The organism is Sphingomonas sp. PvP055 (assembly GCF_040546365.1).
Taxonomy (GTDB): domain Bacteria; phylum Pseudomonadota; class Alphaproteobacteria; order Sphingomonadales; family Sphingomonadaceae; genus Sphingomonas; species Sphingomonas echinoides_A.
This window is the reverse complement of the sequence record NZ_JBEPNS010000001.1, coordinates 114,313-170,899: the sequence shown is the minus strand read 5'-3', so window position 1 is coordinate 170,899 and position 56,587 is coordinate 114,313. Positions and strand designations below refer to the sequence as shown.

Below are 56,587 nucleotides of genomic sequence, written 5' to 3'. Positions count from 1 at the left end.
GGTGACGACCTGCAGCGGCATCGGCCATGTTTCCAGCGGACCGAGCGGGGTGCGGCTCCAGTCATGCGCCGCGATCAACGCCGCCATGCGGTCACCGCTACGAAGGGAACCCGGCAGGCCGTGCATTGAAAAGGGCTCCGCAAGAGGACGACGGGTGGGACGGGCAGACTTAACCAACGAACGTCGGCGAAGATGCACGTCAGCGGCCTCTAACATCTGCTTTTTACAGAAACCACCGCGAACCCTGCGTCGCGATTATGATGCGGGGTTCCGCGCAGCCCACCCAAGATCGATATGCCGTTGGACGGAACGCGCGGAGGACATCTATCCCAGCGCCGCGAACCAGTCCGCATAGGGCGTGGTGCGCGCCATGTGCCGGTTGAGATCGGGGGCGCCGTCGTCCCACCACACCGGGCCACGTTCGCCGAGTGACCGTTTGGCCTGGTCGACCCGCGCGCGTGCCGCGATTTCGGCGTCGCGGTCGTGCGATCGCAAAGCCGATCCGACGTCGCGACGGGCGGTCATCAGCGCGTCGACCAGCGCCTGACGATCGGTCTCCGAAAGCGCGGGATCGCTTTTGCGCCACAGCCGCCCGCGCACCACGAAATAGCGGCCATCGGGAGTCACGGGATAGTCAGCCGCCACCGCGAAGCTCGCTCGCCAGGGTGTTCGCCGCCTCGCGGACGGCAAGCCAGCGCGCGCGTTCGTCGATCGCATCTGAAAGCGCGCGATGGGCGGGGACATGATCGGGCGCGCGAACGTCGGTCAATGTCAGCAGGGTCTCGACCGTGGTGTCGAGCTCGGCTTCGGGCACCAGGCCGGACAGGATGGCGGTCGCGGTTTCGCGGTGTGCGTCGTCGCTGTCGCGCAGGCGCAGGCTGTGCCGGTCGATACCGGCGGCGCGCAACAGCGCGCTGAGCCATTTGCCGTCCCACGAGGGCGCGCTCGCGAGGAGATCGTGCCCCGCCAGATCCGCGACCATCCGCGCAGCGACAACGCCGTGCGGCGTGCCCTCCGCCAGCAAGGTCGCGTGCGGGATATGGTGGATCGCCTCGGCGGCGGGATCCCAGTCGGTCCATTCGGGGGCGGGCTTGATCAGATAGGTTTCCGATCGCCCATCCTCGAACACCCAGGCGACCTCGATCGGATAGCTTTTCTTGGCGAGCGACGAGGCTTCGAAATCGAGGAAGACCAGCATGGCATCCGAACGCAGGAGCGGGCGCAAACGTCGCATCGGCACGGTCCCTGAAAAGCGAAAGGCCGCCCCTTACGGGACGGCCTTTCCATTGTCTTGCCTGGTCGGCGGCTCAGATGAGCGCGGCCCCCGTGGTGGAAGCCAGACCCATGAGACGTGCCGCGAGCGGCATTGGACAATGAGACATTCGACCACCTCCTTTCAGTTGTTGACGATGACCAGCATGTGGGTGTGGCCATCGTAGCAATCAAGACCCGATTACAACATGTTGCGACGACTCGATCCGCTTGGGTCCGGCATCGGACGCGTGCCCCGCCACGTCTGTTCCGGGACGATCGCGCATGAGCCAAGCCAATGCCGCGCTCCCACCCAGCAGCAGTGCACCTTCCCAGCCCCGCCCACGCCGCAACAGCGTCAGACCGAGCGTCGCGGCGACCGATGTCTTCCAGCCGGCGCCCTGCGTCGCGATCCCCCCCGCGCCGATCAGGCCGACGGCCGTCGTGCGCGTGTCGCCGGAAGACGTGTCGCGCACAGCCGGCAGATGTGCGTGGCCATCCCCCGCGACATGGTCCGCGGCCCAGGCGCCGCGTTGCCCGAGCGGGGCAGCGGCGTGCGTCGTGTCCCGCGCGGTCTGGTGCTCGATCTCCGCGTTGAGTTCGGCGCCGAACAGCAGGATGTAGCTCGACAGATACAGCCACGTCAGCGTCACCACCACGGCGCCGAGCGAGCCGTAGGTCGCGTTGTAATTCCCGAATTGCGCGACGTAGAGGCCGAAGCCGATCGTCAGGATCAGCCACATCACCGCGGCGAACAGCGATCCCGGGGTCAGCCACATCCAGCGCGCATGCCGGCGCGACGGGCCGTAGCGGTAGAGGGCGGCCGCGGCGGTCGCGCCGACGATCAGCACGACGACGTAGACCGTGACCTTGCCCGCCACCACCGCGATCTCGGGTGCCCCCGGGAACAGCGCCTGCAGGTAGCCGAGCGCGGTGATTGCCACCATCGCGAGCATCGCGGCGACCACCGCGGCGGCGGTGATCCCGATCGCGAGGAGATTGACGCGGATGAACCCGCGCTTCTCCTCCTCTTCATACGCGACGTTGAGCGCGGTGATGATCGCCCCCGCGCCGTTGCGCGCGCCGAACAGCGCGAGTGCGAGCGCGAGCAGCAGGCCGAACCCCTTCTTGCCGTCCGATGCCTGCACCACCCCCATCAACTGTTCGCCGATCAACCGGGCGACGTCGGCGGGCATGACCGAGGTCAATTGCGTCATGTCGCGCATCACGGTCGCGGGGTCCGCCGCGAGGCCGTAGACCAGCACCGTCGCGCCGAGCAGCGGGACGAGCGCGAGGAAGCCGTAGAACGCGACGCCCGCCGCGATCAGCCCGATATTGTCCGTGCCGGTTTCGGCCCAGGTCCGTTTGAGAATGGCGATCCACGCCGCCCGCGGCATTTGCCACGGGCTTTCCGCCGTATGTCCGTAGTGATCCACTCACGCCCCGCTACTCGCCGCCACCCACCACAAGGCTTGGGATGTGAACCCCCCGATGCGGTCACCGTTCCACGACGCTGTACCGATCCGCCCGCTCGACTCTGGGAACGCCGGTGGCCAAACCCCGCCGTACGCCGTATTCCGCCTGGATCGATCCAAGGGGAACAGGCGCGTCGTGGGACAAAAGGCATCATGGCTCGCGCTGCTGCTCCTCGCCGGATGCGGTCCGCAGCGCACGCCCCCGGCCAAGCTGACGTTCGGTGGATTGCCCGTGCGCGGGAGTCTGGCGGATGCAAGTGCGGCGGGCTTTACCGACTGCGTTCAACCGGACTGGGACACAATGCGCTGCCGCCGGCACAAGGTGATGTTCGCGGGCGCCGGACCGTATGAAGCCGCGGTCGACCTCGTCGGTCACGATGGCAGCGGGGGCTTCGACCAGGTGATCCTGTGGCACACGCAGGATCAATATGCGGTCTACAAGATCACCGACGTGCTCGACCGGACGGGCTGGACCAATTGCAGCACCGGCGATGGCGAGCGCGGCGACCAGATCGTCTATTCGCGCGCCGGTGCGCCCGTGCGGATCTCGATGGACCTGAGCTATTGGGGCAAGCGCCGTGTCAGGCTGCTCCCGATCGGGAACACGCGCGAACGGCGCTGCTGAAACGTGTGCTAGTGATCAGCCGTGGCGTGGACGCCGATCCCCGTCTCCGAGCGCAACCGTTGCTCGGGATAGGCCGCCCGGTCGATCGCCGAGCGCGGTGAGCGGTCGAGCGTCGAGATCAGCCAGATCGCAAGGAATGCGGCCGGGACCGAGAACAAAGCGGGCGAGCTGTACGGGAAGATCGCAGCCTCGAAGTGGAACACCGCGACCCAGATCACCGGCGACAGCACGGTCAGCACGAACGCGCTGAGCAGCCCGATCGCGCCGCCCCAGGCAGCGCCCTTGGTGGTGCAGCCCTTCCACAGCAGCGACATTACCAGCACCGGGAAATTGCCCGAAGCCGCCAACGCGAAGGCGAGGCTGACCATGAACGCGACATTCTGCTTCTGGAACACGATGCCAAGGATGATCGCGGCAATCCCGAGCAGGATCGTCGTGATCCGCGACACGCGCAGTTCCTTGACCGGATCGGCATTCCCCTTGCGGATGACACTCGCGTAGACGTCATGCGAAATCGCGGATGCGGCCGACAAGGTCAGCCCCGCGACCACCGCGAGGATCGTCGCGAAGGCGACCGCCGAGATGAAGCCGAGGAACAGGTTTCCGCCGATCGCGTGCGCGAGATGCATCACCGCCATGTTGTTGCCGCCGCGCAGAGCGCCTGCCGCGTCGACATATTCCGGGTTGAACGAAATCATCACGATCGCGCCGAAGCCGAGGATGAAGGTCAGCGCGTAGAAATAGCCGATCCACACCGTCGCCCACAGGATCGACTTGCGCGCCTCGCGCGCGTCGGGGACGGTGAAGAAGCGCATCAGGATATGCGGCAGCCCCGCCGTGCCGAGCATCAGCGCGAAGCCGAACGACAAGGCCGAGATCGGATCCTTGATGAACCCGCCCGGCCCCATGATCGCGCGGCCCTTGGCGGCAGCGTCGGCAGGAGAAAGCCCGCTTTCGAGCGCCAGCCTAGTCTTGACCGCCACCGCCTTGGCGAACAGCGCCTCGAGCGAGAAGCCGACGCTGGACATCACGCCGAGCACCAGGAAGGTCGCGCCGCAGAGCAACATCACCGCCTTGATGATCTGCACCCAGGAGGTCGCGCGCATGCCGCCGAACAGGACATAGACCATCATCAACCCACCGACGACGATGATCGCGATGAGATAGGGCAGGCCGAACAGCAACTGGATCAACTGCCCCGCGCCGACCATCTGCGCGATCAGGTAGAAGGACACGACGAGCAACGTGCTGACCGCCGAGAAGCTGCGCACCGGCCCCTGCATGAAGCGGTACGACGCGACGTCGGCGAAGGTGAAGCGCCCGAGGTTGCGAAGTTTCTCCGCGACGAGGAACAGCACGATCGGCCAGCCGACGAGGAACCCGATCGCGTAGATCAGCCCGTCATAGCCATCGTTGAAGATCTGCGAGGTGATGCCGAGGAAGGACGCCGCCGAACAATAATCGCCCGCCATCGCGAGGCCGTTCTGGAAACCCGTGATCCCGCCGCCGGTGTAGAAATCCGACACGGTCCGCGTCCGCCGCGCCGCCGCGCCGGTGATCCACAAGGTGATCGCGACGAACCCACCGAACATCAGGATCGCGGTCCAGTTGGTCGGCTGGCGCGCGACCGCGCCCGCGATCGCCGCATTCGCGCCGGTCGCCCAGCCCAGCAGCGCGAGCAATCCGGCGCAGCGGAACAGGCTGGGCGTCATACGCCTGCGTCCGCGAGCAGTTCGGCAAGGCGGGCGTCGTAGCTCCCGTTCGCGCGCCACACATAGACCGCACAGATCGCGACCGTGCCGACCAGCATCGCCGCGCCGAGCACCACCGCGAGGCTGATCGTCCCGCCGCCGACTGGCTGCGCCATCAGCGGCTTATCGAACGCGATCAGCGAAATGAAGCTGCTGTAGACGACCACGGTAATCGCGGTGAGGATCCACGAGAACCGTTGCCGGTCGCGCACCAGCGCGACGTAGCGGGGGTCCGCGGCGATCCGCGCTTCGAGCGCGCTGGCGGTTTGGTTCGGGGCTGGCATGGCGGTATCATCGGGGAGGATGCCGCGGATGGCAACGTCCTGCGCACCGCTTTGATCGGCAGGCCTCTTGATCGTCGCGGCGGGTCATGGTCTGTGATGCCCCAGGCAGGGTTCTCCACCCGAAAGCCTCCGCCGATCCATAACCGTCTTCCGTCTGCACAAGGATGCCCGATGCGTTCAAAATCCTGCCTGTTCGTCTTGCTCGCTTCGGTAGCCACGGTCGCGGCGGTCCCTGCGTCGGCCAAGACGGTCGTCGTCACCGCGGCGCACATGCTCGACGTGCTCGGCGGCAAGCGCGTCGACGATGCGCAGATCACGGTGGTCGACGGGCGGATCACTGCCGTGGGCAAGCGCGGCGATGCGATTCCGGCGGGTGCGGAGCGGATCGACCTCGGCAACCGCACGGTGCTGCCCGGGCTGATCGACATGCACGTCCATCTGACCAGCGATCCCACGCTCAGCGGCTATCGCGGGCTCGAATTCACCGACAGTTACTGGACCGTGCTCGGCGTCGCCAATGCGCGCAAGACGCTCGACGCAGGCTTCACCACGGTGCGTAACGTCGGCTCCAGCGATTATGCCGACGTCGGGCTGAAGCAGGGGATCGAGCGCGGCGAGATCCCCGGGCCGCGGATCGTGCCTGCAACCTATGCGCTCGGCGTGACCGGCGGGCATTGCGATGCGACCGAATTCCCGCCGTCGATCACCACCGCCGCCCCGCAGATCGCCAACTCGCCCGAGGGGTTCCGCGCGGCGGTCCGCACGATCCGCAAATATGGCGCGCAGGTGGTCAAGGTCTGCATGACCGGGGGCGTGCTTTCCAAGGGCGATTCGGTCGGCGCGCAGCAACTGAGCTACGAGGAGATCAAGGCGATCGTCGACGAGGCAAAAATGCTGGGGATGCGCGTTGCGGTCCACGCGCATGGGACCGAGGGGATCAACGTCGCCTTGCGCGCCGGGGTCGACACGATCGAACATGCCAGCCTTGCCGATGCCACCTCGTTCAAGCTCGCCAAGGAACATGGCGCGTGGTTCGACATGGATATCTATGACGACGACTATATCCTCGCCGAAGGGGCGAAGAACGGCGTGTTCCAGGAGAGCCTCGACAAGGAACGCGCGGTCGGCCTCAAGCAGCGCCAGACCTTCCGCGCGGCGCATGCGGCGGGGGTGAAGATGCTGTTCGGGACCGATGCTGGGGTCTATCCCAACGGTAACAACGCGCTGCAATTCGCCAAGATGGTCGAATGGGGCATGACCCCGATGGAAGCGATCCAGTCCGCCACCAGCAGCGCCGCGCAAGCGCTCGACCGCACCGCCGACGTCGGCGCGATCGCGGTGGGGCGCTACGGCGATCTGGTCGCGGTGGATGGCGATCCGCTGGCGGATATCCGGACGCTGGAGCGGGTGGCGTTCGTGATGAAGGGCGGCGTTGTCGTGCGCGGGGGGAGTGTGTCAACGAAGGGCTGATCTTCTTAAGCCCCTCCCCTTCAGGGGAGGGGTTGGGGGTGGGGCAGTGTCTCGTAGAGAGCGCGTTCCTCTGGACTCCCCCACCCCAACCCCTCCCCTAAAGGGGAGGGGCTAAGCCGCGTCTCGCGACACCGCGACGACCTCCCCGCACGCCGGAATAAACCGCACCATCGTTTCCAGCGGCTCCCCCGCCTGCCACGTCCGCAGCGCCGCGATCGGGCCGCCGTGCGCGATCACCAGCGTCGTACCCGACGTCGGCAACCGCCCCCATGCCGCTTGCGCGCGCTCGGACAAGTCTTGCCCGGTCTCCCCGCCACCGGGGCGAAACCCCGTCGGATCGGTGACCATCCGGTCCATAAGATCCCCGGTTTCGCGCCAGATCGCGTGCCACGTCCGCCCCTCCCACGTGCCGAAGTCGCGTTCCAGCCATCCGCTATCCTCGCGAACGGGGATATCGCGACCCCGCGCGATCATCTCAGCCAGCCGCTGCGTGCGCAGCGCGCCCGAATGGATGATCGCCTCGATCGGGTGCCCCGCCAGTTCCCCGACCAGTGCGCGCGCCATCGCGGTGCCCGCGCGGCTCCACCCCATGTCGGACCGTCCATAGCAGCGCTTGCGCCATGCGAGCGTGACGGGCGGATGCCGCAGCAGCAGCACCGATGCGCTCACGCCGCCACCGCAAGCAGGACGACGAGCTGCCCCACACAGGCCGCGAACCCGAGGCAATCCCCGGTACTCCCGCCGATCCGCCGCCGCAGGAACCGCGCGAGCCACCACAGGAATACTTGGCCGACGAACAGGCTCGCCGTGACCGGAACGAGGTGCGACACCGCCAGCGGTACGATCCCCGGCAGCGCCAGCACGATGGCGAGCGCTACCCGACGCGGAGGCACCAGCCCGGCGCGCACCGCCATGCCGTCGCTGCGCACCGGCGCGACGACCCCTGCGAGCAGCACCGCCCACAGCCGTCCCATCGTCGCCGCCGCCACGATCGCCACGACCGCGACCGGCGCGGGCAGCACCACCATCACCGCCAGCCGCAACCCCACCGACAGCCCGAGCCCGAGCGTGCCGTAAGTGCCGATCCGACTGTCCTTCATGATCCTGAGCGCAGTCTCACCCTGCGCGGTGCCGCCGAACGCATCGCAGAAATCGGCGACCGCATCCTCATGGAACGCGCCGGTCAGCAGTCCCTCGACCATCAGTGCGAGGATCGCCGCGACCAGCGGCGGCCACACCGCCCCCGCGCCCACGAACACCCCCGCCGTCACCAGACCGATCAGCGTCCCCACGATCGGCAACCACGCCATCGCGCGCGCGAGCCCATCCGCCGCCTGCTCCGCCGAAATCCGCGCCAGCACCGGCACCGGCAGCCGCGTCAGGAATTGCAGCGCGAGCAACGGCGGGGCCCAAAGAGGTGCGCGCGTCATGTCAGTCCGCCCGGTCCGCGCCGATCGCGTCGAGCCGCGCGACGTCGGTGAGCAGCGCGGCGGCGGCATCGAGCAACGGCAGCGCGACCAGCGCGCCGCTCGCCTCGCCCAGCCGCATTTCCCATTCGAGGATCGGCCCCAGCCCGAGTGCTGCAAGCGCGGCGGCGTGCCCCGGTTCGGCCGAGCGATGCCCCGCGATCATGCTGCGCACCGTGCCCGGCGCAAGCCGCTCGGCGATTAGCGCGGCGGCGGTGGCGACATAGCCATCGAGCAGGAGCGTGCAGCCGAGTGCGCCGCCGCGCGCGTAAAACCCCGCCATCGCGGCGATCTCATAGCCACACACGTCGGCGATCGCGCCGGTCGCGTCGGTGTCGATGCGCGCACGCGCGCGCGCCACTGCGGTGGTCACGACCCGCGCCTTGATCGCGCGCGTCGCATCGTCCGCTCCGGCACCCCGCCCGACCGCGGCAGCGCCGTCGAGCCCGGTCAGCAGCGCCGTCAGACATGCGGCGGTGGTGGTGTTGCCGATCCCCATCTCGCCCGCGATCAGCAGCGCGGCCCCTTCCGCAACCGCGTGGTCCGCTTCGTCCGCACCGACCTGCCACGCGGCATCGAACTGCGCGCGCGTCAGGGCGGGGCCGTGCGCGAGGCTCGCGCTGCCGTCGCCGATCCGGGCATCGCGGAAGAAGGCGGGCGGATCGACCGGGCGCGGCCCCGCGACGCCGACATCGACCAATCGCAGCGGGCAATCGTTCGCAGCGGCCAGCGCGCTGCTCGTCGCCGCGCCCGCGAGGATCGTGCCGACCATCATCCCCGTCACCGCCGAAGGCCAGGCCGACACGCCGTCCGCGACGCAGCCGTGGTCGCCCGCGAACAGCACGACGCGGCGGGGGCGGGTGCGCGGATCGATCCGCCCCTGCGTCAGCGCGAGTGCAACCGCGATCTCCTCCAGCCGCCCGAGGCTGCGGCGCGGCTTGGCGAGCGCGTCGAGATGCGCCCAGACGGTGTGTTCGTCGATCATCCGGCGTCCTTTGCGATGGTGAGCAGCGCGTCGACGTCGACCACGCGTTCGAGCTCCACGGCGATCGCGTCGAGCGCGGCGTCGATCGTCTCGCGCCGGTCGAGCCCGTCCGACACTGCGCCGAGGCTCGCGACGAGCCACGCGCGGGCTTCCGGCTGATCGAACAGGCCGTGGACGTAGCAGCCGCCGATCTGCCCGTCGCGCGCAGTCGTCCCGTCATGTGCCCCGTCGTCGAAGCGCAGCAGCGGCGGTGCCGACGGATCCACGGTCGTGACGCCTGCGTGAATTTCGTACCCGGTGAAGCGCGCATCCGCGTCCGCGAACCGCCCGCTGATCGGGCGGGTGCGCTTGTCGGCATGGATCACCGTGTCGATCGGCAGCAGGCCCAATCCCGCCACCGAACCGGCTTCGCCCTCGATCCCGTCGGGGTCGGCGATCGTGTTCCCCAACATCTGATACCCCCCGCAAATCCCGAGCACCCGACCGCCGCGGCGGACATGCGCGGCGAGATCCATGTCCCACCCCTGCGCGCGTAGGAAGGCGAGGTCGGGAATCGTCGCCTTGGTCCCGGGCAGAATGACCAGCGCTGCGTCGCCGGGCAGCGGTTGCCCCGGCGGGATCATCGCGAGCCGGACGCCGGGTTCGTGCGCGAGCGCGTCGAAATCATCGAAATTGGCGATCCGCGACAGCATCGGCACCACGATCAGCGGACCCGCGCCGTCACCCGTATCGCGCCCGAGCGCGACCGCATCCTCCGCCGGTAGCCGCGCCGCGTCCGCCAGCCACGGCACGACGCCGAGGCTGCGCCAGCCAGTGCGCTCCACGATCGCGGCGAGGCCGTCGTCGAACAGCGACACATCGCCGCGGAACTTGTTGATCAGGAACCCGCGGATCATCGCGGCATCAGCGGGGTCGATCACCGCCTGCGTGCCGACCAGCGCCGCGATCACGCCGCCGCGATCGATATCGCCGACCAGCACGACCGGCACGTTTGCCGCGCGCGCGAACCCCATGTTGGCGATGTCGCCGTGGCGCAGGTTGATCTCGGCGGGAGAGCCCGCGCCCTCGACCACGACGATATCGGCGTCTGCGTTGAGCCGGTGATAGGCGGCAAGCACCTCTGGCAATAGCTCGGGTTTGCGCCGCCAGTAATCGCCTGCGCGCATCGTCCCCTGCGCCTTGCCGCGCACGACCAGTTGCGAGGTCCGATCGCTTTGCGGCTTGAGCAGGACCGGGTTCATGTCGACGCTCGCCGGAATCCGTGCGGCAATCGCCTGCAACGCCTGCGCGCGGCCGATTTCGCCGCCATCGGCGGTGACGGCGGCGTTGTTCGACATGTTCTGCGGCTTGAACGGCGCGACCCGCAGCCCGCGATTGGCGAATACGCGACACAACCCCGCGACCAGCACCGACTTGCCGACGTCCGACCCAGTCCCCTGCAACATCACGCCAGCCATGCGATCCCCCCGACGATCAGCCATAGCAGCACGCACGCGACCCGGTAGATCCGCAACGCGCGCGCCAGATCCTGCGCACCGGGGCGGGAGCCGCGCCCGAGGATCGCGCGCATCGCGGGCTCGCGATCATAGCTGACCGGGCCGCCCAGCGTGCACGATAGCGCGCCCGCCATCGCGGCTTCGGGCCAGCCGCCATTGGGCGAGGCATGGTGCCGCGCATCGCGCAGCATCGTGCGCCAGCCGCCGCGCCCCGCCAGGCAAAGCAGCACACCCGACAGGCGCGCGGGTAACCAGTTCACGCCATCGTCCGCGCGCGCCGCCGCCCAGCCGAACCAGAGGTGACGCGGCGTGCGGTGGCCGATCATCGAATCCGCGGTGTTGATCGCCTTGGCCGCGAACAGGCCGGGCAAGCCCAGGAGCAGGAACCAGAAGGCGGGCGCGACGACGCCGTCGCAGAAACTCTCGGCGAGGCTCTCGATCGCGGCGGTGGCGACGCCCGCTTCGTCGAGCGTATCGGTGTCGCGGCCCACGATCATCGCGACCGCATTCCGCGCCCCCGGCAGATCCCCCGCAGCCAACGGTCGCAGCACAGCACGAACGTGATCGTCGAGACTGCGCTGCGCGAGGCCTGTCGTGCCAACGAGCACGACGACCGCCAGCCCCCAGCCATGGCCCGCGACCCGCTCGGTCCCGCCGCCGAGGATCGCCGACGCCCCGATCAAGACGCCGAGCAACGCGATCCCGCCGAGCCGCTGCCGCATCGCGTCGCCGCGGTTCCAGCGCCGCTCGACCGCGTCGATCAGCGCCCCCACCGCCATCACCGGATGCCACCAGCCGCTCGGATAGCCGAGCGCGGCTTCCGCCATCAGCATCGGGAGCAGCAGCGCGGCATGATTCACCGCGCGATCGGCAGGATGAAGCGGTGGCCCGCGGGCGTACGCCCGATCTCGACGTCGACGCCGTACGCCTCGGCGATCAGCGGCGCGGTCAGCACGGCGTCGGCAGGCCCGGCGGCGACGACCTTGCCGCCCCGCAGCAGCACCGCATCGTCGGCGACGCGCGCCGCCAGATGCAAGTCGTGGAGCACCAGCACGACCCCGCTCCCCGCATCGGCGATGCTGCGCAACCGGGCGAGCACGTCGAGCTGGTGCCCGGGATCGAGGCTCGCGAGCGGTTCGTCGGCGAGCAGCCATTCCGGCTCCCCCGCCAGAACGCGCGCGAGCAACGCACGACCGCGTTCGCCGCCCGAGAGATGCTCGACCCCCTGGTCGGCGAGCCCGGTCATGTCGGTCGCGGCCAGTGCGCGCGCGACCGCGTCGCGGTCCGCCGCGGTCTCTCCCCAGCGCCCGCGATGCGGGAGGCGGCCAAGCCCCACCAGCGTCGCGACGTCGATGTTCCAGTGCACGTCGGCGGCTTGCGGCAGCAGCCCGATCGCGCGCGCGCGTACCCGCCGGTCGATCCGTTGCACGTCCTGCCCGTCGAGCGTTGCAGCACCATCGTCGGGCTTGCGCAACGCCGCGAGGCAATCGAGCAGCGTGCTCTTGCCCGCGCCGTTCGGCCCGAGCAGCGCGGTCACGCGGCCACGGCGGAACATGTGGCTGACCGAATCGAGGATGCGCTTGCCATCCAGCGACAGGCCGATGTTTTCAGCGGCGAGCACGCTCATGCAAGCCTCCGGCGCATGCGGATCAGCAAATACAGGAAGAACGGCCCGCCCAGCATCGACATCGCGATCCCCAGCCGCAACTCGCTCACCGTCGGCGCGAGCCGGACGAGGCTGTCCGCCACCGTCAGCAGCACCGCCCCGCCGAGCGCGGAGGGGAGCAGGATCGCGGACGGCCTGTTCCCCGCGAACGGGCGCACCATATGCGGCACGATCAGCCCGACGAACCCGATGATCCCCGCCGACGCCACCGCCGCGCCGACGCACAAGGCGGTCCCCGCGATCACGACGAGCTGCAGCCGCCCCGGATCGACCCCGACCGACCTTGCCGCCTGTTCACCCAGCGTCAGCGCATCGAGCGACCGCGCGGTGGTCGCGAGCAGCGCCGCGCCCACGACGATCAGCGGCAACGCAACTTTGACGTCGTCCCAGCTGCGATCGGTCAGCGCGCCCATCAGCCACGTCACGATCTGCGACGTGACGAACGGCGTCGGCGCAAGGCTGATCGCGAGCGCGGTGAGCGATCCGGTGATGCTCGTCAGGATCATCCCAGCGAGCGTGAACAGGATCAGGCTCCCCGATCGCCCCGCGATCAGCGCGAGCAGCGCCATCGTGACACCCGCCCCGGCGAGCGCGAACGCGGGGAGCAACCACAATTGCACCGCATAGCCGAAATAGAGCGACACGACCGCGCCGAATGCCGCGCCCGACGACACCCCGAACAGTCCGGGATCGGCGAGCGGATTGCGCAGATACCCCTGCATCACCGCCCCCGACAGCCCGAGCGCACCCCCCACCAGCAAAGCGAGCAAGGTGCGCGGCAGCCGCAGCTCGACGATGATGATCGAACGCGGATCGGCGGCGGTCCACGCATCGAGCGGGACCCAGATCTTGCCCGAGGCGACCGACAGGCCCGCCGCGAGCACGAGGGCTATCAGCAGCCAGAGCGTGAGCCGGGTCATGCCGCGAACCCGCTACGCACTTGCCGCAAGCGTGCCATCGCATCGATGATCGTCGGCCCGCCGCAGTTCATCAGCCGGGTCGGGTAGGGCGCGACCGCGATATGATGCGCCAGCCGCCGCACCGCCGGATGCGACGTCACCCGATCCTCGCCGGTTTCGGCGGCGGCGGTCGACAGCAGCACGCGCGGGGGTTTTGCGATGAGATATTCGAGCGGCAGCACGTCCCATTTCTTGAGGCCATAGGCAGCACTCATGTTGCGGAACCCACCGCGCCGAAGCAATTCGTCGGGGAGCGTGCCGCTGCCGGGGACGAGGCCACCCGACTGCCAGATCAACGCCGATACCGGCGTGGCGCGCGATGGCGTTGCCGCCGCCGCGATCCGCGCGGCCAGCGCCGCGCCACGCTCGGGATGCCGCACGGCGGCGGCGATGTCGCGCACCTGCGTGATGCTCTCCGCCACGCTCTCGGGCACCTTATATTGCACCAGCGTGATGTGCAGCCGCTTGAGCGCGGCGACGGTCGCGGGCTCGGTATGCGGGCCGGTCAGCACCATGTCGGGGCGGAGCGCGACGACCTCTTCCGCGGTCCCCGAGGTCGCATGGAAGCGATTGGCGATGCCGAGCGGGATCGAGGTCGCGCGCGGGTCCTGCGAATAATGGCTGATCCCCGCGATTTGCGCGGGGTCGGCGACGCGCACCAGCACCGCGTCGATACACGGGTTGATCGACACGATCCGCGGCGGGCGCACCGGCGCGGCGGAGGTCAGCAGCGCCGCCGCAATAGGCAGAGCGAGCAGTCGGATCAAAACTCGACGCCCTTCTGCGCCTTGAACCCGGCGTTATACGGGTGCTTCACTTCGGTGAAATCGGTGACGAGGTCGGCGATCTCGAGCAATTCGGGTTTTGCGCCGCGCCCGGTGATGCAGATGTGCTTGGTCAGCGGGCGATCCTTGAGGAAGGCGACGATCTCGGCGATCGGCAGCGTATCGTCGCGCAGCACAATGTTGAGTTCGTCGAGGATCACGAATTCGATTGCGGGATCGAGGATCATCGCTTTCGACCGCTCCCATGCGGCGCGCGCGGCGGCGATGTCGAGTTCGCGGTCCTGCGTGTCCCAGGTGAAGCCTTCGCCCATCACCTCGAACGTCGCGAGATCCGGATAGGCTTCGAAGAAGTTGCGCTCGCCCGTTTCCCACTTGCCTTTCACATATTGCAGGATCGCGACCTTCATCCCCCAGCCGATGCTGCGGATCGCCATGCCGAAGGCGGACGAGGACTTGCCCTTGCCGTTGCCGGTGTGGACGATCAGCAACCCGCGTTCGAGCGTGCGGCGCGCCTGCATCCGCTCGCGCGCCGCCGCGATGCGCTTGCTGCGCGCATTGTGGCGGGCGAAATCTTCGGGGGTTTCGGTCGTCATCGGGGGAACTCCTCGAGCGCGGTGGCGAGACGGACGAGACCTGCCGCACCGCGCGGCAGGCCGATGCGCAGCCGGTCGGGCTGGTCGGCGAAGGGACGGGTCAGGATGGCATGATGCGCGAGCGTTTCGAACAGCTTTGTCGCACCGTCGCATGCAATCAGCCGGAACAGCGGCGCGTGGCCGACGACGTCGAGGCCCGCATCGCGCAGCACTTCGTCGAGCAAGCCGCCCGTCTCGGTGATGCGCGCCTGTTGTGCGCGGTGCCAGTGCTGGTCGCGATACGCCGCGGTGCCGATCGCGACCGCCGCGGACGACACCGGCCAGTCGCCGAGCAATGCGCGCAGTCGCGGCGCAAGATCGGTTCCTGCGATGACGAACCCGAGGCGAAGCCCGGGCAGGCCGTAGAATTTCCCGAACGAGCGCAACACGATCAGCCGATCGCCCGCCTCCGGGCAGAGGCCGGGCGCGGGGTCGGCATAGGCTTCGTCCACCACCACGGTCATCCTTTGCGCGAGGGTGCGAAGCAGCGCGGGATCGGTGACGCGTCCATCCGGGTTGGCCGGGCTGGCGAGGACGAGCAGGTCGGCGCCTCCCATGCCACCGTGCTCCTGCGCAGGCAGGAGCCCAGAGTTACGCGCGTTCGGTGCGGTACCCTGGGCCCCCGCCTGCGCGGGGGAATCGCTCGTTTGTAGGGCCGTGACAGCTTCCGGTGCCACGGCAACCGCGTCAGGCCATGCCGCGAGATGCCCGGCATAGCCCGGCCGCACCACGCACGGTCGCCGCGCAGCGATCACCAGCGCAAGCAGCCGCATTGCGAGGTCGCTCCCCGGCACCGCGATGACCCGCGCCGGATCCGCCACGCCGAACGCCTCCGCCGCGGCGGCCTCGAGCCCTGCGATCGCGCCCGGTTCGGGGAGCTGCTCCCACCCGAGCGGCACGCCTGCGACCGGCCACGCCCAGGGCGCGATCCCGGTCGACAGGTCGATCCAGTCATCCCCGCCGAACATCGCACGCGCGGCGTCCACGCGCCCGCCGTGCGCGTGGAACAGGGCAAGATCGCGTGCGCGCAACGCTCAATACGTCAGGCGGACGCCGCCGAAGGCAGCGCGGCCGGGCTGACCATATTGGTAGATCGTCTGGTATTTCGTATCGAACACGTTCTCGACCCGCCCGAACACTTCGACCATCTTCGTGACCGGGAAGGACGCGCGCACGTCGCCGAGCACATAACCGTCGAGCCGCCGCGCGTTCGACGCATTGTCGAAACTATCCCCTACCGAGGTCAGCGTCGCCCCCGTCGTCAGGCCGAACGCCCAGCGATAATCGGCGTTGACCGTGATGCTGCTGTCGGGCCGCCGCGCGAGCTTGCGCCCGAAATTGCGGCTGCCGGCGGAGCGGTCGGTCGCGTCGAGATAGGTGTAGCTCGCGCTCACCGTCAGCGGCTCGACCGGACGCAGCAGCAGCGTCAGTTCGACCCCCTGTGCCCGCGTCCGTGCGATGTTTTCGTACGTGCCCGACGGACGACCCGCGCAGATCCCCGTGAGCGGTGCTGCGCACGAGACGAAGGTGATCAGATCGGACGAATTGCGATGGAAGTAGGTCGCGCTCGCTTCGACCGCGCCGTTCAGCGCCTTTTGCGTCACCCCCGCATCCCAGCCGTGCGAGCGTTCCGGGTTCAGCCGCGTGTTCCCATACTCGCTCTGCAACTGGTACAGCGTCGGCGCCTTGAAGCCTTCGGAATAGCTCGCGCGCAGCGTGGTCGCGCCATGATTGGGGGAATAGACGCCGCTCCCCGAAAAGGTCGTCGCGCCGCCGAACACATTGTGGTCGTCATGCCGCACGCCGCCGGTCGCGGTCAGCCCGGTGATCGGGGTGACGGCGAGCTGGCCATAGACGCTGAACAGCCGCGCCCGGCCCCGCGTGACCGGCCCGCCATAGCTCGACGAGGAAAAGCGCGATACTTCCCGCTCCGCGCCGAAGGTCGCGAACACCGCCGAGGTGACGTTCGCGGTGCCCTGATATTCCAGCCGGTCGTTGCGCCCGATCCCGCGAAACGTCTCGGTCGGGTCGCCATCGGGGTCGATGTTGCGCCGGTCGGTGTCGGTATGCGCATAACCGAAGCGATTGTGCAGACGCCCGTCGAACAGCGCGGCGTTGAGCCCGGCATAGCCGACCCATTGTTCGACATCGCCATATTCGCGCGTGTCGCCGAAGGTGAAGTTGGGCGGTGGGAAACCGTCGATGTCGGTCCGGCTGTTGGTATAGAAGCCGCGCAGGTCGACCGAGACGTCGCGGGCCAGCGCGATCCCGAGGCTGCCGTTCGCGGCATAGTTGCGGTACCCGTCCCGCTCGGTGCCGGGGGCGTAGGCCGAGATCCCGTCGGTGCCGTAATAGCCGCCGCCGAGGCTCGCGGACACCGGCCCCATCTTGCCCGAGACGTTGGCGAAGCCCTGTGCGGTGCCATAGCCGCCGCCCTCGGCACGCGCGTTGATCGCGATCTGCTCGGTCGGCTGGCGGGTGATGAGATTGACGACGCCGCCGATCGCCTGGCTGCCCCACAGCACCGATTGCGCGCCGCGCAGCACTTCGATCCGCTGGATGTTGCCGATCAGCAGATTGCCGAAGTTGAACCCGCCGCCGGGGGCGGAGGGATCGTTGAGCTTGATCCCGTCGATCAGCGCGACGGTCTGGTCGCTGTCCGCGCCGCGGATGCTGACCGAGGTGGTGGTGCCGATCCCGCCGTTGCGCACCACGGTGACGCCGGGCGTCTGGCGCAGCAGGTCGGACACGACGACCGCCTGGCGCTCGGTAATCGTCGCGGTGTCGAGCACCGTGACCGACTGGCCGACGGTATCCGCCGGGCGCGCCGCGCGGTTGGCGGTGACGACGATATCCTGCGATGCGTTGGCGGCTTGCTCCAGCGTGGCGGTGGATTGCGCGCTCTCGGCGAACGCGGGCGCGGCGGCGGCGATGCACGGCAGCAGGATCAGATAGGCACAGGTCTTCACGGTTATTCCCCTTCGCAACAGCTACGGGGGCACGCACGGCGCTATGTCGGAATTCCGTTTCCCGCCGCGCACGACCCCAACCACGTCGTCTCGCGAGGAAAACCTCGATCGCACGGCACACCCCGGCCGGACGAAGGACAACCGCGACAGGCAGGTCTCCTGGCTCCCGGGTCGTCGTCTGGCTCGGCCTTCCCGGATCCGGAGATCCAGTGGCACGCAGAAGGAGCAAGACTCGCCGGTCACAGTTGCGGGGACAGCCCCGGATGACGCGCTTGAGCACGCTTCCGGGTTCCCTTTTCATCCCATCTCTGGGAACCTGTCGCATCGGCGCGTCTAGAGCGCGCTTTGGGCAAGGGCAAGATGTGACACGGACGACACTATTCCTGGGCGGTGCCCGCTCGGGCAAGAGCCGCCTCGCGCAGCAAACCGCCGAGGCGTGCGCGGGGCCGCTCGCCTATCTCGCCACTGCCGAGGGCCGCGACGGCGAGATGGCGGACCGGATCGCGCGGCATCGCGCGGACCGGGGGGAGCGCTGGCGCACGGTGGAGTGCCCGCTCGCGCTGCCCGCGGCGATCGCTTCGGTCGAGACGGGCGCGGTGCTGGTCGATTGCCTGACGTTGTGGCTGTCCAACCTTATGCTCGGCGAGCATGACATCGCGGGCGCGACGGACGATCTGCTGGCTGCCATCGCGGGGAGTCCGTTGCCGATCGTGATCGTGACCAACGAGGTCGGGATGGGGATCGTCCCCGATCATCCGCTTGGTCGCACCTTCCGCGATGCGGCGGGGCGGCTCAACCAGGCGGTCGCGGGGCAGGTCGACGCGAGCTATTTCGTGGCCGCCGGGCTGGTGCTGCCGTTGCAGCGGTATCGGACCTGACGCCGCGGGGCTGGTCTCCGCGGTCCGCAAATGGCATTCCGGTCAAGGGATTGCACGAGGAACGACGATGACGCGATGGATCGACGCGCACCAACACTTCTGGTCGCTGACGACGCCCGGACATGAATGGCCGACGGCGGCCGAAGCGCCGATCCACCGCGATTTCGGGCCGGCAGACCTGATCGCCGCGTGCGACGGGCTTCCGCTGGCGGGAAGCGTCCTGGTCCAGTCGCAACCGACCGATGCCGATACAGACTGGATGCTCGCGCTGGCGGAGCGCACGCCGCTGGTGCGCGCGGTGGTCGGGTGGGTCGATCTCGCCGACCCCGCCGCGCCCGATCGCATCGCCGCGCTCGCTGGCAACCCGTGGTTGCGCGGGCTGCGCCCGATGCTCCAGTCGATCGACGATACCGACTGGCTGCTGCGCGCGGACCTTGCCCCCGCGATCGCGGCGATGCAGGCGGCGGGGCTGCGGCTGGATGCGCTGGTCCAGCCGCGCCACTTGCCGATGCTCGCGCGGTTCGTGGAGCGCTGGCCCGACCTGCCGATCGTGATCGATCATGCCGCCAAACCGTTCCCTGCCGCAGGGACACTCGATCCGTGGCGCGACGACATCGCCGCGCTCGCTGGGCTTGGGGTGCATTGCAAATTGTCGGGGTTGCGGACCGAACAGGGCTCCGGCCAGCCCGCGAGCGACCTCGCGCCTTATGTCGCGCATCTCGTCAGCGTGTTCGGGCCGCGGTTGATGTGGGGGAGCGACTGGCCGGTCGTCTTGTTGTCGGGGGATGATTGGCGGCGCTGGCACGACGATGCGCTGCGGATGGCGCGCGATGCTGGGGCGGACATCGACCGGCTATTCCACGATGCGGCGGTGGATTTCTACGCGCTGGGGTGAGCCGTCGCCCGACCCCATCCGTTCGCCCTGAGCGCAGTCGAAGCGCCACTCCCAAGCAAGCCTAGGCTCGGGGGAGACGGGGGCTTCGACTTCGCTCAGCCCGAACGGGGGGGTGAAACGAACCCTAGCCCAGCGCCGCCTGTTTCTCCGCCGCCAGCGCATCCAGCTCCGCGCGCGTTTTTTTCTCGCTTGCGGTCTTCAACTGCCCGCACGCCGCGTCGATGTCGCGCCCGCGCGGGGTGCGGACCGGGGCGCTGATGCCGGCATCGAACACGATGTTCGAAAACGCCTTGATCCGCTCCGGCGTCGAGCATTCATACGGCGCGCCCGGCCACGGGTTGAACGGGATCAGATTGACCTTCGCCGGCAGGTCATAGAATTTGAGCAACCGCACCAGCTCGCGCGCATCCGCGTCGCTGTCGTTCTTGTCCTTGAGCATCACATATTCGAACGTGATCCGCCGCGCATTGTTCGCGCCCGGATAGTCCGCGCACGCCTGCAGCACCTGCTCGAGCTTATACTTGCGGTTGATCGGGACGATCTCGTCGCGGATCTCGTTGGTGACGGCATGGAGCGACACCGCCAGATTGACCGAAATCTCCTCGCCCGCGCGTGCCATCAGCGGCACCACGCCCGAGGTCGACAGCGTGATCCGCCGCCGCGACAGGCCGATCCCGTCGCCGTCCATCACGATCTTCAACCCGTCGCGGACATTGTCGAAATTATAGAGTGGCTCGCCCATCCCCATCATCACGATGTTGGTGAGCATGCGCCCCTCGGGCTGGCTCGGCCATTCGCCCAAAGCATCGCGCGCGAGCATCACCTGCCCGACGATCTCGCTCGGGGTCAGGTTGCGCACCAGCCGCATCGTACCGGTATGGCAGAAACGGCAGTTGAGCGTGCAGCCGACCTGGCTCGATACGCACAGCGTGCCGCGGTCCGCATCGGGGATGAACACCATCTCGTAATCATTGCCGTCGTCGGTCCGCAGCAGCCACTTGCGCGTCCCGTCGGTCGACACCTGCGCCTCGACCACTTGCGGGCGGCTGATCGTGAAGCGCTGTTCGAGCCACGGCTGCATCGTCTTTGAGATGTCGGTCATCAGCGAAAAGTCGGTGACGCCGCGATTGTAGATCCAGTGCCACAATTGCTTGGCGCGCAGCTTGGCCTGCTTGGGGTCGAGCTGCGAGGTCTCGAGTGCCATCCGCAGATCGGGCTTGGACAGCCCGAGCAGATCGATCCGCCCGTCGCTGCGCGGCACCAGCGCGCGCGGCACGGGTACGGGGTCGATATGCCCCGGAATGGGCATGGCGTAGGCTGGTGCTGTCTGCATGATGCGCCACATAGGGGAAAATGGCGGGTTTTTCTACTCCCTGTGCGGGTAGGGGGTGTTTCCGGGAGGGCGGGTGCATGCCGGGGCCTCTGGTCCATAGGGGGCGCGATGGGACAGTTAGGGGGAACGCACCGCTTTTTCGGCGTTGCCGCTTGGCTGCGGCGTACGGCTGCGGCGTACGGCTGCGCGGCGGTAAGCTTTCGTTTAGGCGTGTTTGACTAATATGAAGGGGATGAGAAATCGTGCGCTTCCGATCCTGCCAACGCTGTTGGGCGCCGCCGTGCTTGGCGTGGCCGTCGGTCTCGGGTCGACGACGACATCGCCCTCAGGCCCTGCGGCGCTGGGCGATCAGGCACAGCAGCTCGCGGTTTCTACCGGTTTGAAACGCCAGCGGGCACCACAAGCAGGCGACGCCTGGGGCGGCTGTAACGACGCCCGGTCTGCCGGGACCTTCCCGATCTATCGTGGGGAGCCGGGGTATCGCACGGATATGGACGGAGACGGGGACGGGGTTGCGTGCGAGCCGCATGGCTAGCGGCGCATGATTTGCGACCGTGCGGCCATCTTGTATGGTCGTTCACCCACGGCTTGATCCACAACCGCTTCCGCCTTGCCCGGAGATTCGAATGTTATCGCCAACCGCGCTCGCCACCGCGTTCGACCGGGTGACGGATTACTGGTCCCCCAAGGTCATTGGCCAGGTCAACGACCAGCTGCTCAAGGCGGCGAAGCTGAAGGGCGAACTCGTCTGGCATGCGCATGACGGACAGGATGAGCTCTTCTACATCGTCAAGGGATCGCTCCGGATCGAGTTCGAGACCGAAGTCGTCGCGCTCGAACAGGGGGATTTCCTGACTGTCCCGAGTGGGGTTCGCCACAACCCCGTCGCGGAGGAGGAGTGTTGGGTGCTGCTGATCGAGCCCGCTTCGACCTTGCATACCGGCGCGGAAAGGACGTCTCGTACGCGCAGTCTGGAGGAGCAGCTCCGCTAACGGTTCCGGGGCGGCTGGCGATGGCGTCGCTCCGCGCACCAGTCGCCGTTGACCGAACGGCCCCGCTATCCCTTGAGGCACGCCAGCGCCGCCGCATCGATCGCAGTCGCCGCGCCCTTCAGCGCATAGACGTCCGCGAACGGCCCCCCGGCGCGGCTGAGCGTTTCCACGCTCATGCTGCGGCTCGATCGAATCGCGGAGACGATCGCGGCGTCGGCGCGTGCATCGGGTGCCCAGGCGTCGGCGGCGGTCGCGGTCAGGTCGAAGCGGCGTTCGCCGACCGACAGGGTGACGCGCGCCTGCGGGTTGCGGTCGCGGCTGAGGCGGACGTGGAGCTGATGGCGCGTGCCCCCGCCGCCCGCGCGCGGCCAGCTGGCGATGCTCGCGAACGGGCGCCAGCGCGATGCGCCGCCCGCGCTGACCGGCTCGGCGATCGCGAAACAGCGGCGGGGGGCGGAATCGCTGAACGCGCCCCAGCGATCGAACACGCCGATCGTCTCGCGCGCACCCGCGACCGCGGGCAGCGCCGCCAGCGCGAGCACCGCCCATCGCGTCCGGTTCACGCTGGCGCGTGCCCGGCGCCGCGATGGAGCACCGTCTCGACGCCACGCTCGATCTGCACCAGCGACCCCTGCGGCAAACCAGGCAGCGCGGGCGCGCCGTAGCCGGGCAGATCCGCGCCGCCGGTCATCACCCCGCGCAGCACCCGGCTGGAGATGCCGTGCAGGATCACCAGCCGGTCGCCGGCATCGCCATCGGTCTCCGCCAGCCAGCCCGAGACGCGCTCCGCGATCGCGGGATAGTCTTCGCCGTTCGGCGCTGGGTGGAGCAGCCCGGTGGCGCGATCGACCACCGTCAGCCCTTCCGCCGCGAGATCCGTATAATAGCGCCCGCCCCAATCGCCGGTGTCGATTTCGACCAGTCGCGAGTCGGTTCTGGCGGCGTGCCAGTCGAGCTCGAGGTGCTCGGCGATCACCGCGAGCGTCTGCAACGCACGTCCGGTCGGCGAGGCCCATAGCGTCAGCGCGGGTTTTGGCCCCAATTTTTCGCGCAAGGCCCGCCCCATCTCGTCCGCTTGCGCGAAACCGGCGCGGGTGAGGGGGGTGTGGAGATGCTCGCCCTGCAACCGTCCCGCCGCATTGAAGACCGTTTCGCCGTGCCGCGCGATGTAATCGCGGCCACTCCGTGGCGACTTCGCGGCGGTTTGCGACCGCATCTGGGCGTTGGAATCCATCGCCGTGTCTTCAACCCCGTGTGGCCCAAAAGCAACGGATTTCCGTGTTTATCTGAGGTTCATGCAAGCCCGTTTGCGAGCGCCTATCTGAGCCTTCCCCGCCGCCAAGGATGAGACATCGGCGGGCGAACACCATGGAGTACCCCCAATGCGCAAGATCGTCCTCACCGCCGCCACCGCCGTTCTCGGCCTCGGCATGGCAGCCCCCGCACTGGCCCAGGACGGCCCGCCCACGAATTCCCCCGACCGCGCGTTCAACGGCCCGCGCGCCGGCGTTCTGCTCGGCTATGACAAGCTGCAGCCCGGCAGCACCGACGGATCGAGCATCCGCGGTGACCGCGGCGCCGACGGCCTGACGTACGGCGGCGACATCGGCTATGATTTCGATAACGGCAGCCGGATCGTTTACGGTATCGAAGGCGAAGTCACCGGATCGACCAGCAAGGTCACCAACAATCCGGTCGACGCCGCAGCGCTCGGCTATGGCCGCGTCAAGGCGGGTCGCGACCTGTATGTCGGCGCGCGCGTCGGCTACAAGCTGACCCCGGCGACGCTGCTGTACGCCAAGGGCGGCTACACCAACGCGCGGCTCGACCTGACCGCGAACAACGGGACGGTCACCACCGGCGAGCATTTCACGCTGGACGGCTACCGCGTCGGCGCAGGGCTCGAGCAGGCGATCACGCCGCGCACCTATGCCAAGATCGAGTATCGCTATTCGAACTACGGCAATGCGCGTCTTGAGTTCGCGAACGGTGCGAACACCAACAACTTCGGCGTCGACACGGATCGTCACCAGGTCCTCGCCGGAGTCGGCTTCCGCTTCTGATCCGGTCGCTTGCGGCTGGAAACGAGACGGCCCACGCCTGATTTAGCTGTGGGTAAGAGGGGTCGGGGCGCTTGCTCCGGCCCCTTTTATGTTTAAGGAAAGGCACACGGCGAATTGCCCCCGGTTGACACCGGAACGGGCTGAAAATTGGGGCGGCGGCCCGGGGGAACGGCATGAAGGCGACGATCGAACGCGCAACCTTGTTGAAGGGGCTCAGCCACGTCCAGTCGGTGGTCGAGCGGCGCAACACCATTCCAATCCTGTCCAACGTCCTGATCGAGGCGACCGCCGAAGGTGGCCTCAAGCTGATGGCGACCGATCTGGACTTGCAGATCAACGAGACGATCGCGGCCGCGGTCGACCAGCCCGGCTCGACCACCGTATCGGCGCACACGCTGTTCGACATTGCGCGGAAGCTGCCCGAGGGCAGCCAGGTTTCGCTGAGTGCGGCGGATGGCAAGATGACGATCATGGCGGGCCGCGCCAAGTTCCAGCTCGGCACGCTGCCGCGCGACGATTTCCCGGTGATCGCCGAGGGCGAGCTCCCGGTCAGCTTCGAGCTGCCTGCCGAGACGCTCAAGCAGATCATCGACAAGACGCGCTTCGCGATCTCGACCGAGGAAACGCGTTATTATCTGAACGGCATCTTCTGGCACGTCTCGGAGGATCCGCTCCCCGTGCTTAAGGCCGCCGCGACCGACGGGCACCGCCTTGCACGCGTCACGATGCCGCGCCCGGATGGCGCCGAATCGATGCCCGACATCATCATCCCGCGCAAATGCATCGCCGAACTGCGCAAATTGCTCGATGAAATCGACGGTTCGGTCGGCGTTTCGATGTCGCCGACCAAGATTCGCTTCGATCTGGGGCAGGCGCTGCTGACCTCCAAGCTGATCGACGGCACCTTCCCGGACTACAGCCGCGTCATCCCGACCGGCAACGACAAGATCCTCAAGATCGACCCGCGCAGCTTCGAGGAAGGCGTCGACCGCGTCTCGACGATCGCGACCGAGAAGACCCGCGCGGTCAAGATGGCGCTCGATCGCGACAAGATCATCCTGTCGGTGAGCTCGCCCGAAAACGGCACCGCGGCGGAGGAAGTCCCCGGGGATTACACCGCGCTCGGCTTCGAGATCGGGTTCAACAGCCGCTATCTGCTCGACATTCTCGGGCAGCTCGACGGCGACACGATCGAGGTTCACCTCGCCGATGCCGCCGCGCCGACGCTGATTCGCGAGAATGACAAGTCGGCCGCGCTGTACGTGCTGATGCCGATGCGAGTCTGATCGGCTGGCAAGTCTGACGACGATAGCCTTGTCCGGGGGCGCAGGGGTCCTCGGCGGGGCGATGAACGCGCTGGCTGGCGGGGGCACGTTCGCGACGCTGCCGGCGCTGATCGCGCTCGGGCTTCCTGCGAACACCGCCAATGCGACGTCGAACGTCGCGTTGCTGCCGGGGGCGGCGACCAGCAGCTGGGCGTTCCGGCGCGAGCTTGGGCCGGTCGGCGGGGTCAACGTCTGGCTGCTCGGCGGAATCACCTTCGTCGGCGGGCTGGCCGGGAGTGCGTTGCTGGTGGTGACGCCGACGCGCGTGTTCGACCTCCTCATCCCGTGGCTGTTGCTGATGGCGCTCGTAGTGATCGCTTACGGCAAACGCGCCGCCGACGCGCTCCACGCCCGCGTCACGATCGGGCAGCGGACGCTGATCGTCTCGCAGTCTTTGCTGGGCGTGTATGGCGGCTATTTCGGTGGGGGCGTCGGATTGATGACGACCGCGATCTACGGGTTGCTCGCGGGCGTTTCTCCGCGTGCACTGTTCGCACCCCGCACGCTGATGCTGGCGATCGCCAATGCCGCCGCCGCGATCGTGTTCATCACGACCGGGCTGGTCGACTGGGCGGCGGCGGTGCCGATGCTGATCGGCGCGGTGTTCGGCGGATGGATCGGCGCGGTGATCGGCAAGCTGCTGTCCCCCGGGCTGGTGCGGGGCTGGACGCTGTTCGTTACCGCCGCCACGACGATCGTGTTCTTCGTCCGCGCCTATTTCTGATTGGGGAGCGTGAGCAGCGCGGCGAGGATCTTGGGGTCGTCGGTCGGATCGATTGCCGCCTTATACGCCGTGCGCATCTTGCCGATTTCGGCGGTCCAGGTCTTGGCGTCGAGTTTGGGCTGAGTCAGCAGCATCTCGGGCGAATGGCAGGCGGTGCAATTCGTCGTGAGGATTTCCGCGCTGGCCGGCAGCGTCACGGTCTCGTCGGGGAGCGTGATCGATTGCGATGCTAGCGCGATCCCGGCGCCGGCGGGATGTCCCGCAGACGGCGCGCGCTGACACGCGCCGAGCAGCAGCAGCGCGACGAGCCAAATACGCGTCATGCCACCACCACGTGTGCGGTTTCGATGCTGCTTCGCATATAGCCTCCGGGATTCCAGATCGGCGTGGGCTTCTGGCCGGCGCCGCGGGTGTTGGTGGTGCGCACCGCAAGGTCGTGGGCGCCGCGCGGCAGCCCGGTGAGCGGCATCGCCCAGCGGCGGAAGCTGTACGCGCCGTGGTCCGGCCCGAGCTGTGCCGCCTTCCAGCTTTGCCCGCCATCGACCGAGACCTCGACCGTGGCGACTCCTGCGTCGCCGCCCATCGCGATCCCGCGAACTTCCTGCGGGGTCGTGCGGGTGAAGAAGGCGCGCGGCGGCATCCGGCCGATCGGGACGGTTGCGAAGTCCTTCGCGCCGGGCTGAACGCCCGCATCGACGGTCGAGGGGATGCGATACGCCTTTTCCATCCAGAAACCGGTGTCGGGCGTGGTGAGCAGCTCGATCGAATCGAGCGCCTTGATCCAATAGGTCGAGAACCAGCCGGGGACGATCAGCCGCAGCGGGAAACCGTTGAGCAGCGGGAGCGCCGTGCCGTTCATTCCGTAGGCGACGATCACGTCGTCGGTCCGCGCATGGTCGAGCGCGAGCGTCTTGGCGAACTTGGGTGCGTCGCCCGGCGCCTCATCGAGCCCGGAGACCTTCACCTGCACCACGCCCGGCGCGACACCGGCGCGGTCGAGCAGGTCGCGCAGCCGCACGCCGGTCCAGCGCGCATTGCCCATCGCGCCATTACCCCATTGCGCGCCGGGGACGCGCGGCGCGAACAGACCGCGCGAGTTGCCCGAACACTGGTTGACCGCCGCCACCTCGACCTTGGGCATCGCCTGGATATCGGCGAGTGAGAGCGCCGTCGCGCGCTGGACCGCGCCACCGATCTTGAGCCGGAACGCAGCGGCATCGACCGACAGCGGGATGTCGGCATAATGCCAGCGCACGTAAAAACGGTCGTTCGGGGTGAACGGATCGTCGCCGACCGCGCCGTCGAAGGCCGCCATCGGAGTTTCGAGCAGCGGCGCGCGGCTGCGCTGGAGGATCATGCCCTTCTTGCCGGGGAAGGCATCGGTCAGCGCGCGTTCGCCGGTGCCGTTCGAGAGGCCGAGGTCGACCATTCCCTGCGCCCAGAGCGGTGTGCTCGCCAACGCACCGACGCCGAGGCCCCCAAGCGCGAGTGCCGCGCGGCGATCGATCGGGTCACCCATGCTGGATCGCCACGGGCACGAACCGCGCCACCTGCTTGCCGACGAGCGAAAGCTGCTCGATCACCGCGGCGTCGCTGGCGCCGCCGTCGTCGTCGAACTTGGTCAGTTGCGTGTTGACCGCGGCGGCGAACGGCGTCGGCCAGCCGCGCAGCGCGTGGACGATCGAGCGCAGCGCCGCGATCGTGCTGCCCGTCGCCTGCCATCCGTAGGCGGTCGCGATCAGCCCGACCGGCATGTCCGCGAGGTACGGCCGGTGCGGGTCGCGCGCGGTTTCCTCGAGCAAGTCGAGCGCGTTCTTGACCACGCCCGAGATGCTGCCGTGATAGCCGGGCGAGGCGATGATGATTGCGGAGGCCTGGCGGACGGTCTCGACGAATTCGGTTTCGTCCGGGGTGCGCGTGGTCGCCTTGGGGTCGTAGAGCGGGAGCCGGGCCATGTCCGCGCCGCCGAACATCCGCGTGCGGAATCCCTCGCGGCCCGCCGCGTCCAGCGCGATCCGCAGAGCGCGTTCGGTCGAGGAAACACCGCCGATCGTCCCGCCGATACCGACGACTAGGGGCTGATCGAGAAGGGTTTCGGCCATCGGGTTGGGCTTTCGACAGGGCCGCGGGGCGACCGGAGGCGGCTTCAATAGCCCGACGCACGCTTTGCCTCAATGCTTCGCGGGGTTGGACTGCAGAAGCCGTGCAACATGGCTCGCGCGGCACGGCGCGCCCTGCTAAGCGCCCGGAGATGCTTTTCCCATGCTTGCGCGGTCTGTTTTATACAGGTAACACACTGGTTCGTCCGAATTTCGGGATCTGGTGAGCATGCGCCGTTACCCTTTTGACGCATCCGATCGCATGGACCCGCGGACCCCGCTGGAACTGAAGGACGGTGTGCCGCCGCCCGAGCGGTATTTGCGCGAAGCCCCGTATGAACCGGAGGACGACGGCGACGACCGCGAGTCGCGCTGGCGACGGGTCAACTGGATGCGCTGGATCATGCGCGGGCTTGCCGCGCTGATCGTGCTGTTCGTGCTCGCGGTCGCCTGGCTCGCGGTGACCGCGCCCCTATCCAAGTCGCTCCAGCCGCCCACGCCGCCCAGCGTCACGCTGCTCGCGGACGACGGTACGCCGATTGCGCGGCGCGGTGCGATCGTCGGTGCGCCGGTGGATGCCGCCAAGTTGCCGAAGAACGTCACCAACGCCTTCCTCGCGATCGAGGATCGGCGCTTCCGCTCGCATTGGGGGATCGACCCCCAGGGAATCGCGCGCGCGTTCGTCCACAATCTGCGGTCCAGCGGGCGTGACCAGGGCGGCAGCACGATCACGCAGCAGCTCGCGAAGAACGCGTTCCTCGATTCGGATCGCACCGCTGCGCGGAAAATCCGTGAAGTGCTGATCGCCTTCTGGCTCGAGGCGTGGCTGACCAAGGACCAGATCCTGTCGCGCTATCTGTCGACGGTCTATTTCGGCGACAACACCTACGGCCTCAGCGCGGCGGCGAAGCATTATTTCGGGCGGACTCCGCAAAATCTGTCGATCGCACAAGGGGCGATGCTCGCCGGGCTGGTCAAGGCGCCGTCGCGGCTTGCGCCGACGGTCAATTTGTCGGGCGCGCGGGCACGCGGCGCGCTGGTGCTGCGCGCGATGGTCGAGGGCGGGTTCCTCGACAAGGACATCGCAGCCGGCGTCCGCCCCGCGCGCCTCGCGACCGACCGAGTCGCGCCGCTTCCCAACGGGACGTATTTCGCGGACTGGGTGCTCCCCGCCGCGCGCGATCAGGCGGGGGATCTGGCGCGCGAGAGCAAGGTCCGCACGACGCTCGACCGCCGCTTGCAACGTGCCGCCGAACGCGCGGTCCGGCGTGCGGGGTTGCGGCAGGCGCAAGTCGCGCTGGTGGCGATGCGGCCGGACGGTCGCGTGGTCGCGATGGTCGGGGGCAAATCCTATGCCGACAGCCCGTTCAACCGCGCGACCCAGGCGATGCGGCAGCCGGGATCGGCGTTCAAGCTGTTCGTCTATCTCGCGGCGATGCGCCACGGCATGACCCCGGATTCGATCGTCGAGGACAAGCCGATCACGATCGCCAACTGGAGCCCGCGCAATTCGGACGGGCGGTATCTCGGCCCGATCACGTTGCGGCAGGCATTCGCGCGCTCGTCCAACGTGGCGGCGGCGCGGATCACGCAGGAAGTCGGCGTCGCGAACGTCATCAAGGCGGCGCGCGACCTCGGCGTCACCACGCCGATCCCGAACGAGGCGACGATCGCGCTCGGCACCGCGAGCATGTCGTTGCTCGAGCTGACCCAGGCGTATGCGGCGGTGGCGGCGGAGCAATATCCGGTCCGCGCGCGCGGGCTCGAGGATCCGCCCGAGCGCGGGATGCTCGCAAGCCTGACCGATCGCCCGCACGCTTTGTCGGGGACGATCCGCGACGAGATGCTCGACCTGCTGTCGGCATCCGCCGAGACGGGGACGGGCCGCGCGGCGGCGCTGTCGGTCAAGACCTATGGCAAGACCGGGACGACGCAGGACAATCGCGACGCGCTGTTCGTCGGGTTCGCCAACGGGTTGGTGGTTGGCGTGTGGGTCGGCAATGACGACAACACCCCCAATGCGGGTCTGTCCGGCGGCGGCGTGCCCGCGCGGGTGTGGCGCGATTTCATGCAGCAGGCGCTGGGGGTCGGCGCGGCGGTGGTGCCCGAGGCGGTGCCCGAAGTGATCGATCCCGACGCCAATGGCTATGACCAGACGATCGAGAATTTTCTGGATCCGGGCAACATTCCCCCGGTCGAGGGCGAAATCCCTGGCGTCGGGCGAGTCCGGCTGCGCGACGGGCGGCTCGATTTCGAACCCAGCGGGAACGACGAGCGCGACCGCCGCCGCCGCGACGAGGACGAGGATCGCGCGCCGCAGCGCGACGGCTATGAGGACGAACAATAGGCGCTACTGGCGGAACGGTGCCGTTTTCGGTAGAGGCCATGCTCGCTTTACCCATAAGCGCTTCTTCGGCGACGGTCGGGGCCCAGTCGTGATGGCGGATGTGCCGGAGCTCGGTCCGCGGCACTCCCCGGCCCGTGCTCGGGTCCCGGTCTTCGCCGAAGAAGCGCAGCATCTGCCATCAACGATTCCGGTGTCGGTCACGAACACTCGGCGTTCCAAGGATACCCCATGACCGACCAGAAATGCGGACTCGTTGCCGTCCTCGGCGCTCCCAATGCGGGCAAGTCGACGCTTGTCAACGCGCTCGTTGGGCAAAAGGTCGCGATCGTCAGCCCCAAGGCGCAGACCACGCGCGTGCGGCTGATGGGCGTCGCGATCGAGGGCGACACGCAGTTGCTGCTGGTCGATACGCCCCGGCATCTTCGAGCCCAAGCGCCGGTTCGACCGCGCGATGGTGCAGGCGGCGTGGGGCGGCGCGGAAGGCGCGGACGTGCTCGCCCTGGTGGTCGATGCCAAGGGCGGGTTACCGACCAAGGTCACCGACATCGCTACCGCGATCAAGGACCGGCCCGAGCCCAAGTACCTGATCCTCAACAAGGTCGACCTGGCGGACAAGGCCAAGCTGCTGCTCCATGCCGAGCGGCTCAACGGCCTGGTCGCGTTCGACGAGACGTTCTTCGTCAGCGCTTCGACCGGCGATGGCCTGCCCGAGTTGAAGGCGCATCTTGCGGCGCGGATGCCCGCCGAGCCGTGGCATTTCCCCGAGGACCAGGTCTCCGACGCGACCGAGCGCAGCCTCGCGTCCGAAGTCACGCGCGAGCAGATCTTTCTCCAGCTCCACGCCGAACTCCCCTACGCCTCGGCGGTCGAGACCGAGCAATATCTCGAGCGCGAGGACGGTTCGGTCGAAATCCACCAGCAGATCCTGGTCGAACGCCCGACGCAGCGCGCGATCGTGCTCGGCAAGGGCGGCACGCGGATCAAGGAGATCGGCGCGCGCGCGCGGACCGAGCTCAGCAGCATCATGGGCCGCCCGGTGCACCTTTACCTGCACGTCAAGGTCCGCCCGGGCTGGGACGACGAGCGCGACGTGTACCGCGACATGGGGCTCGACTGGGTCGAGTAACCGCGCGCACGCCGGGGATGGCGTGCGCTCAACCGAGCAGCGCGTCGACCCACGCCGGCACGAGCACCCCGGCCGGGCCGAGCTGCGTCTCGTGGAAATAGGCGCTGCCCGCCGACCGCTCGAGATTGAGTTCGACCGTCCTCGCGCCGGCATAGCGCGCACCCTGGACGAACCCTGCGGCGGGATAGACCGCGCCCGACGTTCCGATCGAGACGAACAGGTCGGCTTGCGCCAACGCGCGCTCGATCCGCTCCATTTCATACGGCATCTCGCCGAAGAACACGATGTCGGGCCGGAGCGCGGGCGCGCCGCACGCGGCGCAAGGCGTGCCCGGCGGGAGCGCCTCGGTCCAGGCCACGCGGGCGTCGCACGCCGCGCAGAGGGCCGACCGCAGTTCGCCGTGCATGTGGAGCAACCGTTTCGCCCCGGCGCGTTCGTGGAGATCATCGACGTTCTGCGTCACGATCAGCAACGCGCCGGGCCATGCCGCATCGAGCCGCGCGAGTGCCGTATGCGCTGCGTTCGGCGCAACGTCGGCCAATGCGGCGCGGCGTGCGTCGTAAAATCGATGGACCAGCACCGGATCCGCCGCGAGCGCCTCGGGTGTGCAGACGTCCTCGACGCGGTGTCCTTCCCACAGGCCGCCGGGCCCGCGAAACGTCGCGATTCCGCTTTCGGCGGAGATTCCCGCGCCGGTCAGGACGACGATGTTTCGGATGGAGGTCATGGGGTGAGGATCCGCAAGGGTGTTGTTCGAAAGGGCGTTCGGGGGACGGTTTTCCGGGTTGCGACGATGGACCACCCGCACGCTCTACCGTCTCGCAAATCAGCGGGATGGTCTAGCCGGCATTGGCGCATTCTCGCACCGCAACGGCGCGCTCGTTAAACGCATCGAGCAAGCGTGCGGTGATGCCATCTTCCAGCCATTGTCAGATTTTGGATCGGACTTCGCCGCTTCGAACCGCGATGTTTTGCGATCCCCGCATGGCATCTCGCGGGGCGAGGCTCTAGAGGCCGCGGGGGATGCATTTACGGAGCACAGGCGATGACCGCGATCGGCATTATCGGGAGCGCAGGGCGCATGGGGCAAGCGCTCGCGGCGGCAGTGCCGGATCTCGGTGCGACGCTCGCCGGCGGGATCGATGCGGGGGGCGATCCGGCGACGCTGGCGCATGACGCGGACGTGCTGATCGATTTCTCCGCACCCTCCGCGCTGGAGCGCAATCTCGCCGCCGCGCGGTTGACCGGCACCCCGATCCTGATCGGCACGACCGGGCTCAGCCCGACGCATCATGCGCTCGTCGATGCGGCCGCGAGCGAGATCGCGGTGCTGCAGACCGGCAACGTCTCGCTCGGGGTGACGCTGCTCGCAAAGCTGGTGCGCGAGGCGGCGGCGCGGCTTGGCCCCGACTGGGACATCGAGATCGTCGAGATGCATCACCGCCACAAGGTCGATGCGCCGTCGGGAACCGCCTTGCTGCTGGGCGAGGCCGCGGCGGCGGGGCGGGGGGCGTCCCTCGCTGACCTGCGCGTGTCGGACCGGGCCGGACTGGTCGGCGCGCGGTCCGAAGGGACGATCGGGTTCGCGTCGCTCCGCGGCGGGTCGGTCGCGGGGGATCACCTCGTCGTGTTCGCGGGCGAGGGAGAGCGCATCGAACTCGGCCACCGCGCGGAAAACCGGGCGATCTTCGCGCGCGGGGCAGTGACCGCGGCGCTGTGGCTCGCGGGGAAGCCGGCGGGCCGCTACCAGATGGAAGAGGTGGTCGGCGTGTGAAAAAGGCCGACGTCGTCGACTTCTACGCGCGGCTGGCGGCGGACAATCCGCACCCCGAGACCGAGCTGGAAGCCGGCAATCCGTTCCAGCTCGTCGTCGCGGTCGCCCTCTCGGCACAAGCGACCGACGTGGGCGTCAACAAGGCGACGCGGAGGCTGTTCGCGGAAGTGACGACGCCCGAGCAGATGGTGGCGCTCGGCGAGGACGGGCTGAAGGCGCACATCAAATCGATCGGGCTGTTCAACACCAAGGCGAAGAACGTCATCGCCTTGTCGCAGCAGCTGATCGACGCGCACGGGAGCGTGGTCCCCAACGATCGCGCCGCGCTCGAACAGCTTCCCGGCGTCGGGCGCAAGACCGCCAACGTCGTGCTCAACGTCGCGTTCGGCGCGGAGACCTTCGCGGTCGACACGCATATCTTCCGTGTCGGCAATCGCACCGGCCTCGCGCGCGGCAAGACCCCGCTTGCGGTCGAGCTCAAGCTCGACAAGGCGACTCCGCAGCCGTTTCGGTTGCATGCGCATCACTGGCTGATCCTCCACGGCCGCTACGTCTGCAAGGCGCGGACGCCGGAATGCTGGAGATGCGTCGTTGCGGATCTGTGCGCGTTCAAGCCCAAGACGCCCGCGCCCAAAACGGTTACGGAACGGCGTCCCGCCAAGGAGTGATCCATGCGTCGTGTGCTTTCCGCCATCGTCCTGCTGTTTGCGGCGAGCGTCGCCGGCGCCCGCGAGCGGATTCCGGTGGCAACCCCCGCGGGTCCAGCGGTCCCGTGCATTCCGCTGGTACAGATTCGCGAAACCCGCGTGCGCGACGACCGCACGATCGATTTCGTCCTGAACGGCCGCAAGATCTATCGCAACACCTTGCCCTACGCTTGTCCCAGCCTCGGTTTCGAACAGCGCTTCAGCTACGCGACGAGTCTCGGCCAATTGTGTTCCACCGACATCATCAGCGTACTCTATCAGGCGCCCTATCTCACCCAGGGGGCAAGCTGCGGGCTGGGGCAATTCCAGCCGGTGACATTGAGCGCCCGGTGAATCGTCGATCGGGGCTGGCGTCGCGTCGCGCGCTTTGCTAGGCGATGCCTCAGGCACCCGTAGCTCAGCTGGATAGAGCGCTGCCCTCCGAAGGCAGAGGCCACTGGTTCGAATCCAGTCGGGTGCACCATTTCTTAGATCATCGGCGCTTGATAGCGGTTTTGCGCATGCTCTGTCGCAAGACAGGCGCGCTTCGCGCGCGTGCGTCCGACCTAGGCCGCGCTGGGCAAACACGAAAATTGCGAAACGCGGTGGACAGGGTAGAGCGGACGGAATGCTGACGCGCCTCGTCCTCACCAATTTCCGCAACCATACTGCAAGGGCAATCCCGCTCGGGCCGGGGTTCGTCGTGCTGACGGGCGAGAATGGCGCGGGCAAGACCAACATCCTGGAAGCGGTTTCACTGTTGGCGCCGGGGCGAGGGTTGCGCCGCGCCCCGCTCGGCGAAATGGCGCGGCAGGACGGTCCCGGCGGCTTCGGGATCGCGGCCGACCTTGGTGGCGACGTTGCGATCGCGACGGGTACGCAGGCGAGTGCGCCCGAGCGACGGATCGTGCGGGTGCAGGGCAGCGGGGTTGCCGCCACGCATCTCGCCGAGTGGCTGACGGTCCTCTGGCTCACGCCTGCGATGGACCGGCTGTTCGTCGAACCGGCCGGCGAGCGGCGGCGTTTTCTCGACCGGCTGACGCTGGCGCTCAGCCCTGGGCATGCGGTCCATGCCAATCGCTACGAAGCCGCGATGCGCGCGCGCAACCGGCTGCTGGGGGAGGATGGGCGACCCGATCGCGAGTGGCTGAGCGCGCTGGAGGCGCAGATGGCCGAGCACGGCAGCGCGATCGACTTGGCGCGGCGCGATACCGTGGCGGCGCTCGGGGCACGGTTGGTAGAGCAACCCGACGGCCCGTTCGCCCGCGCCGGGCTGGCGCTGACGGGCTGGACCGGGGGCGGTGAGACGCTGGCCGTCGATCTCGCGCAGAGCCGCGGACGCGATGCCGCCGCCGGGCGTGCGCTGGTCGGCCCGCATCGCAGTGATCTGTCCGTGACGCATCTGGGAAAGGCGCAGGCCGCCGCGTTGTGCTCGACCGGGGAGCAGAAGGCCTTGCTGCTGGGGCTGATCCTGGGGCACGCCGAATTGGTCGCCGAGCGGACCGGAATGGCGCCGATCCTCCTGCTCGACGAGGTTGCGGCGCATCTGGACCCTGTGCGCCGGGCTGCCTTGTTCGAGCGGCTCGACGGGATCGGGCAAGTGTGGATGACCGGAACCGAGGACGCGCTGTTCGCCGACCTTGGTGGCGCAGCAATGCGTCTCACGCTGGGCCAGACGCTTGGCTGAACCGTGCTGTCGGTGGAACGCATCGTCGCCGACGCGCGTGCCTTTCTGTCGTCGGGCATGGCGAGGCCGATCCGGTTGCGCCCGACACCACGCCGCCGGGGGTGCGCCAGAGCCGCCGCGTCGAAGTGACGTTGCTGGGGCAACGCGCGGATCGCCTCATGCGCTACGCCTTGGGTCACCCCGGCGCGGGCCGGGGTGACCGCGTCCCGTTCGTAGCTGGACGGGCGTACCCATTTCGCTTCCGTTTTCGTGCCTGAATCCCTATAGGCTTGGCATGGCTGAAGACCCCAATACCAACGACTACGGCGCTGACTCGATCAAGGTGCTGAAAGGCCTCGACGCAGTCCGCAAGCGCCCCGGCATGTACATCGGCGATACCGACGACGGCTCCGGCCTCCACCATATGGTGTTCGAGGTGTCCGACAATGCGATCGACGAGGCGCTCGCCGGGCATTGCGACCGGATCGACATCACGCTCAACGCCGATGGATCGGTTTCGGTCGAGGATAACGGGCGCGGGATTCCGACCGGCATCCACACCGAGGAAGGCGTCAGCGCCGCCGAAGTGATCATGACCCAGCTTCACGCGGGGGGTAAGTTCGAGAACACCTCGAACGACAATGCTTACAAGGTGTCGGGCGGTCTGCACGGCGTCGGCGTTTCGGTGGTCAACGCGCTGAGCGAATGGCTCGACCTGACGATCTTCCGCGACGAGCAGGAGCATTACATGCGCTTCGCGTTCGGCGATGCGGTGGCGCCGCTCAAGATCGTCGGCCCTGCGCCGGGCAAGAAGGGGACGCGCGTCACCTTCTTCCCGTCGCCCGCCACGTTCAAGATCACCGAATTCGATTTCGAGAAGCTCGAGCATCGCTATCGCGAGCTTGCGTTCCTCAACTCGGGCGTGCGGTTGTTCCTCAACGACGCGCGGCATGAGGACGTGAAGACGGTCGAGCTCTATTACGAGGGCGGGATCGCCGCGTTCGTGAAGTATCTCGATCGCAACAAGGCCGCGCTGATGCCCGAGCCGGTCGCGATCTCGGGCACGCGCGACGACGTCACGATCGACGTCGCGCTCGAATGGAACGACTCCTATTACGAGAACGTCCTCGCCTTCACCAACAACATCCCGCAGCGCGACGGCGGCACGCACATGGCCGCCTTCCGCGCGGCGATGACGCGGACGCTCAACAATTATGCCGAGAAATCGGGCATGTTGAAGAAGGAGAAGGTCAGCCTCACCGGCGACGACATGCGCGAAGGGCTCACCGCGATCGTCTCGGTCAAGCTGCCTGACCCCAAGTTCAGCAGCCAGACCAAGGACAAGCTCGTCTCGTCCGAGGTGCGCCAGCCGCTCGAATCGCTGATGGCGGACAAGCTTGCCGAATGGCTCGAGGAAAACCCGGCGCACGGCAAGGCGATCGTGCTCAAGATCATCGACGCCGCCGCCGCACGTGAAGCCGCCAAGAAGGCGCGCGAGCTGACCCGGCGCAAGGGCGTGATGGATATCGCGTCGCTCCCGGGCAAGCTCGCGGATTGCCAGGAGCGCGATCCGGCGAAGTCCGAACTGTTCCTGGTGGAGGGTGACTCGGCTGGCGGTTCGGCCAAGCAGGGGCGTGACCGCCACTTCCAGGCGATCCTCCCGTTGCGCGGCAAGATCTTGAACGTCGAGCGCGCGCGGTTCGACCGGATGCTGTCGTCGAAGGAAATCGGCACGCTGATCCAGGCGATGGGCACCGGCATCGGGCGCGACGACTTCAACGTCGAGAAGCTGCGCTACCATAAGATCGTCATCATGACCGACGCAGACGTCGACGGCGCGCACATCCGCACGCTGTTGCTGACGTTCTTCTACCGCCAGATGCCGGAAATCATCACCAAGGGGCATCTCTACATCGCGCAGCCGCCGCTCTACAAAGCGACGCGTGGGCGGTCCGAAGTGTATCTGAAGGACGACAGCGCACTCGACGAATATCTGGTCGAGAATGGCGTTGCGAGCGTCGTGCTCGAGGGCGCGCAGGGGTCGCGTTCGGGCGCGGACCTGCGCACGCTGGTCGATCATGCGCGGCGGATGCGGACGCTGATGCGCTTCGTGCCGCGGCGCTATGACCCGACGATCGTCGAGGCGCTCGCGATGGGTGGCGCGCTCGATCCGGCGCTCGATCTCGATGCACGGCGCGAACGCGTGGTGCAGGTCGTGCGCGGGCTCGACGCGGCGGATCAGGATGCGCGCTGGTCGGCGACGCTGGCCGAGGACGGCGGCTTCCACGTCAAGCGCGTGTGGCGCGGTGTGACCGATCACCATGTCATCGAGGCGGCGTTCCTCGGCTCGGCGGAGGCGCGCAAGCTCCATACGCTCGCGGTGGAACAGGCCGAGGCGTTCGTCGATACCGCGCGACTCGTTTCGAACAAGGCAGCCGCGGCGGCACAGGCGGAAGCCGATGCGGCTGCGGACGAAGCCGAGGCGACCGCGCCCGAGGGTGGCCGTGCAGGCGCGCCCGCGACGGTGAGCAAGGGCTCGACGATGGTTGCGCGGCCTTCGCAGCTGCTCGACGCGATCCTCACGGCGGGGCGCAAGGGCTTGGCGATCCAGCGGTACAAGGGGCTGGGCGAGATGAATGCGGAGCAATTGTGGGAAACCACGCTCGATCCGCAGAACCGCTCGATGCTCCGCGTCGAGGTCGACCAGGCGGATGTCGCGGACGAGATCTTTACGCGCCTGATGGGCGACGTGGTCGAACCGCGCCGCGAGTTCATCCAGGAGAATGCGCTGAGCGTCGCCAACCTCGACGTTTAAGCGAATGGGGAACGGGCGGGATGCGTCGAGCAAGACGCATCCCGCGCTTCGTGACTAATCGGTCGGGTGGCGTTCGCCGTCGAGCTCGGTTGCTTCCCGCACGACCGCGATATTGTCGCCAGTGTCGCGCATCTCATACAGCTTGCCGCGCGCGTTCTGGAACGGACGGTGCAGTACCATCATCAGCGTGCCGTCGAAACGCCTGAAGACCATGCCGTGCCCGCTATCGGCGCGCACCAGCGGTGGCAATTGTTCCCATGGTCCTTCGATCGAACCGCTGCGCGAGCGGGCAACGCTCTGGACATAACCGTTGGCGTCGTAGCTCGACCACAGCATCAGCAGTGTGCCGGTGCGCGTGCGGATCAGCTCGGGGCCGTCGGTCACGTAATTCGTCTCGGCCTTGCGCGGGACCCACGGCGCATCGGACGCCTTGAACAGCAGCCGCGGCGGTCCGGCGGCGCGCAGGCTATCGTCGAGCGGAATCGCCTCGATCGTGCCGTCACCGACCTGCACCCATTCGTGCGCGTAGACGAGCCAGGGCTTGCCCGCGGGATCGACATAGAGCGTCCCGTCGAGCGACATCCGGCTCTTGTCGACCAGCGGTTCGCCGTTCCGCACGAGCGTGAACGGGCCGGTCAGCGCATTGCTCACGGCGAGCAACGTGCTCCGTCGGATCGGGCGGCGCTGGTCGGTCGCGGGGATCGGGGCGGAATCGTTGTAGAAGGTCGCGAAGAGATACCAGCGCCCGCGCCAGCGATGCACCTCGGGTGCCCAGGCGCCGTCGTTGGCCCACAGGCCCTTGGGCAGCGTGAACACGACGCGCGGCTTGGTCCAGGCCTTCAGGTCACGGCTGGTGTACGCCATGATTCCGACGTCTGGGCTCCCGGTCATCCGGCGATCGTTCTTGGTGTAGAGATAATAGGTGCCGCTTTTCCGGTCGGCGACAATCCAGGGATCGTGGAGCGGCATGTTGGGCATGCGCAGCGTGGCTGCGGTGGGAGGCGGCGGAGCGGGCGGCGCGGCGACCGCGGGTGCGATCGCGAGCAGGACCGCAAGAGCGGTCAGCGTCCGGTGGCGCATGGCGACTTCCCGATGGTTCGTGTGAGCAGCAGCGTCGCAATCGCGCGAGCCGGGACGGTGGTCCCGGCAACGCAGCCGGCCGTGTGACTCCGGTCGGTCAGCACCATCTGCGCATGCCAGCCGCGCGGGAGGACCAGCGCGCGCGGGTTGATCCCGCCGTTGACATGGACGAGCACGAGCGTCCGTCCATCGGGGGACAGCGCGCCTGCGGTGTCGAGATCGTCGACCGGCACCAGACGGTAGCCGGGCCGGATGTATCGGCTGAACTGCGCCATCGCCCAATATTTGCGCGTCACGTGAATGTCGTGCGGCCCGGCGGCGGGCACGCGCAGATCGGCCTTCACAAGCCCCCAGTTCGAACCCGGCCCGGACAATGCGGTATTCTCGGTGGCCTGCCAGAAGACCCAGGCGGCGGGTTCGAGCCGCTTCAGGTCGAGGACGACATGCTCGGCAAAGGCGAGCGCGGAGGGCATGCCCTCGAAGTCCTGCGGGTCCTTGTCGAGCGGGGTATCGTTCTCGCTCATCCAGAGCTTGATCCCCGAAGCGCGCGCGACGTCGCGCACCCCGGTCTGGTTGACCGTGCCGTAGCTGTGGACGTTGAGCTGCCCGACCCGCGCGCGGGTTGCCTTGGGGTAGGCGGCCCAGTCCTGCAGGAACAGGTGCGAATTGGTCTCGTCGGGTGCTGCGATGACGGTCGCAAGACTGCGCGCCTTCAAGGCCGCGTCCGTCGCGTCGATCATCATCGCCTGGCGCGCGGGCGACCAATGGGCGCCTTCCTGCGTGTTCTTGGCGAACCAATAATCGGTGTTCGGCTCGTTGACGGGGGAGAGCGTGCGGAAGGTGATTCCGTGGCGATGCTGCAGCTCGTCCACGACGCGCGCCATGTAATCGGCGAAGGGGCGTTCGTATCCGGGGCGGAGATTGTCGTCCGTGCCCTTTTCCGCACCCGAGACACGCCCCGATACGGTCATGAACCAGGGGGGCGAATTCGAGAAAGCCTCGAAGATCGGTTCGCGCACGCGGACTCGGATCGCATCCAGCCACCACCGCTGGTTCGCGTCCTGCGACCAGTCCCACATCGCCGCGTCATCCGCGCGCCACCAGTCGCGACCGATGGCACCTGACGGTTGCCGCCAGAAGCCGGGAATCGCGGCGCCCGGTCGCAGATAGGCCGGTGTGTCCGCCGCATTGCCGCCGCCGATATTATAGCGCGCGATCGTCCAGCCGAGCCCGTCCGTACCGTAGAACAGGTCGGCAAGCCGCCCGCGATCGGCTTCGGGCCAGCCGCCGGTGACGTGCGCGAACCAGGCGAGCGCGGTGCCCCATCCTTCGAACACCGTGGACGGACGCTCGACCGCCGGACGGATCGTGACCGATACCGTCCGCTCCTGCGCTACGGCCGAAGTGGCGAGGCATAAGGTAGCAACGCAGGCGGCGAAACGGCTGGAGCGTGGCCGCCTCATTCCACGAAGGGTTCGACGATCGTCGTCCGCCCGCGCAGGAAGATGTCGGCGACCAGCCGGAGCGGGCTGACATCGACATCGGAGACGCCCGCATGGACGATCTCGGCGAAGCGGCGGTAGAGGCCGGGGTACTCGCCGTGCAGATCGACCGCAGCGGTCGGGGCCGCGCCGCCGTCGATCGAAAGCTCACCCCCGCCCTTGGCGAGCGTCAGCGTGCCCGCGTCGGTCTCGACGACAATGTCCCAGCTTTGCGGGCCCTCCTGGCGGAAATCGAGGTCCATCGCGATCGCCGTGCCCGCGGTGTCGCGGAACCCGACGCGCGCCGCGATCGGGGCGGCACGATTGGCGGGAACATCGAGGTCGGCCTGTTCGACAAACATCGGGTTGGGGAGGATGCGCGTCGCGATCGACAGCGCGTTGATGCCCGGATCGAACACACCGAACCCGCCCGGTTCCCAGATCCAGTCCTGTCCGGGATGCCAGACGCGGACGTCCTCGCGCCACGTGATCGTCGCACTGCGAATCGTGCGGTCGGCGAGCCAGGCGCGTGCTGGCTCGACCCCATCGGCGAAGCGCGAATGCCAGCTCGCGAACAGGCTGATGCCGCGTGCATCGGCCGCTTTGCGCAGCGCTTCCACTTCAGACAGCGTCGCGCCGGGGGGCTTTTCGAGGAAGACGTGCCAGCCCTGGTCGATCGCGAATTGCGCGATGCGGCGGCGGACTTGCGGCGGGGTGCACAAGGCGACCGCGTCGATTTCCATGCCGCTGGCGGCCAACGCTTCGATGTCGTGGAAATGCGGTTTACCGTCGATGCTTTCGCCGCTGCGGCTGACGGTGGCGACGAGATCGAAGTCCGGTACTGTGGCGATCGCGGGGAGGTGCTGGTCCTTGGCGATCTTGCCCATGCCGACGACGGCGATGCGGATCCGCGCGCTCATAACGAGCCCTCCGCGATCATGCGGCGCTGAATCCCTCTGGGTGCTTTCATGCGAAATCCTTGACGCTGAAATGAAACTGCGCGGAACCGTGCGCCGCGTCGGCATCACACCCCGCGAGGGTGTATCCGGCTGACTGCACCGCGGCTCCTCTCCTCATATTTGTTTGACATTAAGCCCGACTAATTGTCCGTCAAGCCGGTTTCCCGCTTCCTCCAGCACGGCACTTGCCGCGCCGTATCGGTAACGAGACGGTCGCGTTGCATCGATACCGGCCCGTCTTTGCTAGCGGATCGTGGCGACAGGCCTTTCGATCGCTTTGGTGACCGCGATCGCTTCCCCCTGTTGCGCAATTCGAACGGCCTGATATTGTCTGACAAGACGCGGAAGAATACTGCGGTTTTGGAGGGTGGGCGTGGCATTGGGCCGAGTGGCGATCTTGACGAGCATCCTCGGTGCCGCATTCGCGAGCGCGGTTTCCGCCAGAACGCCTCCGCCGCCGGTTCAAGCCGGAAAGATCGACCCGGTCTGTTCGGGCCAGCAGAGCCCGGCGGTTGTGCGCGGCGAACGGCAATTGGCGATCGTCTCCCGGCTGGCCGCGGCGCACGTCACGCCCGCGAGCAAGCAGTCGGCCTATCTGATGGCCTATTTCAAGGACGATACGCATTCGCTTTACTTCGCGACGTCGCGGGACGGGCATGCGTTCACCGACGTAAACGCGGGGCGGCCGATCCTGTCGGGACGGTCGATCGCGGACCAGAAGGGGATTCGCGATCCGCACATCATGCGTGGCCCCGACGGTGCGTTCTACATGGCGATGACCGATCTGCACGTTTTCGGGCAGCGCGACTGCGTGCGGACGACGCAGTGGGAACGCCCGGAGCAGGACTATGGCTGGGGCAACAATCGCAACATGTTGCTGATGAAGAGCGTCGACCTGCTCCATTGGACGCTGGCCAAGGTCGACGTGTCGCGGCTGTTCCCGACGTACAGCCAGGCGGGCAACGCCTGGGCGCCCGAGACGATCTACAACCCCAAGACCCGCCGGATGATGGTCTATTTCACCACGCGAATCCGCAACGGGCCCAACTTCATGGTTTCGTCGGAGGCGAACGCCGCTTTCACCACGCTGACCACCGTGCCGCGCAAGATCCTCGACTATCCCCGGCCACAGGTGAACACGATCGACGCGGACATCACGTTGATCGGCGGCAAGTACCGGATGTTCTACGTCGCGCATGAAAAGCCCGGCAGCATTCGCCAGGCGGTGTCGAACCAGATCGATCGCGGCTACGTCTACGATGCGCGCAAGATCGACCCGGAGACGGTGGCGGCCGAAGCGCCTAATCTATGGCGCAGGCATGGCACGAACATATGGGTGCTGATGTACGACGTGTTCGGCGTGACGCCCAACAACATGGGGTTTGCCGAGACGACCGATTTCGTCACCTTCCGCAACATCGGCCGGTTCAACGATCCCGGTTCGCCGATGAAGGCGACCAACTTCGTCCAGCCCAAGCATGGCGCCGTAATGGCGGTCACGCCCGAGGAAGCGGCGCGGCTCGAACGCTATTTCGGGGGCGCACGGTGACTCGGCTCGGTCGAGCGGCGGCCTCGACGCTGGGTCTCATCCTCGCGGCCGTTCTGTGCACGGGCGCGGCCCCGCCGTCGCTCAACCAACGGCTGTCGGGCGACATCGTGCCGGCGCACGACCCCGTGCTGATCCGTGAGGGCGACGCCTATTACGCCTATTCGACCGGCCAGCGCGATCGGCTGCCGATCCTTGCGCGGACGTCGCGCGATCTCGTCACCTGGCGGGCGTTGCCGGGTCCGATTCCAGCGATCCCGGCCTGGGCGTTGGCGGCGGTGCCGGGGGCGAAGGATATCTGGGCGCCCGATATCTCCTACGCGAACGGGCGGTACCGGCTGTATTATTCGGTTTCGACCTTCGGCAAGCAGAGGTCGGTGATCGGGCTGCTGACCAGCCCGACGCTCGATCCGGCCAAGCCCGGCTATGGCTGGCGCGACGAGGGGCTGGTGATCGCGTCGAAGCCCGGCGACGATTACAATGCGATCGATCCCAATTTCGTACGCGACCGGGAGGGCGGGGCGTGGCTCGCGCTGGGGAGCTATTGGACCGGTCTCAAGCTCGCGCGGCTCGATCCCGCGACGGGCAAGCTTGCCGACCCGGCCGCGCCGCTGACCCCGATCGCGCGCCGCGCGCTCGGCCCGAATACGGCGATCGAGGCGGCGTTCATCATCGATCATGGCGGCTGGTACTGGTTGATCGCCTCGTTCGATCGATGCTGCCAGGGCGCCAAGAGCGACTACCACCTCGTCATCGGACGATCACGCGCGATCACCGGGCCTTATGTCGACCGTGCCGGAACCCCGATGCGCGATGGCGGCGGGACGGTGCTGTTGCAGGCCGATGCCGCCGGAAAGGACCGCTTCCGCGGCCCCGGCCATGCCGGGTTCCTGCACGACCGCGATGGACGCGATTACCTGATCTACCACGCCTATGACCGCGACCGGCGCGGTGTCCCGACGTTGCGTCTCGCGCGCATGCGCTGGGCGCGGGACGGGTGGCCGGTGCTCGACAACTGAAGGACGATGCCCATGACCATTTTGACACGCCGCAGTTTCGTCGCCGGTGCCGCCACCGTCGGGCTCGCACAGCCGCTGCTGGCGCGGCAGTCGCGCGGCGAGACCATCATCAACCCGCTGGTCCGCCAGCGCGCCGATGCGCAGATCGCGCTGCAGGCCGACGGGTTCTACACCTTCACCGCGTCGGTTCCCGAATATGACCGCGTGATCCTGCGGCGGGCGAAAACGATCGCCGGGCTGGCCACCGCGCCGGAGACGGTGCTGTGGCGTCGGCCCGCATCCGGCAAGATGGCGGGGCATATCTGGGCGCCGGAGATCCACCAGATCGACGGGCGCTGGTATGTCTATGTCGCGGCGGGGAACGGCGGCGACGTGTTTCACATCCGGACCTACGTCCTGCAATGCGACGGCAAGGATCCGGTAACGGGCAAATGGTCGGTGCTGGGGCAGCTCGAGACGCCGTGGGATACGTTCACGCTCGATTCGACGACCTTCGTCCACCGCGGGACGCGCTATCTCTGCTGGGCGCAGCAGGAGCCGGGGATCGAGACCAACTCCAACCTGTATCTTGCACCGCTCGCGACGCCGACGACGCTGGGGGCCAAACCGACCCGGCTGACTGTCCCGATGCTCCCGTGGGAGATCCAGGGGTTCAAGGTCGCCGAGGGCCCCGCACCGCTGATCCGCAACGGCCGCGTGTTCCTGACCTATTCGGCGAGCGCGACCGACTCGCGCTACTGCCTGGGCATGCTGACCGCGCGCGACGACGTCGATCTGATGGACCCGGCGGCGTGGACGAAATCGCCCGAACCGGTGTTCAAGACTGCGCCCGAGCGCCGCATCTACGGCCCCGGCCACAACAGCTTTACCGTGGACGGTCGGGGCCGCGACGTGCTGGTCTATCATGCGCGCGATTACGACAAGATCACCGGCGATCCGCTGTACGACCCCAACCGGCATACGCGCGTCCAGACCTTCCGCTACCGTGCGGACGGCACCCCCGATTTCGGACTGCCGGCCGCCAATGGGGCGCTATCGATCTGATCGCGTTGCTGGTCCGGCGGCAGGCCGGACCGACTGTGCGTCCAGCACGGCAGGGTCGCTGGCCAAGGCGTGGAGGTAGGCGTGACGCTCGGGCGTCCCGACGCGCAAGCGGCCCAGTTTGCGGCTTTGGTCGCGGGTGAGCGTGAACTGGCGATAGCCAAGGCGAGTGAGGCACCGTTCGGTCGCGGTGAGCATTGCGCCTTGAACCTCGGCCAGCCGTTTGGCGGGGCTTAGCCGCCGGGCCATCAGGGATTGTTCTTGCGCGAGTTCGGTGTCGGAAAGCTGCATCGTAAGGTTGCGCTCCGCGAACCGTTCGGCGGCGACGAACGCCTTGGTCGCAGGTTCCCCGGCAATGTCGGCATTCGCTCCAAGCCGACCGCATTCGACCGCGTCGGTGCGATACTGCGCCAGCGAAACGCCGGAGCGTCCCCAACTGGTGGGTGGCGCGGACGCCAAAGCCGACGTGGCTCCTCCGAGCAGCATCAGGACCGCAAGGCTAGTCGGTGTGGAAGGCATGGACGTGATCCCTTCGATAACGGTTGAGGGCCGAGCGCAACTGCAACGCTGACCAAGGCTGATCCAATTTGCCTCACAATTGCCGCCGCGCAAAATCCTGATGTTTCCTACAGAAAGCATTGATCCCAAACCGGAATGGCTTGACCGATTTTAGTAAGTCGGACAAATGCAAAGCTTGGGCGCGTCCTACGGTAACAGCCGGGCCGCTCGTGTAAGGAGAGGGTACCATGATGAAGCGCTTCGCATTGTTCGTCTCGGCAGCGCCGTTTGCCTTGATCGCCGGGTCGGCGTGGGGGCAAACCGCAACGGTCGCACCGCTGCAGCAGGCATCAGCGCCAGAAGCGCAGCCTGCCGACCCAGTTGCCGCCGCGCAGGACCGCACAACGCAGGCAGCAGAGGGCAAGAGCCCCGGAACCGAAGCCACCGAAAACCTTTCAAACGGAGACGTCGCCACGCAGTCAGCGGAGACCGTGCCGTCCGCAGGTCCCGCCGCCGCCCCGCTCCCGGCAGGGGACATCGTCGTGACCGGCTATCGCGCCAGCCTTGGCAGCGCGCAGGCGATCAAGCGGAATTCCGATGCGATCCTTGATGCCGTCGTGGCGCAGGATATCGGGAAACTACCGGACAACACCGCCGCCGAATCGATCGCGCGGATTACCGGTGTCCAGGTGAACCGGTACAGCGACGAGGTCAGCCAAGTGATCGTGCGCGGTCTTCCTGACGTTGCCACCACCTTCAACGGGAGAGATATTTTCACCGCGGAAGGGCGACGATCGCAGCTGCAGGATTTTCCGGCGGGTGCGCTCGCTGGTCTCGAAGTGTACAAGTCGGGCACGGCGGATCTGCTCGAGCCCGGTCTCGCCGGCCTGATCAATGTCCGCTCGCGTCGTCCGTTCGATTTCACCGAAAAGTTCGTCATCGCGGGCGGTATTCGCGGCACCTACAACGACCAGAGCAAGAAATACGACCCGTTGGGCAATATCCTAGTCAGCGCGCGCAGAGATACGGGGATCGGTGAAATTGGCGTCCTCATCAACGCATCCTACACGCAGTCGCAATACCGAAACGCTGTGCGCTTCGCGAGCGGCAACGTTCCGACCACCCTTCCCGACAACGTGACGGTGAGCCCGGCTTCGGTCGGGCGCGCCTTCCGCATTCCGGAACGTGTCGGGGTCTTCAACGATAGCGGCAAGCGCTGGCGCCCGGCGGTCAATGGTAGCCTGCAGTGGAAGCCTGCTGCAAACCTCGAATTTTATTCCGATCTCCTGTACCAGGGGTATCGGGGTCGCGGCGCTAATGACGAGTACGAGTCCTCGCTACTTAACAACAGTGCTGCGCTGTCCAACGTCGTCTTGCGCGAGGGCAAGCCGGACCAGGTCCAATCGCTGACCAAGACGGGCGGCGAGCGCGGGCAGGCGTACCGGAGCACAAACGTTAACAATACCGATACGTATCAAGCGGCTGGCGGCTTCAAATGGAACACCGGGCGCGCGCGGATCTCCAGCGATCTCGCGTACACGACCAGCCATTACGACTCGAACGAATACAGCTTCGACATGGCACAAACCACGGCGCCGACGATGGACGTGAACTTCTTCGTCAACGGTGGATCTGCCTTCAGTCTTCCCGGTTACGTCGCAGACAACCCGGCCAACTACAAATGGCGGGGCTATTACGAGAGTGTCTACCGGGTGAAGGGTTCCGGCTGGCAGTGGCGTGGTGACATCGATCTGGACACTGGGGTGTCGCTGCTCCCGAAGTTGCAGTTCGGGGTGCGCTTCACGGATCGCGATGCGTCGCTTCAACGCGGCAACCGATACGCTTACACGGAGAACCTGAACATCCCGTTGGCCGGCACGCCCGCTGGCGCGCTCGAGCTGACGGCGGATGCGTTTCGCGGAAACACCCAGGGCTGGACAAGTTGGTTGATGCCGAGCCGTTCCGGGATCGAAGGCAATGCGCCGGCACTACGGCAGTTTTCGCTGCAACAGCTCCAGACCCTCGTCGCGGCCAATCCTAACGACGGCGGGTATCGGGACTCGCTTCGCCTGTTCTCCACGCCGAATGTCCAGCTCGATCCATTGCAGGCATTCCTTGCAAAGGAGCAGACGTACGCGTTCTATGGTCAGACTAAATATGAGTTCAACCTCGGTTCTGTCGCGGTCGACGGCTTGATCGGCGCTCGCGTCGTCAACACGGTTGGCCGGTACAGCGGCCAGGGAACGGTGCCGGTCGTGGTCAACGGGGTGGTTCAGCTCGACGCCAGTGGTAACCCCGTCACCGCGGCTCAAGCGATCACGACCAAAGCCAATTATGTCGATATCCTGCCGAATGTGAGCTTGCGGTTCCGACCGAACGACAAGTTGCAGATCCGTTTCGCCTTTACCGAAACCCGCACCAAGCCGGAATTCGGCGCACTCAATCCCGCCGTGACGCTGACCCCGAACGTTGCGCCGAGGGTGAACCCCGATGGGACACCCGTCACGATCCTGAACGATCCGCGCTTCCCCGCCAATTTGCAGGGACGCCCGAATTATTACGGCAGTGGCGGCAACCCGAACCTCGTTCCGCTGACGTCGAAGAACTATGACGCCACGATCGAATATTACTTCTCCAAGAACGCGTCGCTGACCGCCTCGTTCTTCTACCGCGACCTGTTCGGCTTCCTGTCGAGCTACACACAGCGATTCCAGGATCCATTGTACGGCCTGATCGAGGTCAACGCCCAGGCGAATGCCGGTGCGGGCAAGATCAAGGGCATCGAGGTTGGCGGCCAGACGTTCCTCGATTTCCTGCCCGGCATCTTCGGCGGGTTCGGCGTCCAGGGGAACGTCACTTACCTCGATGGAAAGCAGCGCTTCCCAGTGGATCTAAGCCCCGCCAACACGACGCCGCCGCTCGTTGGAATCCCGGGGCTTTCCAAGTGGAGCTACAATGCTGCGCTGTTCTACGAGAAGGACGATATCTCGACTCGCCTGTCATATAACGGGCGGTCGCGGTTCCTGAACGGAAACCAGATCGTCGATGGCGCCTATTTCGGGGAGGGAACGGAGAACGTCACCCGTATCGATTTCTCGTTCAACTATACGGTGGTGAAGGCGCTGACGCTCACGTTCGACGCTTCCAATCTTCTGGCGCGTCCGTTTCGGAATTATGCGCAATATGGCGCGAACCGCTCCTACCCGCGCGATGTGCGCGACGAAGGGCGCTATTATGGCCTGGGCGCGCGGTTCCGCTTCTGAGTATGCTTGATGCGGCGGAGGGTCGACGATCCTTTGCCGCGATTGGCCGGTCGATCCGGATAGGGAGTCCAACGATGCGCTTCGTCATGACGTTTTTGGCTGCCGCCGGTACGCTGGCGATGCCGGCGACCGCGGAAGCGCGCGATCTCTGGACGAAACAGGCCGCGAACACGTGGTATGCGGGCCAGCCCTGGCCGGTCGGGGCGAATTACGTGCCGGCGACCGCGATCAACCAGCTCGAGATGTGGCAGGCCGAAACGTTCGATCCTGCGGTCATCGACAAGGAGCTCGGGTGGGCCGAAGGGCTTGGCATGAACACAATGCGTGTGTTCGTCCACAATCTCTTGTGGGAGGGGGACCCGGAAGGTCTGAAGCGCCGGATGGATGCGTTTCTGAAGATCGCGGCGCGGCATCACATCCGCCCGATCTTTGTCCTGTTCGACAGCTGCTGGGATCCGAACCCGGTCGCCGGACCGCAGCATCCGCCGATCCCGGGCGTCCATAATTCCGGCTGGGTGCAAGGGCCAGGCGCGGCGCGGCTCGCCGATCGGCGGGGGCATCCGAAACTCATCGCCTATGTGAAGGACGTGGTCGGCCGGTTCGCGAAGGACGACCGCGTGCTGGCGTGGGACGTGTGGAACGAGCCCAATAACGAAGGCGGCGGCAATTATGCGGCCACCCCCGACAAGAAGGCGCTGGTCGCCGAACTGATCGCGCAGGTTTTCGTCGCGGCGCGTTCGGCCGATCCGGTGCAGCCGCTGACCAGCGGACTCTGGACCGGCGAGCATTGGGACGAGGCTGGGACGCTCGACCCGGTCGAGCGCATCCAGGTCGCGAATTCGGATGTAATGAGCTTCCACGACTATAGCTGGCCGGAAAAGTTCGCGGCGCGGGCACGGCAGATGGTAAGCTATGGTCGACCCGTGTTCTGCACCGAATATATGGCGCGCGGCGCGGGCTCGACGTTCGACGGTTCGCTGCCGATCGGCAAGCAGGCCAAGATCGCGATGGTCAATTGGGGCTTCGTCGACGGGAAGACTCAGACCCGACTGCCGTGGGACAGCTGGAAGAAGCCTTACACCTTCGACGAGCCGACCGTGTGGTTCCACGAAGTGTTGCGTAGCGACGGGACGCCGTATCGCGCCGCCGAGGCTACGCAGCTTCGCGCGCTGACGGGGCGCGGGCAAAAATAAGCGTTACCGGGCCGCCCATCGGATCGCGTTGCTGAGCAGCCGGCGATAGTTGGGGTCGTCGTAATTCTCGGGCGAATGGCCGAGCGCGGAATAGACGACGCGGCCTTTGGTCGTGGGATTGATCCAGACGACCGGGTGCGCGCCCATCATCAGCTTGGCGCCGGGCCGGTACGACGCTTCGTCGATCCGCGCGAGCACGGTCATGCCGGCGGCTGCGGGATTGGCATTGAACGAATACCATTCGTCGACCGGCGCCCAAGGCAGCTTTACGCCCGCCATGATCGGATGGCGGGGTTGGTCCACGACGATCCGCGCGGGCTGGAACTGGTCTGGGCCGCCTGGATGGCCGATGAATTTGGTGCCGATGATCGTCTTTGTGTACCACGGTCCGGTATGGCTGTTGTCGCCTGCGGCGTGCAACGCGACGATCCCGCCACCACGCGCGACGAAGCGCTCTAAGGCGGCGCTCTGGTCGGGCGTCATGAAGTCGCCGCTCGCGCTGTTGAGCACGACGACCGAAAAATGGCTGAGCTGGTCATCGTTGAAGACCGCTGCGTTCTCGGTGGCGTAGCTCTTGCGACCGAGGTCGCGCGCGATGTCGGCGAGCACGATGTTGGAATGCGGGATATGTTCGAGGTGTCGCCAGCCGTTCGTCTTGGAGACGATCAGGACCGCGCGGTTCAGATCCTTGGGCAGCACCGGCGCCACCGTATCGTATGTCGCGGTCGGCAAATGCGGGTTGGGCGCGGCTTGGCCCATCGTCAGCAGCGCAACCATCGCCAGGATCTTGGACATCGTGCGCCCTCCCTCTCTCTAACCGTCCGCCGCAACCATGCGTGCCGACTCGCACGGGCTTGCCGCATATTTTGGGCAAACACCAGAACATGCTATCCGGCCCCCGTATCGCTTGCGACGCGGGGGCCGGATACTCCGGCTATTCCAGGTCGTTCTCGCTGATCACGATCGTTGCCTGATCACTGTTGCGGGCAAGCGCGACGAGGCCTGCTTCGGCGACGGTATCCTCGAAGCGATTGAACTGCTCGATCGCGTCGCCATCCGGTGCGTCGCCGCTCAGCGCCTCCAGAACGGCATATTGGACCGCAAACTGATATTCGTCGCCATCGACATCGCCGATGAACTCAACCAGTTTCTCGTCCTCATTGTCCAGGACGGACGATTGAGAGATTTCCATCTTGTCGGCAGCCATGCATTCACTCCAGTCTGTGTGAATACGTTCGACCGCGACGGTGTGCGTTCGACCGCGACGGATCAAGCCGTCGGTCGAAAAACTTTGTGACCTTGGGCTTCGCGATCGATGATCTGCGCGTGCATGGCCGCTGGACCTTTTACAGCGTTCGTCCGTGGCGTCCGGCGAGATCGACGATGTAATGCCACGCTACTCGCCCCGACCGCGCGCCGCGCCGCGTCGCCCAGCCGACCGCTTCGGCGGGGTCGAACGGCAGGTCGTGCGCGGTCGCATAGGCGTGTACGATCGCCAGATAGCCGTCCTGATCGACGACGTGGAACCCCAGGCTGAGCCCGAAGCGATCCGCCAGCGCGAGCCCGTCGTCGGCGGCATCGCGCGGATTGACCGCGTTGGGCTGGTCGATCAGGTCGCGCGGCACGAGATGACGGCGATTCGAGGTGACGACCAGTCGTGCATTGGCCGGCCGCGCTTCTGCGCCACCATCCAGCATCGAGCGCAGCGCGCGCCCGTCCGCTGCGGCATCGAACCCGAGATCGTCGAGGAACAGCAGGAATGCGCGCGGGACGTCCGCGATCAGGCGGAACAGCGCGGGCAGGGTATCGAGCTGCGGCGTGACGATTTCGATCAGCGCGAGGTTCCCGCCCGCGGCTTGCACCTCACGCGTTACGCTCTTGACCAGCGCGGACTTGCCCGACCCACGCGCACCCCATAGCAGCACGTCATGCGCCGCGGCGCCGTGTGCCAGACGCTCCGCCGTCGCGAGCAGCGCAGCCTTTTGCGCATCGATGCCGTGGAGCCGGTCGAGCGGCAGCGGCCGAAACGCGCGCACCGGTTCGAGCGCGACGCCGCGCCAGACATAGGCCGGGGAAGCCGAGGCGTCCGCGGAGTCCGGCTGCGGTGGGGAAAGCCGTTCGAGCGCGGCGGCGATACGGGCAAGCGGTTTGGTCATCGCCGGCGTGCTACACGCCGCGGCGGGGGATCGCCAGCCTGAGGACGTGCATGGCTCTGCTGGATCGCCGTCAGCGCGCGCCCTCGGGCCACAACACCACCCGGATCGTCTGAAGCAGGATCAACAGGTCGAGGAAGGGCGAATAGTTCTTGGCGTAATACAGATCGTATTCGAGCTTCTGCCGCGCATCCTCGATCGACGCGCCATACGGGTAATTGATCTGCGCCCAGCCGGTGATCCCGGGCTTCACCATGTGGCGTTCGGCGTAATAAGGTAGCTGCTGTTCGAGATCATCGACGAATTGCGGCCGTTCGGGGCGGGGGCCGACGAAGCTCATTTCGCCTTTCAGCACCGACCAGGTCTGCGGCAGCTCGTCGATCCGCACCTTGCGGATGAGGCGACCGATTCGCGTGATGCGCGGATCATTCTTTTCCGCCCAGACGGCGGTTCCCGCGATCTCGGCGTCCTGCCGCATCGAACGCAGTTTGATGCAGTCGAAGGCGACGTGATACAGCCCGACCCGGCGTTGCCGGTAGAAGGCGGGGCCCTTGCTCTCCAACTTGATCGCAAGCGCGACGATCAGGATCAGCGGCAGCGTGAGCGTCAGCAGGACGAAGCTCGCGACGATGTCGAACAGGCGCTTGAACATCGACGAGAGCATGCGTCCCGAGGAGAATCCGTCGGAGAAGATCAGCCAGCTCGGGTTGACGCTCTGCAGATCGACGCGGCCGGTCTCGCGTTCGAGGAAGGTCGAGATTTCGTTGACATGCACCCCGGTCGTCTTGATTCGCAGCAGGTCCTTCAGCGGCAGCGCGTTGCGCCGTTCCTCCAGCGCGAGCACCACTTCGCTTGCGCTGAGCAGGACGACATGGTCGGCGAGGTTGTAGATCGCGTCGCGCGCGATCGCCTCGGGAATGACGCGCGCGGCTTCGCTCATCGAGACATAGCCGACGACGACGAAGCCCGACCCCGGCAATTGTGACAAGGCCTTGAGCCGTGCCGCGCGCGCGCCGGCGCCCAACACCACGATCCGGCGCTTGAACACCTGTCCGCCCAGCGTCTTGCCGAGGAGAATCCGCAGCGCGATCAGCATCACGGCGGCCAAGACCATCGAGTACAGCAGGTTGGATCGCCAGAAGGTAATGGTCGGCAGCGCGAAATAGATGACGCTCAGGAAGATCGTTCCGAGCGAAACGGCAACGAGCAGGCGCGCGGTGGCGTGGCGGAGCGACTGAAGGGCGCCGGCGCCGTACACTCCGACCGACATCATCGCGAGTACCACGCTTCCCACGAACGTGACGAGTTGCGGGATTCGCTGCGCAATCGGCACGATCGGCAACGCGAGTTGCCCCATCCGGAGGGTATACCCGACTTCGCCTGCGAATAGCAGCAGGCACACGTCGAGCAGCCCGAGCAGCAGCACGGCATTGGGGATATAATGCCTGAAAAGCCTTATCATCGTCCGCGTACCCCGCCCCGCCCCATCGGCATGCCGACAGCACTATCGCCGGCGATGGAAGCTCATCTCGCAGAAAATGACAAAGAAAGGTTGAAGGCGGGATCGCGTGGGAACATCGCAGGTTATCAACCGCGCGCGCGCGCGCTACAGCAGACGCGAATTAGGAGCCCTTTGTATGTCACAGTCCACGCCGATCGTCCCCGTTATCCTGTCGGGTGGATCGGGAACGCGACTCTGGCCGATGTCGACTCCGGCAATGCCCAAGCAGATGCTCGCGCTGACGGCGGACGATACGATGCTGCAGCTGACCGCGAAGCGCGCGCAGGGGGAGGCCTTTGCGGCGCCGATCGTCGTTGCCAATGCGCGCCACGTTGAGATGGTGGAGGCACAGTTGCAGGCGGTCTCCGCAGCGCCGCAAGCCTTGATCCTGGAACCGACTGGTCGCAACACCGCGCCAGCGATTGCGCTTGCCGCGCTCGAGGTGGCGGGGGAAACGCCGTTGCTGGTGATGCCGTCGGATCACGTGATTCTCGACGTACCTGCGTTTCACGCGGCGATCCAGGCGGCATTGCCGCTGGTCGAGCAGGGGTGGCTGGTGACGTTCGGGATCGATCCGCATGCGCCCGAGACGGGTTACGGCTGGATCCGCATCGGTGAGGAGATCGCGGGCGGGGTCCACCGCGTTGCCAACTTCGTCGAAAAGCCGCCGCGTGATGCGGCCGAAGCGATGCTCGCGGCGGGTGACCACGCCTGGAACGGGGGGATCTTCCTGTTCCGCGCGGACGCATATCTCGCCGCCTTGGCGACGCATGCCCCTGAGATGCTGACGGCGTGCGAGCAGGCCATCGGGAATGCACGCAGGGAAGGAACGCGGGTATTCCCGGATGCGACGTCCTTTGCGGCGGCACCGTCCGATTCGATCGATTATGCGGTTATGGAAAAGGCCGAGCGCGTCGCGGTCGTTGCCGTGAGCATGGGATGGAGCGATCTCGGCAGCTGGGACGCGCTGCACGAGATCAGCGCGCGCGACGCCGAAGGCAATGCGCACGGCGCGCAGGGAGACGGTGAGGTCATTGCGATCGACACGAAGAATTGTCTGGTCCGCAGCGACGGCGCGCGGATCGCTTTGGTCGGGGTCGAGGATCTGATCGTGGTCGCCAGCGGCAACGACATCCTGATCCTGCCGCGCGGGCGGAGCCAGGAGGTCAAGGCACTGATCGAGGCGATGAAGCGCTGATCGGCTGACACGCCCCCGCCGCCCGTGCGGCGGGGGCGTGTACTTCAGAACGCCAGCTGGACGCCGACGCGGAAGCTCTGGCGATAGCGTTCGTTTTCGATCACTTGCGTCTTGACCGCCTGATAGCGGCGCCACGGGGAATCGAGCAGATTGCTCGCCTCGACGAACAGCGTGTACGCCTTGACCGGCGAGAAGCCGATCCGCGCATCCAGCGAGTTGTTCTCCGCCGTATACTGGTCGGTCGCGGGCGAATCCCCCAGCGTGTCGAGGTACGCCGAGCGATAGGTGTAAGCGAGCCGCGCGGTCAGGCCGTATTTCTCGTAGAAGATCTGCGCGGTGCCGATGTATTTCGACTGGAGGAAGTTGGGCACCTTGTCCGCACGATTAGGGACGCCGCGCGCCGACCCGTCGGTATAGGTGACGTTGCCCGACACGCCGAGGCCATCCAGCGGCGAGGGCAGGAAGTGCAGCTGGGTCTGCAGGTTCGCCTCGACCCCGTAGAGCTCGGCGCTCTGCGCGTTGATCGGTTGGGTCACCAGCGCGTTGCTGAAGGTGACGCCGCCGAACGTCCCCGCGCGGTTGAGCCCCGCGGTGAAGATCGGATCGTCGAGATGCTTGTAGAAGGCCGCGACCGACAGGATGCCCTGGCCGGGCAGGTAATATTCCGCCGAGAGATCCCCCGCGACCGCCTTGTACGGCTTGAGCTCGGGGTTGCCGAGCGCGACCACGCCCTTGTTGATCGTCGTGTCCGATACGCTCGTATAGGGCGCTAGGTCGGCATAATTGGGCCGGCCGATCGCAGTGGTCGCCGCCGCGCGCAGCACCAGCTTGTCGGTCGCGTCGAAGCGGACGTTCAGATCCGGGAAGGCGTTGGTGTAGCGCCGCGTGTTGACGACGTTGAAGCCCTGGCTCGCCGTCGAGGCGGTGGTAAAGGACTTGCCCTTGTACGTGCCGTCGGTGTGCTCGACCCGGACGCCCGGGATGATGGTGAGCGCGTCGAGCTTGAACGTGCCCATGACGTAACCGGCGAAGACCTTTTCGCTGAGGTCGTAATCGTTGACCAGCGAGTTGGCGAGGCTGCCCGCCGCGTCGAGCGTCCGCGCGCCGGGGTTGGTGAC

54 protein-coding genes, 1 tRNA gene, 1 pseudogene and 1 riboswitch (2 of these 57 running past the window's edge) are annotated in these 56,587 nt (G+C 67.1%); of the genes and pseudogenes, 23 read left to right on the top strand and 33 right to left on the bottom strand.

Annotation, left to right across the window (positions count from 1 at the left end; genetic code table 11):
• The 4 genes from ABIC16_RS00805 to ABIC16_RS00790 all read right to left on the bottom strand — a co-directional run.
• Positions 1–87, bottom strand: the 5' portion of a protein-coding gene (locus tag ABIC16_RS00805; protein WP_354289699.1) for an ATP-binding protein. Its footprint begins 2,136 nt before the window's first position; the window shows 87 of its 2,223 coding nt (coding positions 1–87); the start codon lies at positions 85–87; its stop codon lies off the left edge, out of view.
• Between the two features lie 237 nt (positions 88–324).
• Positions 325–645, bottom strand: coding sequence for a hypothetical protein (locus ABIC16_RS00800; protein WP_431358414.1), 321 nt, complete (start codon positions 643–645; stop codon positions 325–327).
• A complete protein-coding gene (locus ABIC16_RS00795; protein WP_354289698.1) occupies positions 635–1,234 on the bottom strand; it encodes a 3'-5' exonuclease in 600 nt (199 codons plus the stop codon). Before ABIC16_RS00795 ends, ABIC16_RS00800 begins: the two co-directional genes overlap by 11 nt.
• 208 nt (positions 1,235–1,442) lie before the next feature.
• Positions 1,443–2,687: a YihY/virulence factor BrkB family protein gene (locus ABIC16_RS00790; protein ID WP_354289697.1), complete on the bottom strand. Its 1,245-nt coding sequence runs from the start codon at positions 2,685–2,687 to the stop codon at positions 1,443–1,445.
• 175 nt (positions 2,688–2,862) lie between these two features.
• Between ABIC16_RS00790 and ABIC16_RS00785 the strand changes: the two genes are divergently transcribed.
• Positions 2,863–3,351: a hypothetical protein gene (locus ABIC16_RS00785; RefSeq protein ID WP_354289696.1), complete on the top strand. Its 489-nt coding sequence runs from the start codon at positions 2,863–2,865 to the stop codon at positions 3,349–3,351.
• Between the two features lie 8 nt (positions 3,352–3,359).
• Here the strand turns inward: ABIC16_RS00785 and ABIC16_RS00780 are convergent, their stop codons facing one another.
• Positions 3,360–5,063, bottom strand: coding sequence for a cation acetate symporter (locus ABIC16_RS00780; protein WP_354289695.1), 1,704 nt, complete (start codon positions 5,061–5,063; stop codon positions 3,360–3,362).
• Positions 5,060–5,386 carry a DUF485 domain-containing protein gene (locus ABIC16_RS00775; RefSeq protein WP_354289694.1) on the bottom strand — a complete coding sequence of 109 codons (327 nt, stop codon included), beginning with the start codon at positions 5,384–5,386 and terminating at the stop codon, positions 5,060–5,062. Before ABIC16_RS00775 ends, ABIC16_RS00780 begins: the two co-directional genes overlap by 4 nt.
• 171 nt (positions 5,387–5,557) lie before the next feature.
• Between ABIC16_RS00775 and ABIC16_RS00770 the strand changes: the two genes are divergently transcribed.
• Positions 5,558–6,856: a Xaa-Pro dipeptidase gene (locus ABIC16_RS00770; protein WP_354289693.1), complete on the top strand. Its 1,299-nt coding sequence runs from the start codon at positions 5,558–5,560 to the stop codon at positions 6,854–6,856.
• A 111-nt stretch (positions 6,857–6,967) separates the two neighbouring features.
• On the opposite strand, the gene ABIC16_RS00765 is transcribed toward ABIC16_RS00770, so the two are convergent.
• From ABIC16_RS00765 to ABIC16_RS00715, 11 genes are read right to left on the bottom strand one after another with little or no spacing between them, the layout of a single operon-like run.
• Entirely contained in the window at positions 6,968–7,525 is a 558-nt protein-coding gene (locus tag ABIC16_RS00765; protein ID WP_354289692.1) for a histidine phosphatase family protein, read from the bottom strand.
• Positions 7,522–8,286, bottom strand: coding sequence for an adenosylcobinamide-GDP ribazoletransferase (gene cobS, locus ABIC16_RS00760; RefSeq protein WP_354289691.1), 765 nt, complete (start codon positions 8,284–8,286; stop codon positions 7,522–7,524). Before cobS ends, ABIC16_RS00765 begins: the two co-directional genes overlap by 4 nt.
• 1 nt (position 8,287) lies before the next feature.
• Complete coding sequence (gene cobT, locus ABIC16_RS00755; protein ID WP_354289690.1) at positions 8,288–9,307, bottom strand: nicotinate-nucleotide--dimethylbenzimidazole phosphoribosyltransferase; 1,020 nt, start codon at positions 9,305–9,307, stop codon at positions 8,288–8,290.
• Positions 9,304–10,764, bottom strand: a complete 1,461-nt coding sequence (locus ABIC16_RS00750) for a cobyric acid synthase (RefSeq protein ID WP_354292227.1) — start codon at positions 10,762–10,764, stop codon at positions 9,304–9,306. The genes cobT and ABIC16_RS00750 overlap by 4 nt, the downstream gene beginning before the upstream one ends.
• The gene (cbiB, locus tag ABIC16_RS00745; protein WP_354289689.1) at positions 10,752–11,663 is read right to left on the bottom strand and encodes an adenosylcobinamide-phosphate synthase CbiB; all 912 of its coding nucleotides are present in this window, start codon (positions 11,661–11,663) and stop codon (positions 10,752–10,754) included. The genes ABIC16_RS00750 and cbiB overlap by 13 nt, the downstream gene beginning before the upstream one ends.
• Positions 11,660–12,430: an ABC transporter ATP-binding protein gene (locus tag ABIC16_RS00740; RefSeq protein ID WP_354289688.1), complete on the bottom strand. Its 771-nt coding sequence runs from the start codon at positions 12,428–12,430 to the stop codon at positions 11,660–11,662. The genes cbiB and ABIC16_RS00740 overlap by 4 nt, the downstream gene beginning before the upstream one ends.
• Positions 12,427–13,389 (bottom strand): FecCD family ABC transporter permease, encoded by a 963-nt coding sequence (locus tag ABIC16_RS00735; protein ID WP_354289687.1) that lies wholly within the window; start codon positions 13,387–13,389, stop codon positions 12,427–12,429. Before ABIC16_RS00735 ends, ABIC16_RS00740 begins: the two co-directional genes overlap by 4 nt.
• On the bottom strand, positions 13,386–14,195 hold the full coding sequence (locus ABIC16_RS00730) for an ABC transporter substrate-binding protein (protein WP_354289686.1): 810 nt from the start codon (positions 14,193–14,195) through the stop codon (positions 13,386–13,388). Before ABIC16_RS00730 ends, ABIC16_RS00735 begins: the two co-directional genes overlap by 4 nt.
• The gene (cobO, locus tag ABIC16_RS00725) at positions 14,192–14,806 is read right to left on the bottom strand and encodes a cob(I)yrinic acid a,c-diamide adenosyltransferase (RefSeq protein ID WP_131530122.1); all 615 of its coding nucleotides are present in this window, start codon (positions 14,804–14,806) and stop codon (positions 14,192–14,194) included. Before cobO ends, ABIC16_RS00730 begins: the two co-directional genes overlap by 4 nt.
• A complete protein-coding gene (locus tag ABIC16_RS00720) occupies positions 14,803–15,876 on the bottom strand; it encodes an aminotransferase class I/II-fold pyridoxal phosphate-dependent enzyme (RefSeq protein ID WP_354289685.1) in 1,074 nt (357 codons plus the stop codon). Before ABIC16_RS00720 ends, cobO begins: the two co-directional genes overlap by 4 nt.
• A 3-nt stretch (positions 15,877–15,879) precedes the next feature.
• Positions 15,880–17,814, bottom strand: a complete 1,935-nt coding sequence (locus ABIC16_RS00715; protein ID WP_354289684.1) for a TonB-dependent receptor plug domain-containing protein — start codon at positions 17,812–17,814, stop codon at positions 15,880–15,882.
• Between the two features lie 132 nt (positions 17,815–17,946).
• A riboswitch (cobalamin riboswitch) is annotated at positions 17,947–18,149 on the bottom strand.
• A gap of 27 nt (positions 18,150–18,176) precedes the next feature.
• On the opposite strand from ABIC16_RS00715, the gene cobU reads away from it, so the two are divergent.
• The gene (gene cobU / locus ABIC16_RS00710) at positions 18,177–18,692 is read left to right on the top strand and encodes a bifunctional adenosylcobinamide kinase/adenosylcobinamide-phosphate guanylyltransferase (protein WP_354289683.1); all 516 of its coding nucleotides are present in this window, start codon (positions 18,177–18,179) and stop codon (positions 18,690–18,692) included.
• A gap of 67 nt (positions 18,693–18,759) precedes the next feature.
• Positions 18,760–19,587, top strand: coding sequence for an amidohydrolase family protein (locus ABIC16_RS00705; RefSeq protein WP_354289682.1), 828 nt, complete (start codon positions 18,760–18,762; stop codon positions 19,585–19,587).
• Positions 19,588–19,711: 124 nt separating this feature from the next.
• Here ABIC16_RS00705 and rlmN read toward each other — a convergent pair whose 3' ends face one another.
• Positions 19,712–20,920: a dual-specificity RNA methyltransferase RlmN gene (gene rlmN / locus ABIC16_RS00700; RefSeq protein WP_354289681.1), complete on the bottom strand. Its 1,209-nt coding sequence runs from the start codon at positions 20,918–20,920 to the stop codon at positions 19,712–19,714.
• Between the two features lie 223 nt (positions 20,921–21,143).
• Between rlmN and ABIC16_RS00695 the strand changes: the two genes are divergently transcribed.
• A complete protein-coding gene (locus ABIC16_RS00695; protein WP_354289680.1) occupies positions 21,144–21,455 on the top strand; it encodes an excalibur calcium-binding domain-containing protein in 312 nt (103 codons plus the stop codon).
• Between the two features lie 91 nt (positions 21,456–21,546).
• Entirely contained in the window at positions 21,547–21,912 is a 366-nt protein-coding gene (locus ABIC16_RS00690; RefSeq protein ID WP_354289679.1) for a cupin domain-containing protein, read from the top strand.
• Between the two features lie 65 nt (positions 21,913–21,977).
• Here ABIC16_RS00690 and ABIC16_RS00685 read toward each other — a convergent pair whose 3' ends face one another.
• Both ABIC16_RS00685 and ABIC16_RS00680 read right to left on the bottom strand, forming a co-directional pair.
• Positions 21,978–22,475: a hypothetical protein gene (locus ABIC16_RS00685; RefSeq protein WP_354289678.1), complete on the bottom strand. Its 498-nt coding sequence runs from the start codon at positions 22,473–22,475 to the stop codon at positions 21,978–21,980.
• Positions 22,472–23,146: a histidine phosphatase family protein gene (locus ABIC16_RS00680; RefSeq protein WP_354289677.1), complete on the bottom strand. Its 675-nt coding sequence runs from the start codon at positions 23,144–23,146 to the stop codon at positions 22,472–22,474. The genes ABIC16_RS00685 and ABIC16_RS00680 overlap by 4 nt, the downstream gene beginning before the upstream one ends.
• A 148-nt stretch (positions 23,147–23,294) precedes the next feature.
• Here ABIC16_RS00680 and ABIC16_RS00675 point away from each other — a divergent pair, with 148 nt between their 5' ends.
• From ABIC16_RS00675 to ABIC16_RS00665, 3 genes are all read left to right on the top strand, one after another.
• Positions 23,295–23,975, top strand: a complete 681-nt coding sequence (locus ABIC16_RS00675) for an outer membrane protein (protein ID WP_277970472.1) — start codon at positions 23,295–23,297, stop codon at positions 23,973–23,975.
• Between the two features lie 173 nt (positions 23,976–24,148).
• Complete coding sequence (dnaN, locus tag ABIC16_RS00670) at positions 24,149–25,261, top strand: DNA polymerase III subunit beta (protein ID WP_277970471.1); 1,113 nt, start codon at positions 24,149–24,151, stop codon at positions 25,259–25,261.
• A 28-nt stretch (positions 25,262–25,289) separates the two neighbouring features.
• The gene (locus ABIC16_RS00665; RefSeq protein ID WP_354289676.1) at positions 25,290–26,024 is read left to right on the top strand and encodes a sulfite exporter TauE/SafE family protein; all 735 of its coding nucleotides are present in this window, start codon (positions 25,290–25,292) and stop codon (positions 26,022–26,024) included.
• On the opposite strand, the gene ABIC16_RS00660 is transcribed toward ABIC16_RS00665, so the two are convergent.
• The 3 genes from ABIC16_RS00660 to ABIC16_RS00650 are packed head-to-tail and all read right to left on the bottom strand — an operon-like array spanning position 26,015 to position 28,126.
• A complete protein-coding gene (locus ABIC16_RS00660; protein ID WP_277970469.1) occupies positions 26,015–26,347 on the bottom strand; it encodes a PALP domain-containing protein in 333 nt (110 codons plus the stop codon). The two genes, ABIC16_RS00665 and ABIC16_RS00660, sit on opposite strands and share 10 nt — an antisense overlap.
• Positions 26,344–27,543, bottom strand: coding sequence for a molybdopterin-dependent oxidoreductase (locus tag ABIC16_RS00655; protein ID WP_354289675.1), 1,200 nt, complete (start codon positions 27,541–27,543; stop codon positions 26,344–26,346). Before ABIC16_RS00655 ends, ABIC16_RS00660 begins: the two co-directional genes overlap by 4 nt.
• The gene (locus ABIC16_RS00650) at positions 27,536–28,126 is read right to left on the bottom strand and encodes an NADPH-dependent FMN reductase (RefSeq protein ID WP_277970467.1); all 591 of its coding nucleotides are present in this window, start codon (positions 28,124–28,126) and stop codon (positions 27,536–27,538) included. The genes ABIC16_RS00655 and ABIC16_RS00650 overlap by 8 nt, the downstream gene beginning before the upstream one ends.
• A 226-nt stretch (positions 28,127–28,352) precedes the next feature.
• On the opposite strand from ABIC16_RS00650, the gene ABIC16_RS00645 reads away from it, so the two are divergent.
• Together ABIC16_RS00645 and era are read left to right on the top strand one after the other, a co-directional pair.
• A complete protein-coding gene (locus ABIC16_RS00645; RefSeq protein WP_354289674.1) occupies positions 28,353–30,470 on the top strand; it encodes a transglycosylase domain-containing protein in 2,118 nt (705 codons plus the stop codon).
• Between the two features lie 228 nt (positions 30,471–30,698).
• A pseudogene (gene era / locus ABIC16_RS00640) lies at positions 30,699–31,596 on the top strand (GTPase Era).
• Between the two features lie 28 nt (positions 31,597–31,624).
• On the opposite strand, the gene ABIC16_RS00635 reads toward era, so the two are convergent.
• Positions 31,625–32,323, bottom strand: coding sequence for an NAD-dependent deacylase (locus ABIC16_RS00635; RefSeq protein ID WP_277970465.1), 699 nt, complete (start codon positions 32,321–32,323; stop codon positions 31,625–31,627).
• 318 nt (positions 32,324–32,641) lie between these two features.
• On the opposite strand from ABIC16_RS00635, the gene dapB reads away from it, so the two are divergent.
• The 6 genes from dapB (at position 32,642) to gyrB (ending at position 38,537) form a co-directional block, all read left to right on the top strand.
• Positions 32,642–33,370 (top strand): 4-hydroxy-tetrahydrodipicolinate reductase, encoded by a 729-nt coding sequence (gene dapB / locus ABIC16_RS00630; protein ID WP_354289673.1) that lies wholly within the window; start codon positions 32,642–32,644, stop codon positions 33,368–33,370.
• A complete protein-coding gene (gene nth, locus ABIC16_RS00625) occupies positions 33,367–34,038 on the top strand; it encodes an endonuclease III (protein WP_354289672.1) in 672 nt (223 codons plus the stop codon). Before dapB ends, nth begins: the two co-directional genes overlap by 4 nt.
• Positions 34,039–34,041: 3 nt before the next feature.
• A complete protein-coding gene (locus ABIC16_RS00620) occupies positions 34,042–34,410 on the top strand; it encodes a hypothetical protein (RefSeq protein WP_277970462.1) in 369 nt (122 codons plus the stop codon).
• 53 nt (positions 34,411–34,463) lie between these two features.
• A tRNA-Arg gene (locus ABIC16_RS00615) sits at positions 34,464–34,540 on the top strand.
• Between the two features lie 144 nt (positions 34,541–34,684).
• A complete protein-coding gene (recF, locus tag ABIC16_RS00610; RefSeq protein ID WP_354289671.1) occupies positions 34,685–35,743 on the top strand; it encodes a DNA replication/repair protein RecF in 1,059 nt (352 codons plus the stop codon).
• A 274-nt stretch (positions 35,744–36,017) separates the two neighbouring features.
• Complete coding sequence (gene gyrB / locus ABIC16_RS00605; protein WP_354289670.1) at positions 36,018–38,537, top strand: DNA topoisomerase (ATP-hydrolyzing) subunit B; 2,520 nt, start codon at positions 36,018–36,020, stop codon at positions 38,535–38,537.
• Positions 38,538–38,591: 54 nt separating this feature from the next.
• On the opposite strand, the gene ABIC16_RS00600 is transcribed toward gyrB, so the two are convergent.
• From ABIC16_RS00600 to ABIC16_RS00590, 3 genes are read right to left on the bottom strand one after another with little or no spacing between them, the layout of a single operon-like run.
• Complete coding sequence (locus ABIC16_RS00600; RefSeq protein ID WP_354289669.1) at positions 38,592–39,617, bottom strand: glycoside hydrolase family 43 protein; 1,026 nt, start codon at positions 39,615–39,617, stop codon at positions 38,592–38,594.
• Complete coding sequence (locus ABIC16_RS00595; RefSeq protein ID WP_354289668.1) at positions 39,599–41,080, bottom strand: glycoside hydrolase; 1,482 nt, start codon at positions 41,078–41,080, stop codon at positions 39,599–39,601. The genes ABIC16_RS00600 and ABIC16_RS00595 overlap by 19 nt, the downstream gene beginning before the upstream one ends.
• Positions 41,077–42,018, bottom strand: coding sequence for a Gfo/Idh/MocA family protein (locus ABIC16_RS00590; RefSeq protein WP_354289667.1), 942 nt, complete (start codon positions 42,016–42,018; stop codon positions 41,077–41,079). Before ABIC16_RS00590 ends, ABIC16_RS00595 begins: the two co-directional genes overlap by 4 nt.
• Positions 42,019–42,430: 412 nt before the next feature.
• On the opposite strand from ABIC16_RS00590, the gene ABIC16_RS00585 reads away from it, so the two are divergent.
• The 3 genes from ABIC16_RS00585 to ABIC16_RS00575 are packed head-to-tail and all read left to right on the top strand — an operon-like array spanning position 42,431 to position 45,666.
• On the top strand, positions 42,431–43,606 hold the full coding sequence (locus ABIC16_RS00585; RefSeq protein ID WP_354289666.1) for a glycoside hydrolase family 43 protein: 1,176 nt from the start codon (positions 42,431–42,433) through the stop codon (positions 43,604–43,606).
• On the top strand, positions 43,603–44,622 hold the full coding sequence (locus ABIC16_RS00580; protein WP_431358413.1) for an arabinan endo-1,5-alpha-L-arabinosidase: 1,020 nt from the start codon (positions 43,603–43,605) through the stop codon (positions 44,620–44,622). The genes ABIC16_RS00585 and ABIC16_RS00580 overlap by 4 nt, the downstream gene beginning before the upstream one ends.
• Before the next feature lie 12 nt (positions 44,623–44,634).
• Positions 44,635–45,666: a glycoside hydrolase family 43 protein gene (locus tag ABIC16_RS00575; RefSeq protein WP_354289665.1), complete on the top strand. Its 1,032-nt coding sequence runs from the start codon at positions 44,635–44,637 to the stop codon at positions 45,664–45,666.
• On the opposite strand, the gene ABIC16_RS00570 is transcribed toward ABIC16_RS00575, so the two are convergent.
• The gene (locus tag ABIC16_RS00570) at positions 45,655–46,182 is read right to left on the bottom strand and encodes a hypothetical protein (RefSeq protein ID WP_354289664.1); all 528 of its coding nucleotides are present in this window, start codon (positions 46,180–46,182) and stop codon (positions 45,655–45,657) included. The two genes, ABIC16_RS00575 and ABIC16_RS00570, sit on opposite strands and share 12 nt — an antisense overlap.
• Before the next feature lie 227 nt (positions 46,183–46,409).
• Here ABIC16_RS00570 and ABIC16_RS00565 point away from each other — a divergent pair, with 227 nt between their 5' ends.
• Both ABIC16_RS00565 and ABIC16_RS00560 read left to right on the top strand, forming a co-directional pair.
• Entirely contained in the window at positions 46,410–49,424 is a 3,015-nt protein-coding gene (locus ABIC16_RS00565) for a TonB-dependent receptor (protein ID WP_354289663.1), read from the top strand.
• A 74-nt stretch (positions 49,425–49,498) separates the two neighbouring features.
• Entirely contained in the window at positions 49,499–50,617 is a 1,119-nt protein-coding gene (locus ABIC16_RS00560) for a cellulase family glycosylhydrolase (protein ID WP_354289662.1), read from the top strand.
• 3 nt (positions 50,618–50,620) lie between these two features.
• Here ABIC16_RS00560 and ABIC16_RS00555 read toward each other — a convergent pair whose 3' ends face one another.
• The 4 genes from ABIC16_RS00555 to ABIC16_RS00540 all read right to left on the bottom strand — a co-directional run bounded on the left by ABIC16_RS00555 (position 50,621) and on the right by ABIC16_RS00540 (position 54,232).
• Positions 50,621–51,412, bottom strand: coding sequence for a ThuA domain-containing protein (locus ABIC16_RS00555; protein ID WP_277970975.1), 792 nt, complete (start codon positions 51,410–51,412; stop codon positions 50,621–50,623).
• Positions 51,413–51,551: 139 nt separating this feature from the next.
• The gene (locus ABIC16_RS00550) at positions 51,552–51,824 is read right to left on the bottom strand and encodes a hypothetical protein (RefSeq protein WP_277970974.1); all 273 of its coding nucleotides are present in this window, start codon (positions 51,822–51,824) and stop codon (positions 51,552–51,554) included.
• A gap of 139 nt (positions 51,825–51,963) precedes the next feature.
• Positions 51,964–52,773, bottom strand: coding sequence for an ATP-binding protein (locus tag ABIC16_RS00545; RefSeq protein ID WP_277970973.1), 810 nt, complete (start codon positions 52,771–52,773; stop codon positions 51,964–51,966).
• A gap of 70 nt (positions 52,774–52,843) precedes the next feature.
• Entirely contained in the window at positions 52,844–54,232 is a 1,389-nt protein-coding gene (locus ABIC16_RS00540) for a TIGR03013 family XrtA/PEP-CTERM system glycosyltransferase (RefSeq protein ID WP_277970972.1), read from the bottom strand.
• Positions 54,233–54,407: 175 nt separating this feature from the next.
• Here ABIC16_RS00540 and ABIC16_RS00535 point away from each other — a divergent pair, with 175 nt between their 5' ends.
• Positions 54,408–55,469, top strand: a complete 1,062-nt coding sequence (locus tag ABIC16_RS00535) for a mannose-1-phosphate guanylyltransferase/mannose-6-phosphate isomerase (protein WP_354289661.1) — start codon at positions 54,408–54,410, stop codon at positions 55,467–55,469.
• Between the two features lie 44 nt (positions 55,470–55,513).
• Here the strand turns inward: ABIC16_RS00535 and ABIC16_RS00530 are convergent, their stop codons facing one another.
• Positions 55,514–56,587, bottom strand: partial view of a TonB-dependent receptor gene (locus ABIC16_RS00530; RefSeq protein WP_354289660.1) — the end only. The gene runs 1,707 nt beyond the window's last position; 1,074 of the gene's 2,781 nt are visible here — the last part of the coding sequence; its start codon lies beyond the right edge, outside the window — the gene reads right to left on this strand; it ends in the stop codon at positions 55,514–55,516.

Coding starts and splice junctions, on each gene's coding strand:
- ABIC16_RS00795 (WP_354289698.1), bottom strand. CDS start 1,234: ATGCGACGTTTGCGCCCGCTCCTGCGTTCGGATGCCATGCTGGTCTTC.
- ABIC16_RS00780 (WP_354289695.1), bottom strand. CDS start 5,063: ATGACGCCCAGCCTGTTCCGCTGCGCCGGATTGCTCGCGCTGCTGGGC.
- ABIC16_RS00775 (WP_354289694.1), bottom strand. CDS start 5,386: ATGCCAGCCCCGAACCAAACCGCCAGCGCGCTCGAAGCGCGGATCGCC.
- ABIC16_RS00770 (WP_354289693.1), top strand. CDS start 5,558: ATGCGTTCAAAATCCTGCCTGTTCGTCTTGCTCGCTTCGGTAGCCACG.
- cobS (WP_354289691.1), bottom strand. CDS start 8,286: ATGACGCGCGCACCTCTTTGGGCCCCGCCGTTGCTCGCGCTGCAATTC.
- cobT (WP_354289690.1), bottom strand. CDS start 9,307: ATGATCGACGAACACACCGTCTGGGCGCATCTCGACGCGCTCGCCAAG.
- ABIC16_RS00750 (WP_354292227.1), bottom strand. CDS start 10,764: ATGGCTGGCGTGATGTTGCAGGGGACTGGGTCGGACGTCGGCAAGTCG.
- ABIC16_RS00740 (WP_354289688.1), bottom strand. CDS start 12,430: ATGAGCGTGCTCGCCGCTGAAAACATCGGCCTGTCGCTGGATGGCAAG.
- ABIC16_RS00735 (WP_354289687.1), bottom strand. CDS start 13,389: ATGACCCGGCTCACGCTCTGGCTGCTGATAGCCCTCGTGCTCGCGGCG.
- cobO (WP_131530122.1), bottom strand. CDS start 14,806: ATGACGACCGAAACCCCCGAAGATTTCGCCCGCCACAATGCGCGCAGC.
- ABIC16_RS00705 (WP_354289682.1), top strand. CDS start 18,760: ATGACGCGATGGATCGACGCGCACCAACACTTCTGGTCGCTGACGACG.
- rlmN (WP_354289681.1), bottom strand. CDS start 20,920: ATGCAGACAGCACCAGCCTACGCCATGCCCATTCCGGGGCATATCGAC.
- ABIC16_RS00695 (WP_354289680.1), top strand. CDS start 21,144: ATGAAGGGGATGAGAAATCGTGCGCTTCCGATCCTGCCAACGCTGTTG.
- ABIC16_RS00690 (WP_354289679.1), top strand. CDS start 21,547: ATGTTATCGCCAACCGCGCTCGCCACCGCGTTCGACCGGGTGACGGAT.
- ABIC16_RS00680 (WP_354289677.1), bottom strand. CDS start 23,146: ATGGATTCCAACGCCCAGATGCGGTCGCAAACCGCCGCGAAGTCGCCA.
- ABIC16_RS00675 (WP_277970472.1), top strand. CDS start 23,295: ATGCGCAAGATCGTCCTCACCGCCGCCACCGCCGTTCTCGGCCTCGGC.
- dnaN (WP_277970471.1), top strand. CDS start 24,149: ATGAAGGCGACGATCGAACGCGCAACCTTGTTGAAGGGGCTCAGCCAC.
- ABIC16_RS00660 (WP_277970469.1), bottom strand. CDS start 26,347: ATGACGCGTATTTGGCTCGTCGCGCTGCTGCTGCTCGGCGCGTGTCAG.
- ABIC16_RS00655 (WP_354289675.1), bottom strand. CDS start 27,543: ATGGGTGACCCGATCGATCGCCGCGCGGCACTCGCGCTTGGGGGCCTC.
- ABIC16_RS00650 (WP_277970467.1), bottom strand. CDS start 28,126: ATGGCCGAAACCCTTCTCGATCAGCCCCTAGTCGTCGGTATCGGCGGG.
- ABIC16_RS00645 (WP_354289674.1), top strand. CDS start 28,353: ATGCGCCGTTACCCTTTTGACGCATCCGATCGCATGGACCCGCGGACC.
- ABIC16_RS00635 (WP_277970465.1), bottom strand. CDS start 32,323: ATGACCTCCATCCGAAACATCGTCGTCCTGACCGGCGCGGGAATCTCC.
- dapB (WP_354289673.1), top strand. CDS start 32,642: ATGACCGCGATCGGCATTATCGGGAGCGCAGGGCGCATGGGGCAAGCG.
- ABIC16_RS00620 (WP_277970462.1), top strand. CDS start 34,042: ATGCGTCGTGTGCTTTCCGCCATCGTCCTGCTGTTTGCGGCGAGCGTC.
- recF (WP_354289671.1), top strand. CDS start 34,685: ATGCTGACGCGCCTCGTCCTCACCAATTTCCGCAACCATACTGCAAGG.
- gyrB (WP_354289670.1), top strand. CDS start 36,018: ATGGCTGAAGACCCCAATACCAACGACTACGGCGCTGACTCGATCAAG.
- ABIC16_RS00600 (WP_354289669.1), bottom strand. CDS start 39,617: ATGCGCCACCGGACGCTGACCGCTCTTGCGGTCCTGCTCGCGATCGCA.
- ABIC16_RS00595 (WP_354289668.1), bottom strand. CDS start 41,080: ATGAGGCGGCCACGCTCCAGCCGTTTCGCCGCCTGCGTTGCTACCTTA.
- ABIC16_RS00590 (WP_354289667.1), bottom strand. CDS start 42,018: ATGAGCGCGCGGATCCGCATCGCCGTCGTCGGCATGGGCAAGATCGCC.
- ABIC16_RS00575 (WP_354289665.1), top strand. CDS start 44,635: ATGACCATTTTGACACGCCGCAGTTTCGTCGCCGGTGCCGCCACCGTC.
- ABIC16_RS00570 (WP_354289664.1), bottom strand. CDS start 46,182: ATGCCTTCCACACCGACTAGCCTTGCGGTCCTGATGCTGCTCGGAGGA.
- ABIC16_RS00565 (WP_354289663.1), top strand. CDS start 46,410: ATGATGAAGCGCTTCGCATTGTTCGTCTCGGCAGCGCCGTTTGCCTTG.
- ABIC16_RS00560 (WP_354289662.1), top strand. CDS start 49,499: ATGCGCTTCGTCATGACGTTTTTGGCTGCCGCCGGTACGCTGGCGATG.
- ABIC16_RS00555 (WP_277970975.1), bottom strand. CDS start 51,412: ATGTCCAAGATCCTGGCGATGGTTGCGCTGCTGACGATGGGCCAAGCC.
- ABIC16_RS00550 (WP_277970974.1), bottom strand. CDS start 51,824: ATGGCTGCCGACAAGATGGAAATCTCTCAATCGTCCGTCCTGGACAAT.
- ABIC16_RS00545 (WP_277970973.1), bottom strand. CDS start 52,773: ATGACCAAACCGCTTGCCCGTATCGCCGCCGCGCTCGAACGGCTTTCC.
- ABIC16_RS00540 (WP_277970972.1), bottom strand. CDS start 54,232: ATGATAAGGCTTTTCAGGCATTATATCCCCAATGCCGTGCTGCTGCTC.
- ABIC16_RS00535 (WP_354289661.1), top strand. CDS start 54,408: ATGTCACAGTCCACGCCGATCGTCCCCGTTATCCTGTCGGGTGGATCG.